Below are 41,642 nucleotides of genomic sequence, written 5' to 3' on the forward strand. Positions count from 1 at the left end.
TGCTACTTGGAGACCGAGGATATCTGTCTGATAGTATACAACTCGATTTATTCCAATCAGCAAATATTAAATTGGAAACGCCAAAAAGAATGAATCAAGTGAATTATAAACCACAGCCGTATGTTTTCAGAAAAGCAAGAAAAAGAATTGAAACTTTATTCTCGCAACTGTGTGACCAATTTTTAATTAGAAGAAATTATGCTAAAACTTTTGAGGGATTTAAAACTCGAATTCTAGCCAAAATAACAGCATTAACTCTAGTTCAATATATCAATAAATTTATCTTTGATAGACCAATAAATAAAATCAAAAATCAATTAATTTAATTTCACCCAACGGGTTTCTTCATATAAAATGTTTTTTACAAATATAGCTAATTTTTTACAAATTCTATACCAAATTAGTTTGATTCAACTAAATAATCTATTTTTTTGGACTTTGTGATTTTAAGACTTAGAGATATCATAATGTGATTTTACTGAAGAACAATTAGATAATTACGATTTCAATATTTTATATCATAAGAATAAGTAATCCAAAATTTAGAATCCTATTTTATAACTACAATTTTTAAATTATCATTACATTTGTTAATCAATAAAAATTAAATTCAGATTAATATAAGTTATGGCGGGAAATACTTTTGGAAAATTATTAAAACTAACCACTTTTGGCGAATCTCATGGAGAGGCTTTAGGTGGAATTTTAGATGGATGTCCTGCTGGTTTAACATTAGATTTTGATTTTATTCAAGCTGAAATGCAACGAAGAAAACCAGGTCAATCTTCTATTGTTACCCAAAGAAAAGAAGAAGATGAAGTACAATTTTTATCTGGAATTTTCGAAGGCAAAACGACAGGAACTTCAATAGGTTTTATTATTCCAAATACCAATCAAAAGTCAGATGATTATTCGCATATAAAAGACTCGTACCGACCAAGTCATGCCGATTATGTATACGAACAAAAATATGGTATTCGTGATTATCGTGGTGGAGGAAGAAGTTCGGCTCGCGAAACAGCAAGCAGAGTAGTAGGTGGTGCCATTGCAAAGCAAATTATTGCTAAAATTAAAATAAACGCTTTTGTTTCATCTGTAGGCGAAATTTTCATTGATAAACCTTATCAAGATTTAGATTTTTCAAAAATTGAAAGCAATGAGGTTCGTTGTCCAGATGCTGTTTCTGCTGAAAAAATGATTGCCTATATTAAAGAAATTAAAAAACAAGGCGATACTGTGGGCGGAACTATAACATGTGTAATTCAAAATATACCAATTGGTTTAGGCGAACCTGTTTTTGATAAATTACATGCCGAATTAGGAAAAGCGATGTTGTCTATAAATGCGGTAAAAGGCTTTGAATTTGGAAGCGGATTTTGTGGTGCTAAAATGAAAGGAAGCGAACACAACGATTCATACAATCCAGACGGAACTACTAAAAGTAATCTTTCAGGAGGAATTCAAGGTGGAATTTCAAATGGAATGGATATTTACTTTCGAGTTGCTTTTAAACCTGTTGCAACATTAATTCAAAAACAAGAAGTATTAACCAATCAAGGTGAAATTATTGAACAACAAGGAAAAGGGCGTCACGATCCATGTGTGGTACCAAGAGCCGTTCCTATTGTGGAAGCTATGGCTGCTTTAGTTATTGCCGATTATTTTTTACAAAATAAAATTTATTCATAACGAAAAACGACCAAATTATTGGTCGTTTTTTTTCTTTCTATCACTATTCATCATTAGCATTACTGCGCCTACTAAGCCAAGACATACAAGCGCAAAAACAATAATCATGATGAAAGTTCCGTTGCTATGCGAATAAAGTGGTAATAATAAATTTGTCATAGTTACAAAGGTTAGAATTTAAGCAAAGATATAATTTAACAATTGTTTATTACCTGATAATTATCATGTAACTTATTCTAAAAACTTAGCTCTTAATTCGGGGGTTGGAATCATACAAGCGTCTTTTTTACCATACCATTTGTATCGATTTTTTGCTACATAATCGTAAACGAAATCTCTTAATCCTGTTGGTAATATCGTAAAAACAGTTGCTAAAGTAAAAATACCACTCAATCCTTTTGCAATTTGCAAAGCAGCTGTTGATTTGTAATAATAGGAAATTCCAGGTTCATACAACACGATATTATCCGTATGAATAGGATTAATTCCAATATGTTTTAAAATTTTTTGGCCCAATTCTGATTGAAGCGAAACAAACCGAAAAACATCTTTTTTATCATGCTTAATAACATATTGAACGGATGAGTTGCAAAGGTTGCAAACACCATCAAATAATATTATCTTTTTATCTTGTGGTAAGTCTTGTATTTCCATATATCAATATCAAGTTCAAATTCAATGTCAAGTTCAAATTTTAACGCAAAGTGAAAAAGTTTTTCGCAAAGAGCGCTAAATGATTTAATGATTAAAGTGAAACGTCTCTGTGTAGCTCTAGTTAACACAAAATTAATCAAAAAACTCTGTGATACTCTTTGTAAATTAAGCCGGTTGCACGTATTCCAATTGGTCTAAATTTACTTTTGAAGTGAAAATTCCATAGTTCACAGTTGCTTTTGATTTTTCGATAGCATCAATAGTTCCAATGGCTTTTCCGTCTTTCATTCGAACTCGGTCACCAACTTTTAGTACAACTTTAGGTTTGTTTTCTTCTTCAATTTTGGCTTTGATTTTCTTTTCTTTTTTAACTACTCGAATTTCCTCTACCTTGACTTTTACTTCTTCTTCTACTTTTTTCTGGATAACTTCTTTTACTTTCTTTTCTTTAACCGAAAGTTTTCTACGTTTTGAATTTTCGATTTCAACCATTTTCAAAAACTCACCAATTAAAGTTTTTTTGTCTTTGTTATTGAAGTAACTTTCCGAAATATCATCAATTTTCTGACCAATGTAAATCAAACGTTGGTTAGCATCGTACAATTCTTGATAACGCTCTAATTTCTCTTGAATTTTCGCATTGATGGTTTCCATTTTTTTGCTTTCTTCACGCGCTTTCGTTTCTTCTTCTTTTAATGTTAAAGACGTTTTTTCTAATTTAGAGCGTTCTTTTTGAAGAGTTGCAATGGTTTTGTCGAAACGAACTTTTCCGCCTTCAATTTTCTTTTTAGCACGATTGATTAATCCGTACGGAATACCATTTTTTTGTGCTACTTCAAAAGTAAACGAACTTCCGGCTTGACCTAAAATCAATTTGTACATAGGTTCTAATGATTTTTCATCGAACATCATGTTAGCATTCGACGCGTAAGGCAATTCATTAGCTAATATTTTTAAATTGCTGTAATGTGTAGTTATAATTCCGAAAGCTTCACGAGCATAGAATTCTTCCAAGAAAGTTTCTGCTAAAGCACCACCTAATTCAGGATCAGAACCGGTTCCAAATTCATCAATTAAGAACAAGGTTTTAGCGTTACATTTCTTTAAAAAGTAGTTCATGTTCTTCAATCGGTAACTGTACGTACTTAAATGATTTTCAATAGATTGATTATCACCAATATCCGTTAAAATTCTATCGAATAAAAACGTTTCACTACGTTCGTGAACCGGAATTAATATCCCACTTTGCAACATCAATTGCAGTAATCCTACCGTTTTTAATGAAATCGTTTTTCCTCCAGCATTTGGACCTGAAATCACAATAATGCGACTTTCATTATGTAATTCGATAGTTTGTGGATAGGTAACGGCTTTCTTTTCCTTGTTGTTCAAATATAAAATAGGATGGAAGGCTTCTCTGAAAAACAAACGTTTCTCTTCGATAATGTTCGGAAGAATTCCATTGATTTTATAGGCATATTTCGCTTTTGCGGCAATCACATCAATATCACTTAAAAAGTCTTGATAAGCAGCAATAGTTTCGGTAAACGGACGAATTTCATTGGTTAAACGTTTTAAAATACGCATGATTTCTTCACGCTCTTCGTATTCCAAATTATTTAACTCACGCGAGTATCGTTGCGCTGCTTCGGGTTCGATGTAAGCGATGCTTCCTGTTTTAGAACTTCCTAAAATCGAACCTTTTACTTTTCTGCGATACATCGCTAAAACCGCTAAAACTCGGCGATTTTCAACCACAGTTTCTTTAATGTCATCTAAATAACCAAGTGAATTATATTGGCTCAAAGCCATTCCAAAACTTTGGTTAATTTTTCCTCGAACTACATTAATATTTCGACGAATATCTACTAAATCTGGAGAAGCATTATCTTTTATGATTCCAAACTTATCTACCACTTCGTCGATACGTTGGATAATCAATTTTACAATGTCAATTTGAGAAGCTTTTTGGTATAAATTGGGATAGTAATCTTCGAACTTCTTTAAAAATTGAATCAACGTAATCGCCGTTTCAGAAAGGTTGGCAATTTTTTTAAAGCTGCCTACTTCTAGGAAACTATCTTCGATAGCTAAGAATTTTAGTTCGTAGTTGATGTTCTCAAATCCGTGATTCGGAATGGCGTTATTGTTGGAAAACGAAGATAAATATTCAGAAGTTTGCTTTAAGTTAATAAGCAATTCTTCTTTGTTTTTGAACGGCGTTATCGCCATGGCTTTTGCCTCACCAATATCGGTGTTGCAGCGACCAGCGATGGTTTCTAAAACCGTGTTAAATTCTAAATCTTGTAGCGTTTTTTCTGTAATCGAAATCATTTTTCTTTTTCTGTTAGGTCAAAGTTACAAAGTAATAAATCCATATTGCAACAGAAATTTATATTTTTGGTAAAAATTATAAAATGTTTATCAAAAATCAGAGTTGGAAAACCTTATTAGCGCCTGAATTTCAGAAACCGTATTTTGTAGAATTGATACAACAAGTGGAACAAGAATACGCCACAACGACTTGTTTTCCGCCAAAAGAATTGATTTTTTCTGCTTTTGAGCAATTTGATTTTCAAGATACGAAAGTGGTGATTATTGGACAAGATCCTTATCATGGAACAGGTGAGGCGAATGGTTTGTGCTTTTCGGTAAATGATGGAGTTGCTATTCCGCCTTCGTTGAAAAATATTTTTACAGAAATTAATTCGGAGTACGATAGAATTCTTTTTCCAACATCGGGTAATTTAGAGCGTTGGGCAAAGCAAGGTGTTTTGTTATTAAACGCAGGTTTAACGGTAAGAAAAGACGAAGCCAACAGCCACAAACATTTGAAATGGAACGTTTTTACCGATGCCGTAATTGATGTGATAAATCAAAAATCAGAAAATGTGGTGTTTTTATTATGGGGCAGTTTTGCTCAGAAAAAAGGGAAACTTATCGATAGAGAAAAACATTTAGTTTTAGAAAGCGGCCATCCGTCACCTTTAAGCGCTAACAGAGGCATGTGGTTTGGAAATAATCATTTTAAATTGACGAATGCGTATTTGAGAGAGAAAGGGAAGAGTGAGATTCATTGGTAAGAAATAAATATTCAAAATAATCTCAACTTTAAAATAGTTAATAAATTACCCCACATGAATATCAAAAATTAAAACACTCAACAATAATAAAATAAAGAAAATTGTTAAAAACAATAAATAGCTGTAGAGTGAATATAAAAAGGATTTAATTCTTGATAAATTATTAAAAAAAGTGATGTAGCTCCAAAAAATCAAAACGATATCCAATAACATTAAAATATTTACAAATAACTTGTTGTAATTGGTTTCTGTAAAATGTTTAGTAATTGGAAATATAGCAATTCTAAGGATTAAACGTTGGGAAGCCATATAAGTATTCAAAACAATATGCTCTATAAAATTATATCCTTGTTTTCTAAAAACTATATAAGAAGCTATTGAAAACATTGGAATAGATAATAATATTATCCAATAATAATGATGTGAAATCCATTCGTTTAAGCTTTCATATTCCACACTTTGAATTTCTGAAACTGCTTTTTTGTCTAAAATACTGAAATGAAATAAATGGCGTAAAACACCATATAAAGTAGCTAAAATAATTACTAAAGAAATAGGCTTGAAATGTTTTACTCGTTTTCCTTCAATAAATTCTCTTATAGAATCTCCAGGTCGAGTAAATAATTCTTTAGCCGTGAATAAAACTCCTTTATCAAAATGAAAAAAAGCGTGTTGTATGTCATGCAAAATAAAATGTAGATTTAATTTATGTGTATCAGCCGATTGTCCACAATTGTTACAAAAGTTTCCCGCGTAAATTTGATTGCAATTTTTACAAGTAACTTCCATTTAGATAAATTTAATTCACTGTAAACTCTAAAATATTATTTGTAGCTCCAACTGTAGTAGTATTAATTATTACGGTTACTACATCTTGAGAATCTAAAGAAACTATTCTTGGTTCAACTAGAACTTTATATTGTCCTGGAGCTAGGGTAATATCAGTATCATATTCGTAAGTAGTATCTAAAGCATCTAATTGTTGAATACCTGAAATATAGCTTCCTACGAAATTATCTCCTTTTGTAGCGGTAATAGTAGTTGGAATATAGTTTTCCCAAGTTCCTGAAGCGTTTCTTTTTTGCATTGAATAATTAAAAAAGAATGCTCTTGAAGTTGTTGTTAAAAACAAATCTAGAGGAGCATCAGAACCATAATTTAGAATTCTGTCAAAGTTGCAACTAACATTTAAAACATTGCCAGAAGCACTGACTTCGATTTTATTGTTAACAGTAACCGCTTTTGTTGCAAAAAATTCATCATCACTTTCGGTACAACCTGTAAATAATAACGTGATGATAGCTATAGTTAGATAGTGTATGTATTTTTTCATTGTATTTTATTTTAAAAACGATAACCTAAGTTAAGACCTAAACGAGATACAGTTGAAGGGCTATCACTATTGAATAAATTTTTTCCAATTCCTACTGTTAAATCGATAACAAAACTCTCTTTAAAGTATAACTTGTATCCAACGGCTGCTCCTAAAGCAATATCGTTGTAATCTTTTTTAGTTACCACAACATAATCAGCCGTACCATTATTTAATGTTTTTAGCTCTTTATATTGACCTCCATTTATATTTGAGAAAGCTTCTAAGTAGTACAAATTTGTAGCACTTTTAGACATCGCATAGCGAACATAAGGAATTACTTGATATTCAATCATCGTTCGAGTATCATCTTTAAGAAAGTCTTCTTTTTTATTTGATTTGTTAAAAGCCAATCCCGTAATACCAACTGAAAAATCTTTATTTAGAAATCGTTCATAAGATATTCCTAATCTTCCATTACCAATTAAGTTTAATACATCTACTTTTATTTCGTTTTTTTTGGAAAATATAGGAGATGTAATTGTGTCAGTAGCTTTGCTCTCATAGGATTGAGCGAAAGTACTTAACGACAGAAACAGTCCCAATAAACAGCTAATTCTTTTCATGTGTAAGGTTAATATTTTTGTAAATATAGAAAATTTTATCAATTAAAAGTCAGCTCACCAAGAATTTCTTCGCTCATAAATTTACCACCAGGATAGGTTGCGGTGTAGTCTAAATTTAACCAAATTTGACCTCTTTCATCAATATGATAATGAATTTGTTGGTGGTGACTTTCTTGTTTAAAAAGCACCTCTTTAATCAAGTAAATGGCGGTTTCTAAATCGTTCTTATTGCCAATCAACATTTCAGGATATAAATGACCTCCAGTATGAATAATTCTAGGTGTTCCGCCAATTGCTTTAATACAGGCTGCCATCAAAATAGCGTGGTCATCACAGTCACCCGAAAAGTGTTGCAAACTTTCAGAGGCATATGCAATATATTCTCTTCCTTTTGGATCGTTTACGTAATTCCAACGGTTTCTAATTTCTTTAAAAACAGCAAAACATTGAATCATTCTTCTGGTTTCACCCGTTTGTTTGATTTCTCGGAAATGTTGTGTGGTTGCGAATAAAGCAAAATTTCGAACTTTTGGATTAGAGAAATCAACCGCATTGATAATTTTCGATTTGTTTGGAAAGGGGAGCAATTTGGCTACAATAATGTCTTGCGGATTTGGTGTTTCGCTCATAGAATATACCATATAACGATAATCTTCAAAAACCCGATTAAAACCATAATTCCCGAACAAAGTGCCGTACAACAAAGCAATTAAGTATAGGAAAACAATCAGAATAATGATGGTTTTTACCAATCGAAGAACAAGTTGAATGGCTACAAGAATAAGGATGAATATGATAATTCTATCCAAATGCAGTGACCATTCTAAATCGATTAAATTTTGATGTGCAATTAAAAAAAGTGGAATAGCAATTAAGATATTCAACAAAAAAATGACAACACTATCCCACGGCTTCGGTAAAGAAAGCTTTTCTTTGAGTTCGGCGATAGTTGGGATTTTAATTGTCATTTCGTTTAAAACGATAAAAATACGGAATTATTTAAGTATCGACTCTTTTGGTAGTTTTTTATCGATAATTTGAAGCTTCAAAAGTTGTTCCATTATTTTATCTAGAGTTGGAGCTGTCATTTGTTTTTGCGACCAACGTGTTAATTTTAACCATTCTTGAATCGCTTCTACATTTTGATTGTATTTAGAAGCTAAGGTTCTGTCAATACTCGGAATCATTTTGAATTCTTCTGTTGTGGTATTGATGATGTCTAAAATTTGGTCGATTACTTTTGGATGATTTTCCAAAACTTCATTTCTAACCGCGATTACAAAACAAGGCCAAGGAGTAGGGCAATCCGCAATTCTTCTGAAAATTCCTTTATCTACTAATGGTTGCGTCATAAAACGCTCCCACATGAAGTAATCTGCTTTTCCTGAAGTTAAGCTTTCAACCGCGCCATCAATGGTGTTTACGATTTCAAATTGCAAGTTTTCAGTGTTCCAATTTTGATTTTGCGCATTCACAATACTCATCAAATGTGAACCAGAACCCATGCGAGAAATCGCTACTTTTTTATGTTCTAAATCCGAAAGTGTTTTATAATTAGAATTAGCAGCCAAATGAATTCCCCAAATTAATGGACTTTGCACATAAACTTGCACAATCTTACTCGGATTTCCAGCAGCGATGTCTTTGATGATGCCTTCAGTAAGAATTACAGCAATATCAGTTTCACCATCGCGCAACATTTGACACATTTTTCCTGTCCCTTCCGGAACATCGGTCCATTGTAAATCGATTCCAACGGCTTCAAATTCACCATCTTCGATACTCATGTGCCAAGGTAAGTTAAAATGTTCTGGAACTCCAGCTATTTTGATTGTTTTCATAATTCTAAATTCTGATTTCTAAACTCTAATTTCTTTAACTGCCACCATTTCCAAGTTACGCCATTTTCATCAGGATAATCTTCCATAAAATGGAAACCTACTTTTTGCAACACATGATTAGAAGCACCGTTTTGGGCATGGGTGTAAGCATTCATTTCTTGAATATTCATTTGGTTAAAGCCATAGTCTAGCCAAGCGTTTGAAGCTTCCGTAGCGAAACCTTTGTTCCAAAATTTTTCATTTAAACGATAGCCGTAATCATAGAAATTAGTGTTTCCGTTTTCTACATGATCGTTTACGAATTTAATTCCTGTCCAACCTATAAGTTCATTCGTATCTTTTGTGATAGCAACAAAACGTCCGATTCCATTATCCATGTATTGCTGTCTAACCATATCAATGTAAGCATGAACTTCATCAATATTTACAACGGGTTTTTGCCATAGATATTTGTGAACATTAGGATTGCAATCCATTTCAAATAGAGCATTTGCATCTTCGTGACGCATTTCTCTTAGGATTAATCTGGGTGTTTCTAGAATTAAATTCATTTTATAATTTCATCATTCAAAATTCGTTATTCGATATTCAACGTTTAAACTTGAAATAGTCAATTTTGAACAACGAATATTGAAGTTTTAACTACTCTGCTAACTTATTTAAAGTATATTCAATTAATTCATCTACAGCTTTGTAAGGGTCTTCACTGAAAGTTCCAGTTGCACGATTAGCAATGATGGCATTTAACGATAAACAGTTGTGACCTAATAGTTTTCCTAAACCATAAATTGCTCCAGTTTCCATTTCTAAATTCGTCATTCGTGTTCCGTTGAAATTGAAACTATCCATTTTAGAATTTAATTCTGGATCTTGAATTCCTAAACGTACTACACGACCTTGTGGACCGTAAAATCCACCTGCTGTTCCTGTGAATCCTTTGAAGATTTTATCGCTTTCTAAACGTTTTTCTAAGGTTTTACTTCCTGCAATTACATACGGACGGCCTTTTCTCATATCCCAATTGGTTTGAGCGATAAACGCTTCTTCCATTTCGGTTTCCGAAATCTCATCAATTAAATAGGAGCGAAGCATGTTATCCAAACCTAAACCATATTGACTCATTACAAAACTATCACAAGGAATATCGGCTTGTAAAGAACCCGAAGTTCCGATACGAACAATGTTTAAAGAAGTCAATTCTTTTTTAACGGTTCTAGTTTCTAAATCTACGTTTACCAAAGCGTCTAATTCGTTCATTACGATATCGATGTTATCTGGACCAATTCCAGAAGACATAACGGTAATTCTTTTGCCTTTATACGTTCCAGTTTGCGTTTTAAATTCGCGTTTTTGAGTCGTAAACTCAATGGAGTCAAAGTGTTTTGTAATTTTCTCAACACGGTTTTGATCCCCAACGAAGATAATATCGTTAGCGATTTGTCCAGGTTTTAAATTGATGTGATATACACTTCCGTCTGGATTTAATATTAATTCTGATGCTGCAATCATTTTATGTTTATAAGTTTATGAGTTTAAAAGTTTAAAAGTGTTTGGTGCTTTCTTAACCTCCAACTCGTTTTGTTTTGAATCCTTTATCTTGTAATATTTTCATGATTTTATCACGATAATCACCTTGAATGATGATTTCTCCATCTTTAAACGTGCCACCAACTGCTAATTTGCTTTTGATTTCCTTCGCTAAGATTTTAAAATCTTCGTCTTCACCTTCATATCCTGAAATAATCGTGGTAGGTTTTCCTTTGCGCTTCTCATATTTACAAATCATAGGTTCTTTTTGAACGAATAATTCGTGAGGTGTATCCTCGATAGCTTCTGGTTCGTTAGAAACTTCGTGGTTAGGAAATAGTTTTTTTAGTTGTTCTTGTAAGTCCATATTTTAGCACGCGGATAAAACGGATTCGCTAAAGCGAAGCGCGAATTAAAACTGATTTTTTCTATTCTTTCTTTTGTTTTCGTAAATTTTTCTTCTGAATTCAGGTTTTTTTCCAAAATTTAATAGTAAACCAATTTCGCAATCAGTTCCTTTTAAGTAATTGAGCAATTGATTTTCAAACTCTTCAACAATATAATCGGCAGCTTTTAATTCTAATACGATTGTGTCGTTTACAATTACATCAGCATAATAGTCACCTACGTTTTACCCTTTGTAAAAAACTTTAATTTTTTTATTCGGAGTTGCTTCAAGTCCTTTTTTTCTTAACTCAATCAATAAGGCATTTTGATAAACTTTTTCAAGAAAACCAAAGCCTAATTCATTGTAAACTTCGTAAAAAGTCTTTAAAATTAACGATGTTAAATCTTGATGTAATAAGTGCATATATTCTTTTTTTATGGTTTATATCTGTTTTAATCTGCGTTTTACGAAGTAAATCCGTTTCATCCGCGTGCTAATATGGCGTGTATGTATTTTCAATCTTTAAACAAAAAACCAAACCCCAATGTTACTTGGAATTTGGAATTTTATTTATTTGGAATGTGATTTCCTTTATTTCTTAATCAATCCTAATTCAACCAAACGTTCATGTAAGAATTCACCAGCGGTGATGTCTTCATATAATTTTGGATTGTTTTCATCGATACATTCTGGTAAGCAATTTAAACTCATATCGCTTACAGGGTGCATGAAGAAAGGAATTGAATAGCGAGATGAACCCCATAATTCTCTTGGTGGATTTACCACTTGGTGAATCGTTGATTTCAACTTGTTGTTGGTGTGTCTTGATAACATATCACCTACGTTAATCATCAACTCGTCTGGTTGTGCCATGGCATCAATCCATTCTCCGTTGTGATTTTGTACTTGTAATCCTTTTCCTTGAGCTCCCATTAATAAGGTAATCAAGTTAATGTCACCATGAGCTGCTGCACGAACGGCTCCATCTTTAGGCTCGTCAGTAATAGGTGGGTAGTGGATTGGACGTAAAATACTGTTTCCGTCTTTGATGTATTTATCAAAGTAGAATTCGTCTAATCCGATGTAAAGTGCTAAAGCTCTTAACACATAAACACCAGTTTTTTCTAACATTTGGTACGCTTCTTTACCTACTTCATTGAATTTAGGTAATTCTGTTACTTCCACGTTATCTGGATATTCGCCAGCGTACTTTGAACCTTCGCTAACGTATTGTCCAAAATGCCAAAACTCTTTCAAATCTCCAGCAGAGCGACCTTTTGCATGTTCTTTACCAAAAGAAACATAACCACGTTGTCCGCCAATGCCTGGAATTTCGTATTTAGCTTTGATTTCTAAAGGAAGTGAAAAGAAGTTTCTCACTTCTGAATACAATCCCTCTACTAATTTGTCATCTAAAAAATGACCTTTTAATGCTACGAAGCCGATTTCTTCGTAGGCTTTTCCGATTTCATTTACAAATTTTTGTTTACGTGCCGGATCATCCGACAGGAAATCACGTAAGTCAACACTAGGAATTTGTTGCATACTTAAGCTTTGTTGTTAATAAATCATTTGGGTTATAACCCAAGTAAATACAAATATAATTAAATATTTTAAATTCAAAAAAGTAAAGTTATTAACAATTGGGTTAAAGTAAAAAGGAAAAAGGGAAAAGTAAAAAGGGATAAGGGAATAGTGGAAATATAGCTTGAACTGGTTTTACAAAACTTGAAATTAATTCTTAGTGCTCTTTACGTTAAAATTTGAACTTGAATTTGAACTTGCTCTTGACTTTGATTTTTTAACTTTCTTTTTTTATAACAATTCGCTTTCAAAATGTTATTTTTATTACTTTTGAGCAAAATTTAATTGTTCCATCATCATGAACTTTGAAAGAAAAGATTTATCGAATTCGCAACTACTTGATTTATACAAGAAAATCTTAAAACCGCGTTTGATTGAAGAGAAAATGTTGATTCTAATCCGTCAAGGAAAAGTATCGAAATGGTTCTCTGGAATTGGGCAAGAAGCTATTTCTGTGGGGATAACTTCTGTTTTGGATAAAGATGAATATATTTTACCAATGCACCGTAATTTAGGAGTATTTACAACTCGTGATATTCCTTTACACCGCTTATTTTCGCAATGGCAGGGAAAGAAAAACGGATTTACAAAAGGACGCGACAGAAGTTTCCACTTTGGAACGCAAGAATATAAAATTATTGGTATGATTTCGCATTTAGGTCCTCAATTAGGAATTGCAGACGGAATTGCTTTAGCCAATAAACTAAGAAAGAACGGAAAAGTAACCGCTGTATTTACAGGTGAAGGTGCAACTTCAGAAGGCGATTTTCACGAAGCGTTGAATATTGCTGCTGTTTGGGAATTACCTGTTTTATTTGTGATTGAAAATAACGGTTACGGATTATCAACTCCAACCAATGAGCAATACCGTTGCGAAAACCTTGCTGATAAAGGGGTTGGTTACGGAATGGAAAGCCACATTGTAGATGGAAATAACTTATTAGAAGTAGTGCATTTGATTTCGGAATTAAAAGCTTCTATGGTTGAAAATCCGCGTCCAGTGTTGTTAGAGTTCAAAACGTTTAGAATGCGTGGACATGAAGAGGCGAGTGGTACGAAGTATGTTCCGCAAGAATTAATGGACATGTGGGCAGTGAAAGACCCAGTTGAAAATTATAGAAATTACTTAAAAGCTACGGCAGTTTTATCAGATGAAGATGATGAGGCTATCAGAGCTGAAATTAAGAAAGAAATTGATAGGGATTGGGCAAAAGTTCAAGAAGAGCCAGAAATTGTAGCTTCTTTGGAAGAAGAATTAGGAGATGTTTACAAACCGTACGAATTTGAAGCATTCAATCCATCTTCTGAAGTAGAAAATATTCGTGTGATTGATGCGATTTCGAATGGTTTACGTCAGTCGATGGAACGCCATGAGAATTTGGTAATCATGGGACAAGATATCGCCGAATATGGTGGTGCTTTCAAAATTACGGACGGATTTGTAGCGCAATTTGGAAAAGAAAGAGTTAGAAATACACCAATCTGTGAAAGCGCTGTAGTTTCAGCGGCTAACGGATTATCCATAAACGGATTTAAAGCGGTAATGGAAATGCAATTTGCGGATTTCGTTTCAACCGGATTTAACCCAATCGTAAACTTATTAGCAAAGCAACATTACAGATGGCAAGAAAAGTCGGATGTGGTGGTGCGTATGCCTTGCGGTGGTGGTACTCAAGCAGGACCTTTCCACTCACAAACTAACGAAGCTTGGTTTACCAAAACTCCAGGATTGAAAGTAGTGTATCCAGCATTTCCTTATGACGCAAAAGGTTTATTGAATACCGCAATTAACGATCCAAATCCAGTATTATTCTTCGAACACAAGCAATTGTACAGAAGTGTGTATCAAGATGTGCCAAAAGATTATTACACATTACCTTTCGGAAAAGCTTCGTTAATTAAAGAAGGAACAGATGTTACGATTATTTCATTTGGAGCAGGCGTTCATTGGGCTTTAGAAACTTTGGCTAAAAATCCAGAAATCAAAGCAGACTTATTAGATTTAAGAACTTTACAACCAATGGATTGGGATGCAATTTACGCTTCAGTTAAGAAAACTAATAAAGTAATCATTTTACAAGAAGATACTTTGTTTGGTGGTGTAGCAAGCGATATTTCTGCTATGATTATGGAAAACTGTTTCGAATACTTAGACGCTCCAGTAAGAAGAGTAGGAAGTTTAGAATCAGCGATTCCATTCATGAAGACGTTGGAAGATCAATATTTACCAAAAGGTAGATTTGAAACAGAATTAAAAGAGCTTTTGGCTTATTAATTCATTCATCATAAATTATTAAAAGACACTTTCGGGTGTCTTTTTTTTGGTTCTATAGTTCTCGATACAATTTTTAAAAGCAAAAATTAGCATTTTTCCTTTCAAAAATTACTCGAAATGACGACTGAGAGGTTTCGTTTATATAGTTTTTAAGCTCTTAGCTTAACGTTTTTTAATTCCATATTTCCTCTACCGTCACTTCGAGTGTTTTGGATTTGGAAAGCCTTAGATTTACAAAACCAAAATGTATCGAGAACTAATGAAAAAAATTCTCTTTGCATACACTATCCATACTGTATCTATACTGTATCTATACTGTATCCATACTTCTGGCATACACTAACCATACTTAACGCATACACTCCTCATACACTCGGCATACTTAAACTGATAAAAATTAAAGGGTTGAATAGAACGATTTGATAGCTTTTGACGGGTTTTGACGGGTTTTGACAGGTTTTGACACCTTTTGTTGCCAAATGAAGGGTGCAACCTCAAATTATAGGGGTTTTGTTCGTAGTTTGTTCGTATGTTGTTCCTATGCGCTTCGTAAAAAGGGGTGCTTATACGAACAACATAGGAACAAAGGTAGAAGGAAATACAAAAAGATATTAAAGTTTAGCTAATTTGAATATTTGTGTTTTCATCATAGCGTTTTAATGATTTCTCTAAAATACTTTTCATTCGTAATCGCAAACGTTCGGGTTTTAGGACTTCTAAGCCGTCTCCGAAGCCTAAAAGAATGCGTTCCATTTCGTAGTTTTCAATTAGAAATAGGTTGATGATAATACTTCCGTCTTCGTTTTCTTTTAGCAATCGTTGGGAGCGATGAAGCGGTTTGGTTAAAACATAAGGTGCATTGTATTGGTCTATCCAAAGTTGAATGGGTTTAGGTTGTAAACCTGAATTTACAGTTACGCCAATTACATTTTTATAATATTTTTCAGCATCGAAAGATTGCTCCAAAAAGGGCATTTGAAAATCGTAATCAATCTTAATGATTCGATCTAATGCTAAATTTGTGATGGGTTGACTAGCTTTTTTTCGCCCAATAATAAACCAACGATTGTTGAATTCTTTCAGGATAAAGGGATGAAAATGAAATTGTTGTTCTTCTTTGGATTTGAATGACTTATAAGTGATTACTAAAACTATTTTTTTAACTATGGCTTGATAGATTTCGTCCAAAAAATGCAAGCCTTTTAAACTCTCGTTTTTATCCAAATGAATAACGGGTTGGGTGTGTGATTTCTCGGCATAAATTTTATCTTCTAATCGTTGGAGAATATCTGAAACATCGTTGAAAAGCGAAAAATCTTTGAATTGCTTCAACATGGAAACCGTTTCACTTAGGACATTAATATCCGTTTCGGTTAAAGGAATATCGGTTATGGAGAAATCTTCATCGGCATAATGGTAATACTTTTTATCATAGACTTCAATGGGCGCATTGTAACCCAACTTTTCGCTACGCATCATCTGAATATCTAATTGAATGGTGCGTTTGCTTACGGGGTTTTCCTTGCCTTCGTATTCGTATAAAGCTTCGCTACAAGCGTTCATTAAATCTTCTAATGTCCATTGACGGTAGTTGTTTTGCAAACATTTGTCGATGGTTTTGTAGCGGATGAGAGCGTTTTTATTTTGAGCCATTTTTTTTGTTTCAGGTTTCAGGTTTTTGGCACGCGGATGAAACGGGTCTGCCTAGGCGGAGCGCTGATGGTGACGGATTTTTTTTTCGAACACAGATTTAATAAATTTTAAAAAACTTTATAATCTTTTATGAACTTTAATCAGCATAATCTAAACTTTGTTTATCCTTATATGACTTATATGTTTAAAAATTTAAGTTTCAGGTTTTTGGCACGCGGATGAAACGGGTCCGCCTAGGCAGAGCGCTAATGATGACGGATTTTTTTTGAACACAGATTGAATAAATTTTAAAAATTTTTATAATGTTTTATGAACTTTAATCGTCAGAATTTACTCAAAAATACAATTCTTTTTTTAGTACGCAAAATAATTGCGTAGTTCTAAAACTATATTTGTGTCAAAGAAATAAATCATGAAAAAACGAATCATAAAAGACGAACCAAAATACACCCAACAAAATACTGATTTGCCAAAAGCGATTATCTGTGATTTGGATGGAACATTAGCGCTGATGAATGGACGAAACCCTTTTGATGCAGCACGTTGTGAACATGACACGCTAAATGAACCTGTTGGAAATCTGTTGCGAAACTATAAAAAGTTAGGCTATCAAATCCTTTTGGTTTCGGGAAGAGAAGAGCAGTTTAAACCGCAAACCTTGTTGTTTTTGGAAAAACATGCCATTGCTTTTGATGCACTCATCATGCGAAAAACGAAAGACTTTAGAAAAGATGCCATCATTAAAACCGAGATTTATAACGAACAAATAAAAGACAACTATTTCATAGAATTTGTGTTAGACGACCGCAACCAAGTAGTAGATATGTGGCGAAAAGAACTAGGATTACCTTGTTTTCAAGTTTTTTATGGAGATTTTTAATTCGATAAAATTCTTACAAAAACTAAAGATAAAACGATTTTTTTATTACATTTGATAAGTACCTAATTATGAACGATAAAATACAAAACAAACTCAAACAAATCGAACTCGAAAAAGGAGTTGAGATCTTGTATGCAGTAGAATCAGGGAGTAGAGCATGGGGATTTGCGTCGCCGGATAGCGATTATGACATCCGTTTTATCTACAAGCATGATTTGGATTATTATTTGTCGTTGTGGGAGCAAACCGATGTAATTGAGTTCATGACCGAAGACGATTTAGACGGCAGTGGTTGGGATTTACGGAAAACCGTAAAATTATTAGCTAAAAGTAACGCACCTTTGCTAGAATGGATTTATTCGCCAGTGGTGTATTATGAAAATGAAGCGTTTATGAACCAAATGCGCGCGTTAGCAAAAGACTGTTTTTCGCCAGTGGCTTGTTTGCACCATTATTTGGGAACAACCAAGAATTTTATGGACGTTTGTGAGCAAGAAGAAGTAAAACTGAAAAGCTATTTTTATGCTTTACGCACGGCATTAGCTGGAAAATGGATAATAGAAAACAACACTTTCCCACCAGTAGCTTTTTTGGAATTGTTGCCTATTGCACCACAAAACATACAAGAAAAAGTAAAAGAATTAATGCAAATAAAAGCCAACCAAGACGAAAGCTACTTGCACCCAAAAGAAGAACTAATTACGACTTTTTTGCAAGAAACGGTGCAATTTAATATGGAAAATGCTGTAGGGTTAAGAAGTGGGAAGAAGATGAGTGAGGAATTGGATGGGGTTTTTAGTAAAATTATTAAATAACGATTACAAATATGAAATTAGAGAACATTATTAAAAACAACAAATTAATATTATTTGCTGGTTCTGGTTTGTCAAGAAATTTTGGACTTCCTGATTGGAATAAAATGGTAATTGAAACTATTAAATTAATTGATAAACCTAACTTAAACCCATTTATAGAACTTCTTAAAAATGGTGATACTATGTCAGCTATTGATGTTTTGGAATTTTTAAAGAATGATGAAAAAGAGATACGTTCGTATATCAAAGAGAACTTTGCAATAGATTTAAATCAAGATTTTTCCTTGCATAAAAAATTATTAGAATTAACTAATAATAAAGTAATTACAACAAATTATGATAATGCTTTTGAGTTAGCTTCAAATAGTAAAATATTACCTACAAATCCAACTTCTAAGTATAATATAAATCAAGTAAATAAAGATGATAAGCCTTTTATTTTAAAACTTCACGGTAGTTATACTGAACCTGATAATTGTGTCGTTTTTAGAGATGATTATGAAAAGCTATATTTTGAAGAAAATGATCAAGCTGCTCCTGAAAAATTAAAATTTTTATTTTCAGAATATACTTTCTTATTTATGGGATTCAGTTTTAGTGATCCAGATATAAATATGATTTTTTCTAAATTAGATAAGGTATTTGGGGGATTTAATAAACATTTTATTATTACCTCTGAGCCTGAAAAATTTAAAGATTATAAATTTTTAGAACCAATCAAGATTGATAATTATTACGAAACTAATTTTATAATAGATGATTTATTAAAATTAAAGAACGATGTATTAACTGATTTACCTGTAAATTTACAAATCGATGAAACAGTTGAAAAAAAATCAATTTTAAAGAAAATAGCTTTTCTATCCCCTAATCCAATAGATATAGATTTAAACTCTGAAATTAAGAATGTAATAAACCATGTCAATGGCATTAATGCAGAGTTTTTAATGGGGACATTAAATAAAAAAACATTACATCAAATTGAAGATTATGATTTACTAATAATTGTATCAAAAGTTTATAAAGAAAAAATTTATGTAGAAGACGATAATTTAAAAAGTAATTTATTAAGTATTGAAGAAATATGTGATAATATACCTAACTATGATATACCAATATTATTAATCACAAATGAAAAGATTAATATTGATATTAATTATTCAATAATTAATATATCATGTTTTAAAAATGAAATTCTCAAAAGGTTCTTGTTTAAAATAAAAAGTAAAAAATTTGAATTTGATGATTTAAATATTAAGTCAAATAAATTAATATGGAAAGATATTGAGTTAGAAAAAGGAATTCCAACAAAATGTTCAATATATGGAAATAATAGAGATTTAGATATAGGCAAAAAATGTCTAGATGAGGTTATAGGAAGAGTAGAAGAGCAAATAAATATTACCAATAGACTTATAAGCATTAAGAGCACAAATAGAATTCTAAACATTAAAGCTTCAGGAGGATTAGGAAAAACCACATTAATAAAAAAAATAGCATATGAACTTTATAATAGGGGATATTATAAACAGGGTGTGAATTTTAAATCTTGTGAAAGTATCAAAGCGTATGACGATTTTGAAGAATTATTAATAGATGGTTTTAATTTAACTAATATAATTGATTTTAAAGAGTATTTAATTCAGAATTACAGTAATAACAAGATAGACTTATTAATTATTTTAGATAATTTTGAAACTGTTGTAAATAATTTGACTGAATTGGATTTTGATAAAGTTGTTGATATCTTAAAATTTTCTTCTGATTATGCCAATATTTCAATCACATCCAGAGAAAAAATATGTAATGATAATTTTGAGGATGTTTTTACACTTACCCCAATGATAACAGACGATGCAATTGTTTTATTTCAGAAATTTTATCCAAAAAAAATCATTGAAAAAGAAGAACTCAAAATATTAAGAAATGATATTTTAGAAGAATTATTAGATAGAAATCCGTTAGCAATAAAATTAGTAACTACTTCTCGAACACCATATAAACATATTTCTGAATTGAGAGATCAAATAAAAGAACATTTTTTTGAATGTATTAATGAAGAATATACTGATGTTTTTAAGAATAGCGCGGATTTAAATATTGAAAGAGCGAAATCAATTTTTCAATCAATTAATTACTCGTATTCAGGATTAACTCCAAAAGAGAAAATTGCATTTGAACTATTAAACTTATTTCCGGATGGAATAAGTTTAAATAATTTTAAAAAATGTTTTGAAAAAACTAAATCTTCAAACAATATCAGTGATACAGAATTAAGAAGATTAGAAAACAAATCTCTAATAGAGAATTATAATGGTACTCTTCAGTTACAGCCGATTATTAGACGATTTGCTGAATATCAATTTCAGAAAAGAAAGGAGTATAAAAATAAATATTGTTTAGATGCATTTAATTTTAATAGCTATTTATTTACAATAATTGAAGTTATTTTGATCAAAAAATCCGAATCTGAGGCATTAAAATCATTCAGTCATTATAAAAATAATTTCATAAAAGTTTTAGATTATGCATCAGATATTGAAATTAATAAAAATGATTTAGTAAATAAAAAACAAAAACTTTTAAAATATATCTATAATATAAGTGGTTATATAAATAATGTTAAGCAAATAAATGAATTTAGGACTAAAACATTAAAATTGATTGATTTTTTTGTAGAAATTAATGATGCAGAGAAAATAATTAATTCTATTAATCTAAGAAAGAGCTTTTACCATCAAGAGTTCGATAAATCTTATAAAGAGATGTCTAATTTATTTTCTGTTGATGAAATGGAAAAAAATTATTTGCAAAATAAAACTCCTAATGAATTTAATTGGCAAAGAGTTATTTCAAGTATTCATAGTATGGAGGGGTTTACATTAAGTTATATAAAATCATTAATTAAAAACGATCTTTATAAGTATAATTTATCATGCGATTTTTATTATTTGGGAATTCCTGATGCCCAATTGTCAAATGATATGTTTTATTATTTTGAAAGTAAACTTAGAAGTAATAATTTGGAAATTTATGAATTGGAAAAATATATAGATTCATTATTTATGGAGGAACATCTACAAATTATGCAGTGTACATATACTTTATCTAAATTAAAAAAAACAACATTCAAATCAATTAGAAAACTAGTTGTTACAAATCCTTATACAAAAGGATTGAAAGAATTGATGTTTGCCTTTAATTGCGATATAAATGAAGAAAAAAAGAAGCATTTTGAAGAAGCTTTGGATAATTTGTTTCACATAAAATACTTTTACTTAGAAGCTTTATATTATTACTGTTTATATCTAAAAGAAGTTCAGAGTGATGATTGTCAATCTAAAATTGCAGAAGGTTTAGAATTATCAAGAAAATTTAAGTATCAATATTTAGATTATCTTTTCACAAATATTGATAATTTAGATAAATCGGGTTATAATTTTAATTATGACTATTTTGAAATAGAAGGATTGGAAAAATTTGTGGATAAGAATATTGAAGAATGGGGTAAAAGAACAATTGATTAAACATGACCATCCAAGACCTCAAATCCCAAAACCTTATCCTCTTCGAAGTTATTTCGGGGAGTAAGTCGTTTGGGTTAAACACACCCACTTCTGATACGGATATTAAAGGCGTTTATTATTTGCCTAAAGCGCAGTTTTATGGGTTGCATTATATTCCGCAAATTAGTAATGAGACCAATGATGAAGTGTATTATGAGTTGGGTCGTTTTGTGGAGTTGCTGTTAAAAAATAATCCCAATATATTAGAAATATTAGCCTCGCCACAAGATTGTATTTTGTACAAACATCCGTTAATGGCCCGTTTGCAATTGCAAGATTTCTTATCAAAATTGTGCAAAGATAGTTTTGCTGGTTATGCCATGACACAAATTAAAAAAGCCCGTGGTTTAAATAAGAAAATCGTGAATCCATTACCCAAAGAGCGCAAGAGTTTATTAGATTTTTGTGCTATTTTAAAGGGTTATGATTCGGTTCCGTTATCTAAATGGTTAATGGAACAAAACCTTTTTCAGGAACAATGTGGCTTAATCAATGTTCCCAATGCCAAAGGAATTTATGCTGTGTTTTATGATTCCGATACAACTTTAGGTTATCGTGGCATCATTAAAAATGAATTGTCTAATGAAGTTTCGGTTTCTTCCATTCCAAAAGGAGCTGAACCTATTGGGTATTTGTCGTGCAATTTAGAAGGGTATTCCAAATATTGTAAAGAATATGCCGAATATTGGGATTGGATTGAAAAACGCAATGAAGAGCGTTACAATACCAACCAACAACACGGCAAAAATTATGACAGTAAAAACATGATGCATACCATACGATTGCTACAAACCGCTGAACAAATTTTAGCTACTGGAACATTGAATATTCGCGTTTCCAATCGTGACGAATTGTTAGCCATAAAAGCAGGCGAAATGGAATACGATGCGTTATTACAAAAAGCAGATGATTTGATTGCTTCGATTGAGCATTTATACACGACTTCAACTTTACCTGAAGCTCCAGATAGTGAAAAACTGATTGGTGTTTTGGTGGAAATGAGAGAGGAATTATACATGGAAAAATAATATTTTTTTAATATGACAATACAAACAGTTGCTAAAAAAAACATATCTTGTTGAACCAATAAAAACTTAGTGTATCGAATATGAACCTCACTATTTCAGTCAAACAATTAGGAAAAAAACATCCGATACTTCAGGATAATGTTATAGTTTTAGCTACTACATCCACAGTAGTCACAGTAACACAATTATTAGAATTGGTTGTTGCGCAACAAGTAGATCAATTTTCAAAATCGTCTTTTGAAGTTGATGATGAAGACAAAACCCATTTACCAAACGATCATTATTTACCTATTCTTTTAGATTCGGGAAAAATGAGTTTTGGTGCTATTTACAATCACAATCTTCCTGATTTAAAAAAGGCACAAGAAACAGCCATTCAAGCATTTGAAGATGGAATGTTTGCCATTTTTTATGGTGATGATGCTTTGGAAACATTAAAACAAACAATAGATTTAGAAGAAAACAAAACACTAACTTTTATTCGATTAACTTTTTTAGCAGGAAGTTATTGGTAAATCGAATGGAACAAAGCTCAAAATATTATGTCATTGGAAAACATTTTAGCCGCAAAAAAAATTAAAAATCCTGTAAAGGAATTTAAGAAGGAATTAAAAGAAATTGTTGAAGGAAATATACTAACGAAGTTATTTTCTAAATCTAAGCTCAAAAAAGAGGTAGCAGAATTAGGTTTGGCGCTATTAAAATTAGATCATAGTTATTCAGGAACTTATGTTTACTTGGGTTCTGAAAAGCTGAATTTTTTTAGTAAACATTTAAGTCAAAATGTTTGGGACAATAAAAACTATTATGAGCTTTTGGTTTATTTTTATGGTGCTGAGCAAGCTCCATATGTTAAACTTGCTTGGAGTAAATTACCTTATCAAATGTACCAAACAGGTTATGATAGGAGATCCTTTAGAGCGCCAAATAATCATCGAGAGCTTTTGGTAAGTCAGGTAAATTTACTTCGTTCATTAATTGAAGCGCCACATATTTATAATTATGCAGAATCTACTTATTACAATTTAACGCTTTTAGAACAAGTACGTTATGATAATGATGTAACCAATAATACCAACCAATTTAAAATATGGTCTGCTGCTTTGGATGCTGGTAATTCCCAAGTTTACCAATTAATGGAGGACATTATTTTTAATAAAGATGCTGTTGGTAAGGTATCAAGAGGAATTATCAAAGCCTTGTTGAACAGTGACAAAAAAGAATGTTGGGAATTAGTAGAAAAGTTACTCCTTGCTGCTCAACGTCAAGAAGGATTACGCCAAACCATTTTAGAATCTTTAGATGAAACTAGTATTGGTGCTTTAACTCATATGATTGATGTTTTGGTTACTAATAAACTTACTCGATTTTCATCTGTTGTTCGTGCAATTGATACTTGGACAGGTTTAGGTTGGGAATCAGAAAAAGAAACCACAGTACGTAATATTATCCAATTGGCTAATGGTTATTTAACAAATCCAGAAACAATAGCCATTGCTATACAGAGTAAAAACAATACTGAAGTTTATATGGCACTTTGGGCACAAGGTGTTTTAGATATTGAAAAAACAGTTCCGTATTTAAAAGATTTAATGGAAAACGGATCTATAGAAAAGAAATGTTTGGCGCTAAAGTTTGCTGGTGAAACAAATGATCCTTATATCGAAATGCCATTGTATTATAAAGCTTTAGAAGCTGATAATCTTCAAGTTTTAGCATTTGCTCAACATAGAATGGAAGCCTTATTAGATGCTAATTCAAAATCTAAATTTTTTATTGATAATTTAGATTATCCCAACTTTTTCAATAAAGTATACGAATTAACCCAAAAAATAAATGAAAAAGAAAAAACTTTTGAAGGAAAAGTATTTTCTTGGTTAACAGTTAAGTTTCAAAAAGATGTTTTGTATTCTTGTGCTATCCATTTAATGGGATCTAATAAAACACACTTCAATCTTATTTTGAAAGATTTTGAAAACTTGTCTTTACCTATTAGAGAAAAACTAACAAGAGAAGTTTTAGGTGATTTTTATTGTTATTCCTACTACTATATAAATGAAAATAAAGCTCAAAAATTACCAACAACAGAACAACGAGATTTTGCACTTCGCATTTTAAAAGATAGAGGAGAAGCCATTGTAGCTTCTGCACTTTGTACTTTGAAAAAAGTAGCTTTAAGTTCTGTCGAATTAGATTTTTTTCAACAATTATTTAAAAGGAAGAATTCTACTCTAAAGAAGCATCTCATTTCAATTTTATTGCAACAAAAAGAATCTGTAATAGAAGATTTTATTTATAGTTTAATTGAAAATGGAGATTTAGAACAACGTTTATCAGCTTTAGATATCATATTACAGTTTCAAAAAAATAATAAGTTAACTTCAAAAATTAAATCATGGGTTACCTTATATGCAGAACGTCCAAAATTATCTGAGAAAGAAAGTAAGTTTTTAGATCAAATTTCGCCTTCGAGTGCTAAAGAACAACTGTCTGAAGCAAACGGTTATGGTTTTTATGATCCTACTTGTATTTCTCCCTATTCATTACCTAAACTTGAAGCCAATTCCATTTATTTACAACTCACTAAAAACGAATCTTATGGCTTTTCTCAACCACTTTCTAAAATTAAAAAGGAGATTGAACGATTAACTCAGTTATATAAATCAAATGTAAATTATGAGTATGTTACTGAAAATTGGAATGGAAGCAAAGAAACTGTTCTTTTAGGTAACGACTTTTCTCCATTTAATCGTAAAACTGATGCTATGACGGCAGAACAGCGATTTAAAAATTATCCTCTACACGATGTATGGCAGGAATGGATGGAAACTTCTGGATTAACAGGTAGCGATTTATTTCTTTTAACTTTTACTACTGAATGTGATAAAAAGGAATTTAGAGCTGTTCTTAAGCCTTTTGTGTTCTACTATAAAGATTTTATTGTAAACCCTAACAAAGATGGTTATTATTGGAACAATCCTATCGTCAATATATTAGAGTGTTTACGTTTTAAATTTCCATTTGAAGAAGAAAACGCTTTTATTATTGATGCTTGTTCCTATTTGTATTCGAATTTACCTAAATCGATACTAAACTATAAATTTGTTCCTAAAAAAGGAGATTACTATTATAATCGTGAAGGAAATGGTTGGCAATCAGAAGGCGATTTTGATGTGTACTTAAAAGCTATCAATGATTATGATGCACTTACTACAGCCGAGAAAGCAAAAATGTGGCAGTTGTATCGTTGGAGACAATTTTCGGGGTTAAAAGAGAATGAGAAATATAGTATGCCACCTTTGCATTTATATTGCGAAGCCTATGAGCAAAATTTAATCACACAAAGTGAAATTTATGAGGCTATTGTAAACACAGAAAATCTAAGATTAATAACTGACAAGAAAAATAGACGTGTTCATTATACGAATTGTAATACAGAAGATTTGTTAAAAAAATATGAGTTTTTACAGCCCATGATAGATCATGTTCGTGATGTATGTTTAGATATTGAATTAAAACGAGGTGATTCCAGTACTGCTGTGACTCAATTTGTAACAAGTTTTCAAAGAATTTATGGTATTAACCGTTTTGTTGATTTGTTGCAAGGATTAGGTAAAAATAATTTACATAAAGGATATATCTATTATTGGAGTAACGAAGATTTATCAAAATACAGATTGTTTAGTTCTTTGATTAAATCCTGTTTTCCTAAAGATACAGAAACTTATGCAGATTTTGAAGTTGCAATAAAAGATAAAAAATTTACAGAAGAGCGTTTAATACAAGCTGCAATCTATGCTCCACAATGGCAGAAATTTATTAGTCAGTATTTAGATTGGAAAGGATTAGATGAAGGAATTTGGTGGCTGCACGCACATACTAAGACTCCAAGTTATAGTGAAGTAAATTCTGAATTAGAGAGTGAAATCGCAAAATACTCAGCTGTTGATATTCAAGATTTTAAAGATGGAGCGGTTGATAAAGATTGGTTTATGTCAGCCTATAAAAAGCTTGGTAAAGTTAAATGGGAACTTTTATATGACGCAGCAAAATATGTTTCAGAAGGAAATGGTCATAGAAGAGCAAGATTATATGCGGATGCTTTAACGGGTGATTTAAAAATTAGAGAAGTTACTGCTAAAGTAAAAGAAAAAAGAGATCAGGATTATTTGCGAGTATATGGTTTAGTTCCGTTAAGTAAAACAAATCCTGAAAAAGATGTTTTAAATAGATATGAATATTTACAACAGTTCAAGAAAGAAAGTAAAGAGTTTGGTTCTATGAAGCAAACAAGTGAAGCTTTAGCTGTTGTAGTTGCTTTGGAAAATTTAGCAAGAAATGCTGGCTATCCTGATCCCGTAAGATTAACATGGGCTATGGAGACCAAGCAAGTTCAGAGTATTTTGTCAAAAGATACACAATTCACCATTGAAGATACAACTATCGGTCTTACCATAGATAAAGAAGGAAAAGCTGATGTAGTGGCTTTGAAAGATGGTAAAGAATTAAAAGCTATTCCGGCAAAATTTAAGAAGAATCCTGATGTTTTAGAATTGAATAAACACAGAAAAGTATTACGCGAACAGTGGACTCGTTCTAAAAAAGGTTTAGAAGAAGCAATGATACGTGGTGATGTATTTTCATACTCTGAAATTATTAATTTATTAGAGCATCCAGTAATTGTAAAGCATTTAGAAAAATTGGTTTTTATTTCTAATGAGGAAATGCTTGGATTTTTTATAGATGGAAAATTGACTTCGGCCAGAGGAGAAGTATTTGCAGTTAATGAAGATACAACTTTCCGAATAGCTCATTGTTATGATTTACATAAGAATAATGTATGGCCTGATTTTCAAAGCTATTGTTTTGATAACAAATTAAAACAACCTTTCAAACAAATTTTTAGAGAACTATATGTTCCAACACCAGACGAATTGAAGGAGAAATCAATTTCTCGTCGATATGCTGGTCATCAAGTACATCCAAAGCAAACTTTAGCATTATTAAAAACTAGAGGTTGGAAAGTTGATTATGAAGAAGGGCTTCAAAAAGTATTTCATAAAGAAGGATATCAGGTCAAATTATATGCTATGGCTGATTGGTTTTCACCGGCAGATGTTGAAAGCCCAACTCTCGAAACAATTGAGTTTCACTCTTTAAAAGATTATAAAAACATTCCTTTTGAAGCTGTTAACCCAAGGCTGTTTTCTGAAGTAATGCGAGACATTGATTTAGTTGTAAGTGTGGCTCATGTTGGTGGAGTAGACCCAGAAGCAAGTCATTCATCAATTGAAATGAGAAGTGTATTATTGCGAGAAACTTTACGATTATTCAAAGTGAAAAATGTTGAAATTATTGAAAATCACGCATTAATAGAAGGTACAATTGCTAAATATAGCGTTCACTTAGGTAGTGCTATTGTGCATCAAGTTCCAGGTAAGTATTTATCAATTTTACCAGTCCAATCTCAGCATAGAGGTAGATTATTTTTACCATTTGCAGATGATGATCCTAAATCAGCAGAAGTAATGTCTAAAGTTTTAATGTTAGCAAAAGACAATGAAATTCAAGACCCAACAGTACTGAGTCAAATTGATAGAAAATAAATAAAAATGTAGTTTTTTAAAAAAATCCCTACATTTGCCCTCGAAATGAAAACACAAAAGCAACATAATAGTCTAAATCTATATCGCTCTTCGATAGATTTTCCTATGGAGAATAATGGACGTTGTATGTGTTTTTATGAAGAATAGTTATTGTTTTTAGTAAAATTTCACCAAAATATACGAAACGTCCTTTGCAAAAAGGGCGTTTTTTTTGTTTAAAAAATGATTGAAAGTAGAGTTTTAGATGCTGAATCGAGTTCAGCATGACAGAAATAGAAAAAAAAGTAAAAAAATGTTTCATGATTAAACGAAATAGTAAAAAATAAGGGTAAATGCGTAACCAAATGAGAGACAGTCATTTGTAAAATCTGAAGTATCTGTTGGAAAACGGACAGGATTTGTAATGCCTAAATTTAATCATAACTACCTGAAAGTCAATAAAATAATTTTAAAAAAGATTTGGAAGTTACTTTTTTTTGACTTTATCTTTGCCACAGAAAATTAGAAGTAAGAATTTAGAATTCAAAAATCAGAATTGATTTAAAAAAACAAATAATAATGAGAACACGATATAACATTCAAAAACTAAATATTACAACAATGATAGATTGTTTTAATCCTTCACGTAATGTAGCTCCGAAATTTGATTTCGGATATAAGAATAAACAGGTGCAAACTAGTAGGCATTTGGAATAGTAGTATTCCATTGTTATGATATGAAGCACCTTTTACGAGGTGCTTTTTTTATGTCCAAAAATATTGATTCTGTAGCTCAAGGGTAGAGCAGTGAGCTGTTAACTCAAAGGTTGTAAGTTCGAATCTTACCAGAATCGCCACTGATTTTGTAGCTCAATTGGAAAGAGTATTTGCCTACGAAGCAAAGGGTTGAAGGTTCGAGTCCTTCCAAAATCACATGAGTTCTTTAGAAAGGAACAAGGCTTATTGGGGTTACTGGCTAACCTTCCCGACTGTCTCTCGGGAGAAACGGGTTCGATCCCCGTATAAGCCGCAATTAACTGATCTTTTGATTAGTTACATCAGGGAAGATAACGATTGGTTGTTTACCTGCTTTGGATGCAGGAGGTTACAGGTTCGAGTCCTGTTTCCCAGACAAAATGGAAGTACGCCAAAGTAGGAGAGTTGGGGCGGTCTGTAAAACCGTTGTCTTATGACTGAGTAGGTTCGAATCCTACTACTTCCACAAGTTATTTTTACTACGCAGAATAATTGCGTAGTAGGTTTTGAATCTTTGTTCAGCAATAAAGAAATCGTTCTTTGAATTTGAAAATAATAGATTCTCGTCTTTCTTGTCTTTCTCGACTTCGCTCGAAATGACAGTCGTTAGGAGGATTGAGAAATAAAATATCAAGCAAGTCTTGTTGGGTGTTTCGGTATAGCACTATTGCAGTATTCGTTTCGCAGTTGCGGATGATGTTGTACTGTTCAACTTGGCTTGGAGGTTTTGGTGGTTTTCCAAAAAATCATCTCACTCTATGGGTCACGGGTTCGATTCCCGTACATGCTTCTGGTATGTTAGTTCAGTCTGGTTAGAACAATAGATTAATTCTCGTAGGTTCGAATCCTACACACATTTTAGGTATGTGTTTGACAGTGGCGTCACTTACAGACTCAAAATCTGTTTGACAGAGTAGCATAGCTCTTTAAAAGAATGTACCATAAGAAAATCTTTGGACTTGGTCAGTTTTGGCTCGACTTGTTCGTAAAGAAACACTTAGGAAAAGACCTGAAAAAGGCTTCGTATTCCTAACCGTTCTTTTGCTTTTGTATTTGCTTGTTGTTCGCTACGGCTAACTTTAAAATAGAATAGAAACCCATTAGAATGCTTTTGATTACTAACTTTTTTCCGTTTTGGACTTTGGACGAAGAACTGAAGGTTTTCTTTTTAATTGAATGTTTAATGATAACTATATAAATTATGATCAACAGAATTACAATTCAAGCATACCAAGTAGGTTTGGTATTTGAAAAAGGAAAATTAATTAACGTATTAGAAGCCGGTTCTTATTGGATTTTAGGCAATAAAAAAGTTTATTTATATGAAATGAAGCAATCGTTTGTAGCGCCAATAGAATTAACGATTTTATTGCAAAATGAAAAGTTAGCTTCTCTTTTAGAAGTAATCGAAATTACCGATAACGAAATCGCTTTATACTATGTAAATGGCATGTTTAAAGAGGTATTAACTACTGGTAGATATGCGTTTTGGAAAGGTTATTTAGACAATACATTTACAAAAATTGATTTGTCTAAAGTTGAAATTACAGAAGCGGTTCCAGTGGCTTTGTTAGAAAACATCAAAGTGCGTGCCTACACCAGAAAATATCAAGTATTGAACTTTGAGAAAGGTTTGTTGTTTGTAAATGGTGCTTTTGTAAAAGAATTGGCCGCTGGAAATTACTATTTCTGGAACAACGCCATTCCAATTGAAGTTAAAAACGTAGATATTCGTCAGCAACAAATGGAAATTGCAGGTCAAGAATTATTGACAAAAGATAAAGCAACCTTGCGTATTAACTTCTTTGTTCGTTACCAAGTAATTGACGCGGTTAAAGCTTTGGTAAACAACAAAGAATATGACAAACAGTTGTATGTGTTGATGCAATTGGCTTTACGCGCTTTAGTTGGTAGCTACACATTAGATGAGTTGTTGAACAAAAAAGACACAATTTCAAAAGAAATTTTGGAAAACATGTTGGATAAAATCAATGCCTTAGGTTTAAGTGTTGCTGATGCTGGAATTAGAGATGTTATTTTGCCTGGTGATATGAAAGAAATCATGAATCAGGTATTGGTAGCGGAGAAAAAAGCACAAGCCAACAGTATTATGAGACGGGAAGAAACAGCTGCGATGCGTAGCATGTTGAATACCGCTAAATTAATGGAAGAAAACGAAATGTTGTGGAAATTAAAAGAGATGGAATACGTAGAAAAAATCGCAGATCGAATTGGTGAAATCACCATTTCAGGAAGTGGTAACGTAATCAGTCAATTGAAAGACATTTTCGTTAAATAATCAAAACCTCGGAATTTATTTTTCGAGGTTTTTAAAAACTAAGAAAAATGAAAGAAGATAATAATAACGATATGATAATGACTTTGATAAAAGTCGCTATCATGTTTGTAAAAATCGCAATGGTGTTGAGCCAATTGGATTGAAAATAACTAAAAAAAAGAAGCTACATCGTCTCGTACCAACTAAACTTGGAATGAATAATTGCTTCTTTTTCTTTTTTTAAATAATCTAAATAGGCTAGGGCGGCTGGGTTGTGGTTTTTACCTTTTACCCAAATCAAACTCCAGTCGGTTTTAATAGGTAATCCTTTTAACGGAATGATTTGTAAGTCCTTGTTTTGTATTTCTTTACGAATCCCAATTAAAGGCATAATTGAATATCCTAGACCTGCTAAAATTGCTTGCTTAACTGCTTCATTTGAGGTTAATTCCATTCGTTTACTAATCTTAAAATCTTGTTGCACGATGAAACGTTCCATGGTTTGGCGTGTTCCAGAACCGTTTTCTCTAAACAATAACGGACGATTTTGTAGTATATCTTCAATTTTATTTTTCTTGGCAAAATCTTCTTCCATATTCCCAACTAAAAACAACTTGTTTTGCATCAAATCAATTTTTTCTACTTTCATTTTTTCGGGAAGAATCGAAACCAAAGCAAAATCTACTTCATTATTTTGCAAACTTTTTACCACTTTATTTTTATTGGTTACATCCATTTCTAATTCCACTCCTGGATGCATTTTTAAAAAATCAGCTAAGAAGTAAGGCATTACATATTTTCCCGTAGACACAACCGAAATTTTTATTTTACCAAAAAGCTGTCCTTTATAAGCTAACGTTTTATAATCGATAGTATTGACTTGTTGCAATATTTGTTCGGCTGCTTCGGCTATTTCTTTACCAAAATCGGTTACATAAATCTTTCTTCCCACGACTTCTGTTAGTGGAATTTCAAATTGATCTTGAAAATTTTTTAATTGAATAGAAACCGCAGGTTGGGTCAAATGCAACTCTTCGGAAGCCTTAGTAACACTTTGATTTTGTACTACTTTCAAGAATATACGTAACTGGTTTAAGGTGTAATTCATAAAAATATTTTATATAATGTATAGCAAATATAAATAAAAATATATGAATTAAAGTGCAGAGATTTGCATAAAAATAATCAAAACATGAGAAAAGTTACGATTGCTAAAGGAGACGGAATTGGTCCAGAAATCATGGAAGCGGTTCTAAAGATTATTAAAAAATCAAATGCTCCCATTGATTTTGAAGAAATTGAAATTGGAGAAAAAGTGTATTTGGGTGGGAATACTTCAGGAATTTCAGATGCTTCATGGGATGTCATCCGAAAAAACAAAGTATTGCTAAAAGCACCGATTACAACTCCTCAAGGTGGAGGATACAAAAGTTTAAATGTTACGATGCGAAAAGCATTAGGATTGTTTGCTAACATTCGACCTTGTGTCTCGTTTCATCCTTTTGTAGCTACTAATTTTCCAAATCTAGATGTGGTAATTGTTCGTGAAAATGAAGAAGATTTGTATGCTGGAATTGAACACCAACAAACAGATGAAGTAGTACAATGCTTAAAATTGATAAGTCGTCCAGGTTGCGAAAAAATCATTCGTTATGCCTTTGAATATGCACAAAACTATGGTCGTAAAAAAGTGACTTGTTTCAGTAAAGACAACATCATGAAGCAAACCGATGGTTTATTCCACCAAGTTTTCAAGGAAATTGCTATGGAATATCCTAACATAGAAGCGAATCACATGATTGTCGACATCGGAACGGCTTATTTAGCAGATCATCCAGAGAAATTTGACGTGATTGTAACTTCAAATTTATACGGTGATATCATATCGGATGTCGCGGCACAAATTGCAGGTTCGGTTGGATTAGCGGGTTCGGTAAACATTGGAAATGAGTGTTCTATGTTTGAAGCGATTCATGGTTCGGCTCCAGATATTGCGGGACAAAATATTGCCAATCCATCAGGATTATTACAAGCAGCAATTGCAATGTTATATCACTTAGGTTATACCACTGAAGCTACTAAAATTCAAAATGCTTGGTTAAAAACCTTAGAAGACGGAATTCATACAGCAGATATTTATAACGATAAATTGAGTAAGCAATTGGTAGGAACTTCTGAATTTGCTGATGCTGTAATTGCTAATTTCGATAAAGTACCAAGTATTTTAAAAGCGGTAACGCCACCTAAAAATTCAGTTATTCAATTACCAGAATACAAAAGAAAAGAAGCTTCTCAAAAAGAATTATTAGGCGTGGATTTATTTGTACACTGGAGTGGATTGGATGCTAACATTTTAGCTGAAAAACTTCAAGCCCTGACTACCGAAAAAATGGATTTAGTCATGATTTCTAATCGAGGAGTCAAAGTTTGGCCTAATGGCTTTTCGGAAACGTTTTGTACCGATCATTGGAGATGCCGTTTTCAGTCGAATCAACCGCTTGAAAAGAATGTAATTGTAACACTGCTGGGTAAGGCAATTGATTTAGGTATTGATGTAATTAAAACTGAAAATCTATATCAATTCAATGGAGTGAAAGCGTATTCCATGGGACAAGGTCAATAAAAAATGCAATGAAAAAGAAAATATTACAATTCGCACTGATTTTGTGTGTAATGCTCATTACTTATTTAGTTCTTAAAATAATAACGACCACTGATGTTATTTACAGAGAGCTATTTGCAGGATTATCGATTTTAGTTTTATTAACCACATTACGTTTAATTAACAATTTATCAGAAACTAAGTATGGAAACCATGAAGAAAATTAATTTGATGAATGGCGAGTTTAACTCGATTGAAGCACGCGAAATCTTACTAGATATGTGCAACAAAAATATCAATTTCAATAAGGTACAAAATTTTAGCTCTCAGATTCGTTTTGGAGAAGATGATGAAAAAGCATTAAATCGAATTAATCAATTAAAAGAAAGTGTAAGTAGTATTACTGAAATTTTAGAAGAAGCGAAAGCTCACAATAAAAAACTGAAAATTAAATCGTTCATAGAAATCGAGTATGAAGACTAAACCTGATTTTTTTTCGGGCCGTCGTTTGCTCATTGTTACGAAACATGAAAAGGAAGCAGTCCTAGCTCCTTTACTTGAAGAAGCTCTTGGCGTAACTTGTTTTGTAGCAAAAGACTTTGATACGGATAGTTTAGGCACTTTTTCAGGAGAAATTGCTCGAAAAGATGATGCTTTAACAACGCTCAGAAAAAAATGTTGGAAAGGTATGAAATCAGAAGGTTTTGATTTTGCAGTAGCCACTGAAGGTTCGTTTGGGAATCATCCCACTGTGTTTTTTGCACCTGCTAATGACGAATTAATCATGCTGGTAGATAAAAAACATAATCTCGAAATTGTAGAACGCGTCTTAAGTATGGAAACCAATTTTGATAGTTCGGAACTTCATACTCGAGATGAGTTAAAAGCTTTTTTAGACAAAGTACAATTTCCTTCGCATGGTGTTATTTTGAAAAATGCTGCTGAAAATTGGACTAAAATTTATAAAAATATTACCGATTATGATTCGGTTGAAACCAAATTTGATGAAATAATTGCTTCAAATAGTTCGTGTTTCATAGAAACGGACATGCGTGCTATGTATAATCCAACCCGAATGAAGGTTATAAATGAAGTTTGTTTTAAGTTAATCAACAAATTACATTCGGTTTGTCCCGAATGTTTATTTCCCGGCTTTGGCGTGGTTGGAGCTGAAGCCGGTTTGTTATGTAGCAGTTGTTCAATGCCAACACGCTCCACATCGGCTCATATATATAAATGCCAACATTGTAATTACGAATCTAAAGTTTTGTATCCGAATGGAAAGAAAACTGAAGATCCAATGTATTGCGATTTTTGTAACCCATAAAAGAAATGATAAGTACAGATATTAATTTAGCAGTTCAGCATCTTAATGAAAATGGAATCATAGGTTTTCCAACCGAAACCGTTTACGGATTGGCAGGAAATGCTTTTGAAACCGAAGCCATTCATAAAATATTTGACGTAAAAAAGCGTCCTACTTTTAATCCCTTAATCGTTCACATTAAAGGAATTGAAGATTTGGAACAGGTTGCGCAAGAAATTCCGCCAATGGCTTATGAATTGGCAAATGCTTTTTGGCCTGGACCCTTGACTTTAATTTTAAAAAAGCAACCTCACATTCCAGATTTAGTCACAGCAAATCAAGATACAGTTGCGGTTCGTGTTCCGAATCATCCTGTGGCTTTAGAGCTTTTAAAACATTTAGATTTTCCTTTGGTCGCTCCAAGTGCTAATCCTTTTACTAGTATAAGTCCAACAAGCGCTGAACATGTTGAAAATTACTTTGGAAATCAAATCAATGTGGTTTTGGATGGAGGCGAATGTTCGGCTGGAATCGAATCTACGATTGTTGGATTTGACAATAATAGAGTAGTGGTATATCGCTTGGGCGCATTAGCCTTGGAAGAAATCGAAAAAGTTTCAGGAAGTGTTATCTTATTAAACAAGAAAGAAAAGCAACCAATTGCACCCGGAATGTTACTTAAGCATTATTCTCCAAAAACTGATTTTATACTTACAAGAAATGTTCATCAAGAGTTAGAATGGTATTCAGAAAAGAAAGTAGGATTATTACTTTTTAATTCTTTTTTACCAGAATTTAATATCAATAATCAAATCGTTCTGTCAGAGGAAAGCGATTTAAAACTTGCAGCCTCGAAATTATACCATGCGATGCATCAATTAGATAAAATGAATTTGGATGTAATCATTGCCGAACGTTTGCCTGAATATGGTTTAGGCGTTTCAATGAATGATAGATTAGAACGAGCTTCAAAAAAATAACACCACAATTAAAAATTAAAAAATGGATTTAAATTTATTATTAGAAAACCTGACGAACCCTGCTTTACTTTACTTTATTTTAGGAATTATTGCTGTGTATTTGAAAAGCGATTTAGAAATACCCAATAACTCTTCAAAATTTATTTCGCTGTATTTACTTTTTGCAATTGGATTTAAAGGCGGACAAGAATTATCGCATGAAACCATAAATAGTGAAGTTATTTGGTCGATGTTGTTTGGAATTTCTATAGCTATAATAATTCCACTTTATACTTTCTTTATCTTAAAACGTAAATTGAATGTATATGATGCGGGAGCTATTGCAGCTGCTTATGGTTCCATTAGCGCGGTAACATTTGTAACTGCAGTTTCGTATTTAGAATCACATCAATTGTCACTTCATGGCTATATGGTTGCTATTATGGCGCTTATGGAATCGCCTGCGATAATTATTGGTTTGGTTTTAATTTCGCTTTTCAATAAAGAAAAAACACAAAAAATTAATAAACTAGAAATTTTAGGGCATTCTTTCACCAATGGTAGTGTTCTTTTGATATTAGGTAGTTTAGTTATCGGATTTTTAGCCAATGCAAAACAGGCACAAGGAATTCAACCTTTTACAAATGATTTATTCAAAGGATTTTTAGCAATCTTTTTATTAGACATGGGAATTACAAGTGGAAAGAAATTAAAATCGTTTTTTGAACATGGCTGGTTTCCATTTGCATTTGCTTTACTGATTCCATTAGTAAACGGTAGTGTTTTTGCTTGGTTAAGTGGTTTTGTTACTGACGATATTTCAAATCGATTTATCTTTTCTATACTTGCGGCAAGTGCATCTTATATTGCTGTTCCTGCTGCAATGAAAATAACAGTTCCGAAAGCTAATCCGGGGTTATTTTTGCCAATGGCATTAGCGATAACGTTTCCTGTAAATATTACTATTGGAATGCCGATATACTTTTACATTGTGCAACATTTTTAAATTTTAATTGAATTGATTTTGATACATTTAGATAAAATTGAAGTTATAAAGTGAATGTAGGATTTTTTTTATTCGTACGAAAATTGTAAATTCGATAAACTTTAAACTAAATTTTATGAACTCAGAAAACAATGTAGTGGTTTCTTATGCAACTGATGCAGATAGAGCTACCTTTTTTAAGAAGACGTATAGTCATGTTGCCTACGCAATTTTAGCTTTTATGCTAGTAGAATCAATTTTATTACGAATTGTTCCAATGGAATGGATTTTAATGATGATGGGTGGAAAATTTGTATGGTTGTTTATTTTAGGATTATTTTGGTTGGGTTCTACCTTATCAGACCGATTGGTTTTTCATCCAGATAGAGACAAACAATATTTAGGCTTAGGTTTATATGTTTTACTTGAAGCCATTATTTTCTTACCCATGATTGCTATGGCAGTTTTGTATTCTGGTAGCGAAATGATTATGCAAGCTGCTTTAATTACGTTGTTTATGTTCTCTGGATTAACCGCAGTAGTTTTTATGACAAAAACTGATTTCTCATTTTTAAGAACAGCAATCACTATTGGTGGTTTTGTAGCTTTAGGAGTTATAGTTGTTGGAGCTATTTTCGGATTTAATTTAGGATTATGGTTTTCTGTTGGGATGGTTGCGTTAGCTTCTGCTAGTATTTTATACCAAACTAGTCAAATTAAAGACCAATTCAGTACCGATCAATACGTGGGAGCTTCATTACAATTGTTTGCTTCGATTATGTTATTGTTCTGGTATGTTTTAAGAATTTTAATGAGTAGAAAATAATTGATTTTCAATTTATATTTAAAAACCCTGAAATTTAGTATTTCAGGGTTTTGTTTTTCTATTCTTTATGAACATCTTTAAATTGCAACATTTCAAATAATCGTTGTTCTTTTTCATTATCAAATCCGCAAGTAGATTTGAATTCTTTCGGATTTTCGTAAGTTCCGAAAAGCATATCCCACCAAACGATATCGCCATAATTATTTGTGTGCTTATCATATTCATGGTGAATTCTGTGCATTTCTGGTCGTTGGAAAATATAACCAACCCATTGCGGTGTTTTTACATTGGTATGATAAAAGAATTCACCCAAAGCCGTAAAAAGCGTATAAACAGCTCCCGCTTCAACATCTAATCCTAAAGTTGTAAAAACTAAAAGGCTTCCGATAATTGAATTCACAGTCATTTCTAACGGATGTTTATAAAACGAAGTAATAACTTCTAATCGTTGTGGACTATGATGAATTTGATGAAAATGCGTCCATAAAAAGTCGATTTTGTGTCTCCATCGATGCCACCAATAAAAGATAAATGTTGCAATAAAATAGGCGATAAGTCCACCCAAAAATGGGTTTACATGATTTGAAAGATGAAACAAGGAATATTGAGAAAGCCAAATTTCCCATGTATAACCAGCTAATGTCACAACGCCTAATTGAATAAAGTTAACTGCTAAAACTCTAATTGTCCACGTAGGAACATCTGGTAATTTCCAACCTGGAATTAATCGCTCTAATAAAAAGCAACCTCCAAAAACGATAAAGATGATGGTAAGTGTCATAGTAATTCTTTAATTGATTTCTAAACCAAAATTACTATCGACTAAAGTTACAATTGATGCACCTAAGTTAATAAATGCGTTTTCGAATACGACTCAACGATTGTGGTTTTACACCAACATAGGAAGCAATTAAATATTGAGGAATTCGTTGGGTCAAATCCTTGTAATGTTCCAAAAAATAGCGGTAACGATCTTCTGGATTATAACGGTGAACGGTTAACAATTGATTTACCATAATAATAAATCGATGCTCAATGATTATTCTACCTAATAAATTAGCATTTTTAGAAACTTTATAAAGTTCTTGTAACTTATCATAATCAATAACTAAAAACTCACAATCCTCTAAAGCTTGAATGTTTTGAATAGAGGGCTCTTTAGAAATAAAACTTCCATAATCGGCAACAAATTCGCCTTCTTTGGTAAATTCTAAAGTGGCTTCTTCATCATTTCTAAAAACGTAATATCGAACTAATCCTTTACTCAAAAAACCTAGTTTAGTACACACTTCGGTAGCTTGTAAAAAATGTTCATTCTTTTTCAATTTATAAGGTTTGAAAGCATCTAAAAACAATTGTTCTTCATGGGCTTCCAAATTGGTAATCTGTTTTAATGTTTGTAAAAGAATATCGGAACTTTTCATAAAGTCATTTTATTAAATTGAAAAATACTTTTTCAGTTATTTTCTCGTTTCATAAAAGTATGAAAAAGATTATAATTATTCTTGCGATTCTGTTTTTTAGTTGCCAATCCAACGAAACCCAAAAGTTAACCGTTGGGATTCAACCTTATGGCATATTTCCGGAAGATAAAACGGATACTATAGCTAAAACAATTGCTGATTTCTATCAGATAAAGACCGTAATACTTCCCTCAAAAGAATTGTATAAAGAAGCTTTTACAGAAGTTAAATCGCCAAGATATCGAGCGGATAAAATGATTAATCTTCAAAAGAAGAATAAAGCAGACTCATTAGATTTTATATTGGGATTGACTTACAAAGATATTTCGATCACTAAAAAAGACCAATGGGGAAAAATAAAAACCCCAACCTACAAATACGCCGATTGGGGAATTATGGGTTTGGCGTATTGTCCGGGAAATAGTTGTATTGTTTCTACTTTTCGTATTCAACATCCCAATTCAAAAATCCATTTTACTCGTTTTAAAAAAGTAGCCGTTCATGAATTTGGACATAATTTGGGATTACCTCATTGTCCTGATAAAACTTGCGTTATGACTGATGCTGTAGAAAGTGTAAAGACTATTGATAACGCTAAATTAGCGTTGTGTGAAAAATGTAACGACATCTTAAATTAAGACTAAAACTTAAATAGTTTTTAGGAATTATATTTCTTTTATTGCTTTATTAATTCATATAAAAATTTAAGTTTTTTTGTTTGAATTAATGATTTTAAGCCGAATCTTTATCATTTTTCATTTTTTTAATTGGATTTTTTCTCGATTTTATATTCTTATACCGTCTTTTTTAATCCACTTATTCTTTAAAGGATACCACTTAAACTAGTCGACTACACAACTATTAAGTTGGCCTATTAATCTGCTCTTTCTCTATAGTTTTTGGATAATTTTAACAAATAATATTTAAGAGTTTAAATACACTTTTTGCCTACACATTTCAAGCTTTAAGAAACTCAAATTAAAAAAATTAAAAACCTCAAAAACAAATCAATATGAAGAAATTGTTACTCATTGGAGCGTGTTTGGCTATAACGCAAATATATGCTCAAGAATCGGTTGTGTCATCGGGAGGAAATTCCTCTGGAAGTAACGGCAATGTAAGTTATTCTATAGGACAGTTATTTTACAAAACAGTTAATGGAGCTACTGCTAATTTATCGTCGGGTGTAGAGCAACCATTTGAAATTCAAATCGTTTTAGGTCAGGATAATTTTAATGTCAATTTAGAATTACTAGTGTATCCAAATCCTACTACAGATATTATCTACCTAAAAATAAACGAATCTACTTTTGAATCAATACAATACCAACTCTTTGATATTAATGGAAGATTAGTAGAGAATAACAAGATTTCAGAGAACTCAACTATTATTCAAATGGGAAAATATCCTGATGCTATCTATTTGCTAAAAGTAATAGAGAATAATAAAGAAATCAAAACTTTTAAAATTATAAAAAGACAAACCAATTAAATTAATAAATTATGAGAAAAATATACTATTTAGCACTGCTGTTATTTGTATGCATTTCAGCATCTTCACAAAGTCAGAATAATATGAGTTACCAAGCGGTAATTCGAAATTCTTCAAATAATTTGATTACCAACCAAGCTGTTGGAATGAGAATTAGTATTTTACAGGGTTCTGCATTTGGAACGGAAGTATACGTAGAGACACAAAATCCTACCTCTAACATAAACGGATTAGTTACTTTAGAGATTGGTAATGGAACACCAACGCTAGGAACATATAATGGTATAAATTGGGCTAATGGTCCATATTTTGTTAAAACTGAAACAGATCCTACAGGTGGTAATTCATATACAGTTGTTGGTGTTTCTCAATTAATGAGTGTTCCTTATGCGTTATATGCATTAAATTCAGGAAGTTCAATAGCAGGTCCAATGGGTCCACAAGGTCCAGCAGGAATTAATGGATTAGA

At 32.0% G+C, this 41,642-nt stretch carries 34 protein-coding genes, 4 tRNA genes and 2 pseudogenes; 24 read left to right on the forward strand and 16 right to left on the reverse strand.

What is annotated here, in order from left to right; genetic code table 11:
• Both BP92_RS0111275 and aroC read left to right on the forward strand, forming a co-directional pair.
• Nucleotides 1–326: transposase (locus tag BP92_RS0111275; protein ID WP_026725113.1), on the forward strand; the 326-nt coding region annotated here is incomplete at its 5' end.
• A gap of 301 nt (nucleotides 327–627) precedes the next feature.
• A complete protein-coding gene (gene aroC, locus BP92_RS0111280) occupies nucleotides 628–1,689 on the forward strand; it encodes a chorismate synthase (protein ID WP_026726162.1) in 1,062 nt (353 codons plus the stop codon).
• A 231-nt stretch (nucleotides 1,690–1,920) separates the two neighbouring features.
• Here the strand turns inward: aroC and BP92_RS0111290 are convergent, their stop codons facing one another.
• Both BP92_RS0111290 and BP92_RS0111295 read right to left on the reverse strand, forming a co-directional pair.
• A complete protein-coding gene (locus tag BP92_RS0111290) occupies nucleotides 1,921–2,343 on the reverse strand; it encodes a thiol-disulfide oxidoreductase DCC family protein (protein WP_084329738.1) in 423 nt (140 codons plus the stop codon).
• 165 nt (nucleotides 2,344–2,508) lie between these two features.
• Complete coding sequence (locus BP92_RS0111295; protein WP_026726164.1) at nucleotides 2,509–4,677, reverse strand: endonuclease MutS2; 2,169 nt, start codon at nucleotides 4,675–4,677, stop codon at nucleotides 2,509–2,511.
• Between the two features lie 83 nt (nucleotides 4,678–4,760).
• Here BP92_RS0111295 and ung point away from each other — a divergent pair, with 83 nt between their 5' ends.
• The gene (gene ung, locus BP92_RS0111300) at nucleotides 4,761–5,426 is read left to right on the forward strand and encodes a uracil-DNA glycosylase (RefSeq protein ID WP_026726165.1); all 666 of its coding nucleotides are present in this window, start codon (nucleotides 4,761–4,763) and stop codon (nucleotides 5,424–5,426) included.
• Between the two features lie 45 nt (nucleotides 5,427–5,471).
• On the opposite strand, the gene BP92_RS16190 is transcribed toward ung, so the two are convergent.
• The 10 genes and pseudogenes from BP92_RS16190 to BP92_RS0111350 form a co-directional block, all read right to left on the reverse strand.
• A complete protein-coding gene (locus BP92_RS16190; RefSeq protein ID WP_051604458.1) occupies nucleotides 5,472–6,215 on the reverse strand; it encodes a DUF3667 domain-containing protein in 744 nt (247 codons plus the stop codon).
• Between the two features lie 10 nt (nucleotides 6,216–6,225).
• On the reverse strand, nucleotides 6,226–6,759 hold the full coding sequence (locus BP92_RS0111310; protein ID WP_026726166.1) for a hypothetical protein: 534 nt from the start codon (nucleotides 6,757–6,759) through the stop codon (nucleotides 6,226–6,228).
• Between the two features lie 11 nt (nucleotides 6,760–6,770).
• Nucleotides 6,771–7,364, reverse strand: a complete 594-nt coding sequence (locus tag BP92_RS0111315; protein WP_026726167.1) for a hypothetical protein — start codon at nucleotides 7,362–7,364, stop codon at nucleotides 6,771–6,773.
• A gap of 38 nt (nucleotides 7,365–7,402) precedes the next feature.
• Nucleotides 7,403–8,332, reverse strand: a complete 930-nt coding sequence (locus tag BP92_RS0111320) for a transglutaminase domain-containing protein (RefSeq protein ID WP_051604459.1) — start codon at nucleotides 8,330–8,332, stop codon at nucleotides 7,403–7,405.
• A gap of 27 nt (nucleotides 8,333–8,359) precedes the next feature.
• Nucleotides 8,360–9,205 carry a substrate-binding domain-containing protein gene (locus BP92_RS0111325; protein ID WP_026726169.1) on the reverse strand — a complete coding sequence of 282 codons (846 nt, stop codon included), beginning with the start codon at nucleotides 9,203–9,205 and terminating at the stop codon, nucleotides 8,360–8,362.
• Nucleotides 9,202–9,756 (reverse strand): GNAT family N-acetyltransferase, encoded by a 555-nt coding sequence (locus BP92_RS0111330; protein WP_026726170.1) that lies wholly within the window; start codon nucleotides 9,754–9,756, stop codon nucleotides 9,202–9,204. Before BP92_RS0111330 ends, BP92_RS0111325 begins: the two co-directional genes overlap by 4 nt.
• Nucleotides 9,757–9,847: 91 nt before the next feature.
• Nucleotides 9,848–10,714, reverse strand: a complete 867-nt coding sequence (locus tag BP92_RS0111335; protein WP_026726171.1) for a nucleoside phosphorylase — start codon at nucleotides 10,712–10,714, stop codon at nucleotides 9,848–9,850.
• Nucleotides 10,715–10,766: 52 nt separating this feature from the next.
• Entirely contained in the window at nucleotides 10,767–11,099 is a 333-nt protein-coding gene (locus BP92_RS0111340) for a translation initiation factor (RefSeq protein ID WP_026726172.1), read from the reverse strand.
• 45 nt (nucleotides 11,100–11,144) lie between these two features.
• Nucleotides 11,145–11,543 (reverse strand): annotated as a pseudogene (locus BP92_RS16195) (GxxExxY protein).
• Between the two features lie 168 nt (nucleotides 11,544–11,711).
• On the reverse strand, nucleotides 11,712–12,665 hold the full coding sequence (locus tag BP92_RS0111350) for an isopenicillin N synthase family dioxygenase (RefSeq protein WP_026726173.1): 954 nt from the start codon (nucleotides 12,663–12,665) through the stop codon (nucleotides 11,712–11,714).
• 337 nt (nucleotides 12,666–13,002) lie between these two features.
• Between BP92_RS0111350 and BP92_RS0111360 the strand changes: the two genes are divergently transcribed.
• Complete coding sequence (locus BP92_RS0111360) at nucleotides 13,003–14,979, forward strand: alpha-ketoacid dehydrogenase subunit alpha/beta (protein ID WP_026726174.1); 1,977 nt, start codon at nucleotides 13,003–13,005, stop codon at nucleotides 14,977–14,979.
• A gap of 618 nt (nucleotides 14,980–15,597) precedes the next feature.
• On the opposite strand, the gene BP92_RS0111365 is transcribed toward BP92_RS0111360, so the two are convergent.
• Nucleotides 15,598–16,632, reverse strand: coding sequence for a helix-turn-helix transcriptional regulator (locus BP92_RS0111365; RefSeq protein ID WP_026726175.1), 1,035 nt, complete (start codon nucleotides 16,630–16,632; stop codon nucleotides 15,598–15,600).
• A 412-nt stretch (nucleotides 16,633–17,044) separates the two neighbouring features.
• Between BP92_RS0111365 and BP92_RS16200 the strand changes: the two genes are divergently transcribed.
• The 11 genes from BP92_RS16200 to BP92_RS0111420 all read left to right on the forward strand — a co-directional run bounded on the left by BP92_RS16200 (nucleotide 17,045) and on the right by BP92_RS0111420 (nucleotide 31,561).
• Nucleotides 17,045–17,512 carry a phosphatase domain-containing protein gene (locus BP92_RS16200; protein WP_051604460.1) on the forward strand — a complete coding sequence of 156 codons (468 nt, stop codon included), beginning with the start codon at nucleotides 17,045–17,047 and terminating at the stop codon, nucleotides 17,510–17,512.
• Nucleotides 17,513–17,580: 68 nt separating this feature from the next.
• The gene (locus BP92_RS0111375; protein WP_026726176.1) at nucleotides 17,581–18,327 is read left to right on the forward strand and encodes a nucleotidyltransferase domain-containing protein; all 747 of its coding nucleotides are present in this window, start codon (nucleotides 17,581–17,583) and stop codon (nucleotides 18,325–18,327) included.
• Nucleotides 18,328–18,338: 11 nt separating this feature from the next.
• Nucleotides 18,339–21,854, forward strand: a complete 3,516-nt coding sequence (locus BP92_RS0111380) for an SIR2 family protein (protein WP_026726177.1) — start codon at nucleotides 18,339–18,341, stop codon at nucleotides 21,852–21,854.
• Between the two features lie 2 nt (nucleotides 21,855–21,856).
• A complete protein-coding gene (locus BP92_RS0111385) occupies nucleotides 21,857–22,921 on the forward strand; it encodes a nucleotidyltransferase domain-containing protein (RefSeq protein ID WP_026726178.1) in 1,065 nt (354 codons plus the stop codon).
• 80 nt (nucleotides 22,922–23,001) lie between these two features.
• Nucleotides 23,002–23,436: a hypothetical protein gene (locus tag BP92_RS16790; protein ID WP_051604461.1), complete on the forward strand. Its 435-nt coding sequence runs from the start codon at nucleotides 23,002–23,004 to the stop codon at nucleotides 23,434–23,436.
• A gap of 33 nt (nucleotides 23,437–23,469) precedes the next feature.
• The gene (locus BP92_RS0111395) at nucleotides 23,470–28,527 is read left to right on the forward strand and encodes a DUF5724 domain-containing protein (RefSeq protein WP_211252198.1); all 5,058 of its coding nucleotides are present in this window, start codon (nucleotides 23,470–23,472) and stop codon (nucleotides 28,525–28,527) included.
• A 761-nt stretch (nucleotides 28,528–29,288) separates the two neighbouring features.
• Nucleotides 29,289–29,363: transfer RNA gene (locus tag BP92_RS0111400), tRNA-Asn, on the forward strand.
• Nucleotides 29,364–29,365: 2 nt separating this feature from the next.
• A tRNA-Arg gene (locus BP92_RS0111405) sits at nucleotides 29,366–29,439 on the forward strand.
• Nucleotides 29,440–29,567: 128 nt separating this feature from the next.
• Nucleotides 29,568–29,636 (forward strand) — tRNA-Ser (locus tag BP92_RS0111410).
• A gap of 418 nt (nucleotides 29,637–30,054) precedes the next feature.
• Nucleotides 30,055–30,121 (forward strand) — tRNA-OTHER (locus BP92_RS17055).
• 342 nt (nucleotides 30,122–30,463) lie between these two features.
• Nucleotides 30,464–31,561 (forward strand): slipin family protein, encoded by a 1,098-nt coding sequence (locus BP92_RS0111420; RefSeq protein WP_026726180.1) that lies wholly within the window; start codon nucleotides 30,464–30,466, stop codon nucleotides 31,559–31,561.
• 163 nt (nucleotides 31,562–31,724) lie between these two features.
• Here BP92_RS0111420 and BP92_RS0111430 read toward each other — a convergent pair whose 3' ends face one another.
• Complete coding sequence (locus BP92_RS0111430) at nucleotides 31,725–32,648, reverse strand: LysR family transcriptional regulator (RefSeq protein WP_026726181.1); 924 nt, start codon at nucleotides 32,646–32,648, stop codon at nucleotides 31,725–31,727.
• Nucleotides 32,649–32,732: 84 nt separating this feature from the next.
• Between BP92_RS0111430 and BP92_RS0111435 the strand changes: the two genes are divergently transcribed.
• From BP92_RS0111435 to BP92_RS0111460, 6 genes are all read left to right on the forward strand, one after another.
• On the forward strand, nucleotides 32,733–34,163 hold the full coding sequence (locus tag BP92_RS0111435) for an NADP-dependent isocitrate dehydrogenase (RefSeq protein ID WP_026726182.1): 1,431 nt from the start codon (nucleotides 32,733–32,735) through the stop codon (nucleotides 34,161–34,163).
• A gap of 192 nt (nucleotides 34,164–34,355) precedes the next feature.
• The gene (locus BP92_RS0111440) at nucleotides 34,356–34,625 is read left to right on the forward strand and encodes a hypothetical protein (protein WP_051604462.1); all 270 of its coding nucleotides are present in this window, start codon (nucleotides 34,356–34,358) and stop codon (nucleotides 34,623–34,625) included.
• Nucleotides 34,615–35,469 carry a DUF6671 family protein gene (locus tag BP92_RS0111445; protein ID WP_026726184.1) on the forward strand — a complete coding sequence of 285 codons (855 nt, stop codon included), beginning with the start codon at nucleotides 34,615–34,617 and terminating at the stop codon, nucleotides 35,467–35,469. The genes BP92_RS0111440 and BP92_RS0111445 overlap by 11 nt, the downstream gene beginning before the upstream one ends.
• Before the next feature lie 5 nt (nucleotides 35,470–35,474).
• Nucleotides 35,475–36,428 carry an L-threonylcarbamoyladenylate synthase gene (locus BP92_RS0111450; protein ID WP_026726185.1) on the forward strand — a complete coding sequence of 318 codons (954 nt, stop codon included), beginning with the start codon at nucleotides 35,475–35,477 and terminating at the stop codon, nucleotides 36,426–36,428.
• Between the two features lie 22 nt (nucleotides 36,429–36,450).
• Entirely contained in the window at nucleotides 36,451–37,413 is a 963-nt protein-coding gene (locus tag BP92_RS0111455; protein WP_026726186.1) for a sodium-dependent bicarbonate transport family permease, read from the forward strand.
• A gap of 115 nt (nucleotides 37,414–37,528) precedes the next feature.
• Nucleotides 37,529–38,218 (forward strand): Bax inhibitor-1/YccA family protein, encoded by a 690-nt coding sequence (locus BP92_RS0111460; RefSeq protein WP_026726187.1) that lies wholly within the window; start codon nucleotides 37,529–37,531, stop codon nucleotides 38,216–38,218.
• Nucleotides 38,219–38,276: 58 nt separating this feature from the next.
• Here the strand turns inward: BP92_RS0111460 and BP92_RS0111465 are convergent, their stop codons facing one another.
• Both BP92_RS0111465 and BP92_RS0111470 read right to left on the reverse strand, forming a co-directional pair.
• Entirely contained in the window at nucleotides 38,277–38,999 is a 723-nt protein-coding gene (locus BP92_RS0111465) for a sterol desaturase family protein (protein ID WP_035693363.1), read from the reverse strand.
• Nucleotides 39,000–39,066: 67 nt separating this feature from the next.
• Nucleotides 39,067–39,642, reverse strand: coding sequence for a Crp/Fnr family transcriptional regulator (locus BP92_RS0111470; RefSeq protein ID WP_026726189.1), 576 nt, complete (start codon nucleotides 39,640–39,642; stop codon nucleotides 39,067–39,069).
• A 59-nt stretch (nucleotides 39,643–39,701) separates the two neighbouring features.
• Here BP92_RS0111470 and BP92_RS16210 point away from each other — a divergent pair, with 59 nt between their 5' ends.
• The 3 genes and pseudogenes from BP92_RS16210 to BP92_RS16215 form a co-directional block, all read left to right on the forward strand.
• Nucleotides 39,702–40,319 carry a matrixin family metalloprotease gene (locus BP92_RS16210; RefSeq protein ID WP_051604463.1) on the forward strand — a complete coding sequence of 206 codons (618 nt, stop codon included), beginning with the start codon at nucleotides 39,702–39,704 and terminating at the stop codon, nucleotides 40,317–40,319.
• Between the two features lie 374 nt (nucleotides 40,320–40,693).
• On the forward strand, nucleotides 40,694–41,173 hold the full coding sequence (locus tag BP92_RS0111480; protein WP_026726190.1) for a T9SS type A sorting domain-containing protein: 480 nt from the start codon (nucleotides 40,694–40,696) through the stop codon (nucleotides 41,171–41,173).
• 11 nt (nucleotides 41,174–41,184) lie between these two features.
• Nucleotides 41,185–41,642, forward strand: a pseudogene (locus BP92_RS16215) (hypothetical protein); the annotation flags it as partial.

It is taken from the genome of Flavobacterium sasangense DSM 21067 (genome assembly GCF_000686885.1).
Lineage (GTDB): Bacteria > Bacteroidota > Bacteroidia > Flavobacteriales > Flavobacteriaceae > Flavobacterium > Flavobacterium sasangense.

What these genes read in the sequence shown, in the direction of transcription:
- aroC (WP_026726162.1), top strand. Translation starts at nt 628, where the DNA reads ATGGCGGGAAATACTTTTGGAAAATTATTAAAACTAACCACTTTTGGC.
- BP92_RS0111290 (WP_084329738.1), bottom strand. Translation starts at nt 2,343, where the DNA reads ATGGAAATACAAGACTTACCACAAGATAAAAAGATAATATTATTTGAT.
- BP92_RS0111295 (WP_026726164.1), bottom strand. Translation starts at nt 4,677, where the DNA reads ATGATTTCGATTACAGAAAAAACGCTACAAGATTTAGAATTTAACACG.
- ung (WP_026726165.1), top strand. Translation starts at nt 4,761, where the DNA reads ATGTTTATCAAAAATCAGAGTTGGAAAACCTTATTAGCGCCTGAATTT.
- BP92_RS16190 (WP_051604458.1), bottom strand. Translation starts at nt 6,215, where the DNA reads ATGGAAGTTACTTGTAAAAATTGCAATCAAATTTACGCGGGAAACTTT.
- BP92_RS0111310 (WP_026726166.1), bottom strand. Translation starts at nt 6,759, where the DNA reads ATGAAAAAATACATACACTATCTAACTATAGCTATCATCACGTTATTA.
- BP92_RS0111315 (WP_026726167.1), bottom strand. Translation starts at nt 7,364, where the DNA reads ATGAAAAGAATTAGCTGTTTATTGGGACTGTTTCTGTCGTTAAGTACT.
- BP92_RS0111320 (WP_051604459.1), bottom strand. Translation starts at nt 8,332, where the DNA reads ATGACAATTAAAATCCCAACTATCGCCGAACTCAAAGAAAAGCTTTCT.
- BP92_RS0111325 (WP_026726169.1), bottom strand. Translation starts at nt 9,205, where the DNA reads ATGAAAACAATCAAAATAGCTGGAGTTCCAGAACATTTTAACTTACCT.
- BP92_RS0111330 (WP_026726170.1), bottom strand. Translation starts at nt 9,756, where the DNA reads ATGAATTTAATTCTAGAAACACCCAGATTAATCCTAAGAGAAATGCGT.
- BP92_RS0111335 (WP_026726171.1), bottom strand. Translation starts at nt 10,714, where the DNA reads ATGATTGCAGCATCAGAATTAATATTAAATCCAGACGGAAGTGTATAT.
- BP92_RS0111340 (WP_026726172.1), bottom strand. Translation starts at nt 11,099, where the DNA reads ATGGACTTACAAGAACAACTAAAAAAACTATTTCCTAACCACGAAGTT.
- BP92_RS0111350 (WP_026726173.1), bottom strand. Translation starts at nt 12,665, where the DNA reads ATGCAACAAATTCCTAGTGTTGACTTACGTGATTTCCTGTCGGATGAT.
- BP92_RS0111360 (WP_026726174.1), top strand. Translation starts at nt 13,003, where the DNA reads ATGAACTTTGAAAGAAAAGATTTATCGAATTCGCAACTACTTGATTTA.
- BP92_RS0111365 (WP_026726175.1), bottom strand. Translation starts at nt 16,632, where the DNA reads ATGGCTCAAAATAAAAACGCTCTCATCCGCTACAAAACCATCGACAAA.
- BP92_RS16200 (WP_051604460.1), top strand. Translation starts at nt 17,045, where the DNA reads ATGAAAAAACGAATCATAAAAGACGAACCAAAATACACCCAACAAAAT.
- BP92_RS0111375 (WP_026726176.1), top strand. Translation starts at nt 17,581, where the DNA reads ATGAACGATAAAATACAAAACAAACTCAAACAAATCGAACTCGAAAAA.
- BP92_RS0111380 (WP_026726177.1), top strand. Translation starts at nt 18,339, where the DNA reads ATGAAATTAGAGAACATTATTAAAAACAACAAATTAATATTATTTGCT.
- BP92_RS0111385 (WP_026726178.1), top strand. Translation starts at nt 21,857, where the DNA reads ATGACCATCCAAGACCTCAAATCCCAAAACCTTATCCTCTTCGAAGTT.
- BP92_RS16790 (WP_051604461.1), top strand. Translation starts at nt 23,002, where the DNA reads ATGAACCTCACTATTTCAGTCAAACAATTAGGAAAAAAACATCCGATA.
- BP92_RS0111420 (WP_026726180.1), top strand. Translation starts at nt 30,464, where the DNA reads ATGATCAACAGAATTACAATTCAAGCATACCAAGTAGGTTTGGTATTT.
- BP92_RS0111430 (WP_026726181.1), bottom strand. Translation starts at nt 32,648, where the DNA reads ATGAATTACACCTTAAACCAGTTACGTATATTCTTGAAAGTAGTACAA.
- BP92_RS0111435 (WP_026726182.1), top strand. Translation starts at nt 32,733, where the DNA reads ATGAGAAAAGTTACGATTGCTAAAGGAGACGGAATTGGTCCAGAAATC.
- BP92_RS0111440 (WP_051604462.1), top strand. Translation starts at nt 34,356, where the DNA reads ATGAAGAAAATTAATTTGATGAATGGCGAGTTTAACTCGATTGAAGCA.
- BP92_RS0111445 (WP_026726184.1), top strand. Translation starts at nt 34,615, where the DNA reads ATGAAGACTAAACCTGATTTTTTTTCGGGCCGTCGTTTGCTCATTGTT.
- BP92_RS0111450 (WP_026726185.1), top strand. Translation starts at nt 35,475, where the DNA reads ATGATAAGTACAGATATTAATTTAGCAGTTCAGCATCTTAATGAAAAT.
- BP92_RS0111455 (WP_026726186.1), top strand. Translation starts at nt 36,451, where the DNA reads ATGGATTTAAATTTATTATTAGAAAACCTGACGAACCCTGCTTTACTT.
- BP92_RS0111460 (WP_026726187.1), top strand. Translation starts at nt 37,529, where the DNA reads ATGAACTCAGAAAACAATGTAGTGGTTTCTTATGCAACTGATGCAGAT.
- BP92_RS0111465 (WP_035693363.1), bottom strand. Translation starts at nt 38,999, where the DNA reads ATGACACTTACCATCATCTTTATCGTTTTTGGAGGTTGCTTTTTATTA.
- BP92_RS0111470 (WP_026726189.1), bottom strand. Translation starts at nt 39,642, where the DNA reads ATGAAAAGTTCCGATATTCTTTTACAAACATTAAAACAGATTACCAAT.
- BP92_RS16210 (WP_051604463.1), top strand. Translation starts at nt 39,702, where the DNA reads ATGAAAAAGATTATAATTATTCTTGCGATTCTGTTTTTTAGTTGCCAA.
- BP92_RS0111480 (WP_026726190.1), top strand. Translation starts at nt 40,694, where the DNA reads ATGAAGAAATTGTTACTCATTGGAGCGTGTTTGGCTATAACGCAAATA.